The sequence below is a fragment of the Pseudonocardia sp. genome, assembly GCF_050246655.1.
In the GTDB taxonomy this organism is placed as follows: Bacteria; Actinomycetota; Actinomycetes; order Mycobacteriales; family Pseudonocardiaceae; genus Pseudonocardia.
Window position 1 is genome coordinate 57672 of record NZ_JBFWVQ010000004.1, and the last position, 56761, is coordinate 114432.

Consider the following 56761-nt stretch of genomic DNA (forward strand, 5'->3'; position numbering starts at 1 on the left):
GTCCGCCACGGCCTCCAGCGCGTCGCCGGTGAACTCCAGCTCGACGCCGTCCATCTCGAACAGCTTCTTGTACTGCTTCACCAGCGCGTTGCGAGGCTCGGTGAGGATCTTCACCAGCGCGTCCTTGTCCAGCGCGGTGACGGAGGCGACCACCGGCAGGCGGCCGATGAACTCGGGGATGAGGCCGAACTTGATGAGGTCCTCGGGCATGGTGTCGGCGAAGCTCTCCGACGCCTCGACGTCGCGACGCGACCGGATCTCGGCCCCGAAGCCGAGCCCCCGGCGGCCCACCCGGTCGCCGATGATCTTCTCCAGGCCCGCGAACGCGCCCGCCACGATGAACAGCACGTTCGTGGTGTCGATCTGGATGAACTCCTGGTGCGGATGCTTGCGCCCGCCCTGCGGCGGCACCGACGCGGTGGTGCCCTCGAGGATCTTCAGCAGCGCCTGCTGGACGCCCTCACCGGAGACGTCACGGGTGATCGACGGGTTCTCCGACTTGCGGGCGATCTTGTCGACCTCGTCGATGTAGATGATGCCCGTCTCGGCCCGCTTGACGTCGTAGTCGGCGGCCTGGATGAGCTTCAGCAGGATGTTCTCGACGTCCTCGCCCACGTACCCGGCCTCGGTGAGGGCGGTGGCGTCCGCGATTGCGAACGGGACGTTGAGCAGCTTCGCAAGCGTCTGCGCCAGGTAGGTCTTACCGCAGCCCGTAGGACCGAGCATGAGGATGTTCGACTTCGCGAGCTCCACGCCGTCGCCGTCGCCGCGGCCCTTGTCGCCCGCCTGGATGCGCTTGTAGTGGTTGTAGACCGCAACCGAGAGCGTGCGCTTGGTCTCGGACTGGCCCACGACGTACTGGTCGAGGAAGTCGTGGATCTCGGCGGGCTTCGGCAGCTCGTCGAGCTTGACCTCACCGGCCTCCGCCAGCTCCTCCTCGATGATCTCGTTGCACAGATCGATGCACTCGTCGCAGATGTAGACGCCGGGGCCGGCGATCAGTTTCTTGACCTGCTTCTGGCTCTTGCCACAGAACGAGCACTTGAGCAGGTCACCGCCGTCACCGATGCGTGCCATGAGTGCAGACCCCTGATCCCATCTGACGCTGACCCGTCCGGAGGAACCGGGGGGCGCGTACCTCGTGACGGTACCCGTCGAACCTGTCCGCCGGGGAGCATCCGCAGGCCCCAGTTCGGAAGTGTCGGCGGGCGGTCGGTGCCGGGCCCCCGTCGGCCCGGCACCGTGACGTCGATGTTCACATCCTCGTCGTGCACATCGTCGTCGTTCAGATCGTCGTCGCGTCGAGCTAGGGCACCGCCGACAGCTTGCGGCTCTGGATGATCTCGTCGATGATGCCGTACTCCTTGGCCTCCTCGGCCGTGAGGATCCGGTCGCGCTCGATGTCGTCGTGCACCTGCTCCGGAGTGCGCCCCGCGTGCTTGGCGAGCGTCGTCTCCAGCAGCCTGCGCATGCGGGTGATCTCCGCGGCCTGGATCTCCAGGTCCGACACCTGGCCGTAGAAGCCCTCGGTGGCCGGCTGGTGGATCAGGATGCGGGCGTTCTGCACCGCGAGCCGCCTGCCCGGCGTGCCCGCCGCCAGCAGCACCGCGGCCGCGGACGCGGCCTGGCCCAGGCACACCGTCTGGATGTCGGGCCGGATGAACTGCATGGTGTCGTAGATCGCCATGAGCGACGTGAACGACCCGCCCGGCGAGTTGATGTACATGCTGATCTCGCGGTCCGGGTCCGCCGACTCCAGGCACAGCAGCTGCGCCATGACGTCGTTGGCGGACGCGTCGTCGATCTGCACGCCGAGGAAGATGATGCGCTCCTCGAACAGCTTGTTGTACGGGTTGGACTCCTTGACCCCGTAGCTGGTGCGCTCGACGAACGAGGGCAGGACGTACCGCGACTGCGGTGGCTGGTAACCGGTCATCGGCCGTGTCCGTTCTGGGAGGTCGCGTCCGGCAGCTGGCCGGCGCGGGAGATCACGTGGTCCACGAAGCCGTACTCGAGGGCCTCCTGCGCCGAGAACCACCGGTCCCGGTCGAAGTCCGCGGTGATCCGCTCCACGGTCTGCCCGGTGTGCGAGGCGATCAGCTCGGCCATCTCACGCTTGTGCCGGCGGAACAGCTCCGCCTGGATGGCGATGTCGGACTCCGTGCCGCCCACGCCCGCCGACGGCTGGTGCATGAGGATCTGGCAGTGCGGCAGCGCGTAGCGCTTGCCCCGGGCGCCTGCGGAGAGCAGGAACTGCCCCATGGACGCGGCCAGGCCCATCGCGTAGGTGGCCACGTCGCACTCGATGAACTCCATCGTGTCGAAGATGGCCATCCCCGCGGTGACCGAGCCACCCGGCGAGTTGATGTACAGCGAGATGTCCGCGGTCGGGTCCTCGGCCGACAGCAGGAGCATCTGCGCGGCGATCCGATTGGCGATGTCGTCGTCGACCTGCTGGCCGAGCACGATGATCCGCTGCTGGAGAAGCCGCTCGTACACCGAGTCGGACAGCGTCATCGACGCGGGCGCACCGCCCCGCCGCATGACCGCCCCGATCGAAGGGTTCACGTGTGGTTCCTGCCTTTGCTGGTCTGCTCGCGTGGGCTCGCGGCGTTCCTGCGGCCCCGTGACGTGTCGAAAGTGGTGGGTCGGCCCGTCCGAGCCCGTCCCGGTCGACCCTACGCGCGCGGCCGGGCCGCGTACGCGCTCGGCCCGTCGTGTTCGCTCTGGGCATGGCCCCGGACCGGCGGGCGGCCCTCGTCAGGTGGTGGCGGCGGCCTTCGACGTCCCGGCGTCCGCGGCCGGCTCCGCGTCCCCGGCGGTGTCGGCCGCCGTGTCGACGACGTCGCCCGCCTCGTCCGCGGTGTCCGTCTCGTCCGCTGCGTCCGTCTCGTCCGCTGCGTCCGTCTCGTCCGCGATGTCAGCGGTGTCCGTCTCGTCCGCGAGGTCAGCGACGTCCGCAGCCGGCCCCTCGTCCTCCCCGAGCAGGTCGGAGAGATCCACCGCGGTCCCGGCCGCGTCGGTGACCGTGGCCGCCCGCACCGCCGTGATCAGCGCCTTGCTGCGCCGCACGTCGGAGTAGATGGCGCCGAGCTGGCCCGCCTCCTGGATCCGGCGGACGAACTCCTCCGGCGGCATCTGGTACTGCTGCGCCTGGTAGACGATCCGCTCGGTGAGCTCCTGCTCGCTCACCGAGACCTCCTCGGCGTCGGCCAGCGCGTCCAGCACCAGCCGGGCCCGCACCGAGCGCTCGGCGTCCTCGCGGACCTCCGCGTCGAACTCCTCGCGCGTTTTGCCCTGCGCCTCGAGCACCTCGGCGAAGCGTCCCTCGTCGTGGTCGAGCGAGTGGATGGCGCTGTGCGTGGCCTGCTCCACCTCGTTCGCGACGACGCTCTCCGGCAGCGGCACCTCGGTGGCGTCGAGGATCGCCTCGAGCACCTTGTCCCGCGCCTGGGTGGCCTGCTCCATCCGCTTGACGTCGGCGAGCCTGCGGCGCAGGTCCTCGACGAGCTCGTCCAGGGTGTCGAACTCGCTGGCGAGCTGCGCGAACTCGTCGTCAGCCTCCGGCAGCGACCGCTCCTTCACCGCGGTGACCGCCACGGTGACCTCGGCGTCGCGGCCCTCGTGCTCGCCCGCGACGAGCTGCGTGGTGAAGGTCGTCGACTCCCCCGCCGACAGGCCGGTGATCGCCTCGTCGATGCCGTCGATCAGCCCGCCCTGGCCGACCTGGTAGGAGAACCCGGACGTCTGGGCCTCGTCCACGGCCTCGCCGTCGACGGTGGCCGACAGGTCGATCTGGACGAAGTCGCCCGACTGCGCGGACCGCTCGACGCCGGTGAGCGTGCCGAACCGGGCGCGCAGGTTGTCCAGCTGCTCGGTGACCTGCTCGTCCGTGACGTCGCCCGCGTCGACCGTGACGGTGAGCGAGTCCAGGTCCGGCAGCGTGATCTCCGGGCGCACGTCCACCTCGGCGGTGAACGCGAGCCGCTCACCGTCCGCGATCTCGGTGACCTCGATGTCCGGGCGGCCGATCGGGGTGACACTCTCGTCGGCGGTGACGGCCTCCGAGTACTTCGTGGGAATCGCGCCGTTCACGACCTCGTCCAGCACGACGTCGCGGCCCAGGCGGGCCTCCAGGATCCGGGCCGGCGCCTTGCCGGGCCGGAAGCCCGGGATCTTGACCTGCTTTGCGATCTTCTTGTAGGCGCGGTCGAAATCCGGCTTGAGCTCGTCGAAGGGCACCTCGACGTTGATCCGGACGCGCGTCGGGCTCAGGCGCTCGACGGTGCTCTTCACGGTGGGACTCCTCAGGAAGACTGGTTCGTGCTGGTTCGGTGCCGGGTGCGGCTCCGGGCCGCACTGGGCGGGCGAGGAGCTGCATCGGGCGAGCACGGCGCCGCCGCTGCCGCGGGGCGTGCGGCCCGCACGGACGGTGGGCGACCGGACTTCCCCGCGAGTCTAGGCGAGACCGCCGACGATCCGACGCCCGACGTCCGTGCATCGTCGCGGGCCCGGCGCGGCACGCCTCGGAGGCGCCCACCCTGCAACAGGCCTAGGGTTGCCCGGTGGCTACCGACGACACCAGGACACGGTCGAGCCGGACCCTCGACGAGCCCGCCGACGGCGCTGCCGCCGAGGTCGGCGCCGAGGGCCCCGTCGATCCCTGCCCCCCGGACCGGCAGACCGTCGAGCGCCTCCTCGGCGGCGCGCACCACGACCCGCACTCCGTGCTCGGAGCGCACAGCCACCCGGACGGCACCGTCGTGCGCGTCCTGCGCCCGCACGCCGACGAGGTGCACGTCGTGCGCGGCGCCGGCACCCCGCAGGAGGAGCGCCACCCGCTCGTCCGCGTCCACGATTCGGGCCTGTTCTCCGGTGTCGTCCCCGGGCCGCCGTCGGACTACCGGCTGGCCGTGCGCTACGGCGGGCGCGTCGACGTCGTCGACGACCCGTACCGCTGGCTGCCCACCCTCGGCGAGGTGGACCTGCACCTGATCTCGGAGGGCCGCCACGAGCGCCTCTGGGAGGCCCTCGGCGCCCACGTGCGCACCTACGACACCCCGGCTGGCCCGGTCACCGGCACGAGCTTCGCCGTGTGGGCGCCCACCGCGCAGGGCGTGCGCGTCACCGGGGACTTCGACGGCTGGAGCGGCTGGGCGCACCCCATGCGGGTGCTCGGCACCACCGGCGTCTGGGAGCTGTTCGTCCCGGCCATCGGCTCGGGCACCCGCTACAAGTTCCGGATCCTCGGCCGCGACGGCCGGTGGCGCGACAAGGCCGATCCCCTCGCCTTCGCCACCGAGCTCCCGCCCGCCACCGCGTCCGTGGTCTGGGAGTCCCACCACGAGTGGGGCGACGAGACGTGGATGCAGGCGCGGGCCGCCCGGGCCTGGCACGCCGAACCCATGAGCATCTACGAGGTCCACATCGGGTCCTGGCGCCAGGGGCTGGGCTACCGCGAGCTCGCCGATCAGCTCATCGACTACCTCGACGAGACGGCGTTCACCCACGTCGAGCTGCTCCCCGTCGCCGAGCATCCCTTCGGCGGCTCCTGGGGCTACCAGGTCACCTCGTACTTCGCGCCGACGTCGCGGTTCGGCACCCCGGACGACTTCCGCTACTTCGTGGACCGCCTCCACCAGGCCGGCTACGGCATCATCGTGGACTGGGTGCCCGCGCACTTCCCCCGCGACGAGTGGGCGCTCGCCCGCTTCGACGGCACGCCGCTCTACGAGCATGCCGATCCGCGCCGCGGCGAGCAGCCGGACTGGGGCACGCTCGTGTTCGACTTCGGCCGCACGGAGGTGCGCAACTTCCTGGTCGCGAACGCCCTCTACTGGATCGACGAGTACCACGTGGACGGCCTGCGGGTCGACGCGGTCGCCTCCATGCTCTACCTGGACTACTCCCGAGCGGACGGCCAATGGCTGCCGAACGTCCACGGCGGCCGCGAGAACCTCGACGCCGTGGCGTTCCTGCAGGAGATGAACGCCACCGTCTACAAGCGCCACCCCGGCGTCGTCACGATCGCGGAGGAGTCCACCGCGTGGCCCGGTGTCACCCGGCCCACCCATCTCGGCGGGCTCGGCTTCGGGTTCAAGTGGAACATGGGCTGGATGCACGACACGCTGGACTACGCCGGGCGCGACCCCGTGCACCGCTCCTTCCACCACAACCAGATGACGTTCTCGCTCATGTACGCCTTCAGCGAGAACTTCGTGCTGCCGCTGTCGCACGACGAGGTCGTGCACGGCAAGGGCTCCCTGTGGACGCGCATGCCCGGCGACGACTGGAACAAGGCCGCGAACCTGCGTGCCCTGCTCGCCTACATGTGGGCTCATCCGGGCAAGCAGTTGCTCTTCATGGGCGGCGAGCTCGGCCAGGTGCAGGAGTGGTCGGAGTCGCGGTCGCTGGACTGGTGGCTGCTCGAGAACCCGCTGCACGCCGGGATCAGGTCGCTCGTCGGCGACCTCAACCGCGCCTACCGCAGCCACTCCGCGCTGTGGAGCCGCGACGTCGGCCCCGAGGGCTTCTCCTGGATCGACGCGAACGACGCCGCCAACAACGTGCTCAGCTTCCTGCGCCACGGAGCGGACGCGGACGGGCGCGAGACCGTGCTCGCCTGCATCGCGAACTTCTCCGGACGCCCACACGAGCACTATCGCGTCGGGCTGCCGTTCCCCGGCCGGTGGCGCGAGGTCGTCAACACCGATGCCGGCATCTACGGCGGTTCGGGTGTCGGGAACCTCGGTGTGGTGGTCGCGGAGAACGCCTCCTGGCACGGGCGGTCCGCCTCGGCGACGCTGCGCCTGCCCCCGGCGGGGGTGCTCTGGCTGGTCCCCGAGGGCGGCTGAGCACCGCTGTGAACACCGCTGCGGGCGGTGGCGAGCAGCACGAGCCACCACCCGAGCAGGATCGCCGAGTACAGCGACAGCGGGACCGCCTCGTCGGGAGCCCACTCGGCACCCCACGACACCGGCACCAGCGACGCCGCCAGCAGGGCCGCCGCCACCAGGCGGCGCCCCTGCGCGGCCACGACGAGCGCACCGGGCATCAGCAGCAGCAGGTAGTTGTGCCACGCGATCGGCGAGAACAGCAGTGCCGCCGCGAGCACCGCCCACGGCGCCGTGCCGGCCGGGTCGATCTCGCGACGGTGTCGCGCGCACCAGAGCAGCGTCCCGGCCAGCAGCAGCAGGCCCATGGCGCTGCCCACCGCCGTCGGCACCCCGAACCGGGCCGCGAGCCCCGGCAGCGACGCGTTCGCCTCGACCCCCGGCACCGCCTCGGTGAGCGCGATCGCGAACCACTCCCACGTCGCGGCGGGCCCCGCCAGCAGCAGCCCGGCGAGTGTCGCGCCCGCGGCGGTGAGCAGGCCCGCCCGCAGCGGCACCCACCGCCGCTGCGCCAGCGCCAGGAGCAGGATCGGCGCGAGCGAGGGCTTGAGCGCGACCGTCAGCCCGTAGCAGCACGCGGCGAGCACCGGATGCCCCCGCCGCTCGGCGATCCAGCCCGCCACCAGCCCCACCAGCAGCAACCCGTAGATCTGGCCGAGGACGAGCGTGCCGTGCAGCGGTGACGAGGCCAGCACCGCCGCCACCGTGGCCGCCGACACCCACGGACCCAGACGCAGCTCCCGGGCGACCGCCACCATCGCGAACGCGACCATCACGAGCGTCAGCACGGCGAACAGCCGGTACGCGGTGAGCGCGTCCAGCGCGGCGAACGGCACCAGCAGCACCGTCAGCACAGGCGGGTTGAGGTTCGTGAGCTTCGCCGGGGTGTCGTAGAGATCGGCGCCCTGCACGAGTGCGACGGCGGACTGCCAGAACGTGTCGAAGTCGACGTGCAGCTCGTACATGTCCGTCGACGGCAGCAGCGTGACCAGTGCATCGGGGTGCCGGACGTGCAGCAGCAGTGTCGCCGCCAGTGCCGCGACCGCCACCGCCGCGGCCAGTGCCGGAACCACGGCGGGGACCATCGCGGCCGACAACCCGGCGACGCCGGGGCGCACCGGTGCGCCCCGCTCCGTTTCCGGCGTGCGGAGCGACCCCATCAGAACAGCGCGCGGGCCAGCGCGCGCCGGGCCGCCGTGACGCGCTGGTCGTCGGGCGGGAACAACTCGAACAGGCCTACGAGGTGCTCGCGCACCCGGTCGCGGTCGGCCCCCGCGGTGCGCGCCACGGCGGCGACAAGGCGGGCGAACGCCGCGTCCACCCGGTCCAGCGCGAGCTCGGTGTCCGCGGCGGCGAGCTGCGCGTCCACGTCGTCCGGGTCCGCGTCCGCACGGGCGGGGGCGTCCGGATCGGCCGATTCGGCCCGCTCCAGGAACCGCACCTGGGCGATCGCGGCCTGCGCCTGCTCGTTGGCCGGCTCCTGGGCGAGGATGGCCTGGTAGAACGCCTCCGCGCCGTCGTAGTCGCCCTGTTCCAGGGCCTCCTCGGCGGCGGCGAAGCGCGGGTCCTCCGGCTCCTCCTCCACCTCGGCGGGGGCACTGCCGCCCTCCTCGGCCTCGCGGATCGCCGGCATCCGGTCGCGCAGGGCATCCAGCAGCCGACTGATCCACTCGCGGACCTGAGGTTCGGGCATCGCGCCGTTGAAGGCGTCCACCGGCTGGCCGCCGACCACGGCGACCACCATCGGGATCGACTGCACGCCGAACGCCTGCGAGATCCGCGGGTTCGCGTCGACGTCGATCTTGGCGAGGACCCAGGCGCCGTTGCCCGCGGCGGCCAGCCGCTCCAGCACCGGCGAGAGCTGCTTGCACGGACCACACCACGTGGCCCACAGGTCGACGACGACCGGGACCTGCAGCGACCGCTCCAGGACCTCGGCCTGGAACGTCTGCTCGGTGACGTCGACGACGAAGCGGCCGTCGCCCGCCGCGCTCGCCGACCCGGGAGGAGCGCTCTGCGCGGGCGCGCCGGCCGGACCGGGCCTGCCGGCCGCCTCGGCGCGAGCCTTCAGCGCGGACAGGTCGACCGCGCCGGCCATGGCACGCGACAGCGCGGCCGTCTGGGCAGCCTGACGGGGATCGGGACGAGTCACGCGACCATCCTGGCACGTCCGACCACGCCGCCTCACAGGTGGCGAGGTCCCCGCAGAAGTCCTCGCAGCGGTCCTCACGGAAGTCCTCGCAGACTCGCGGTACGCCACGCAGATGCTGCAGACCGTGCAAGGCGTGTTCGAGCCCTGCGAAGGGTGGCTGCTCGGCAGACCGGACCGGCCCAACCCGGCCCGGCGCGACGACCCGACGCACCTGCCGGCCCCGGATGACCCGTCCACCCCCGGCGTGCCCCGGTCTCGTTCGGTCCTGCCCTGCTGCTCCTCTCGTGGCTCGCGCGAGCGGCCCGTCCACCGTACGGCGGATCATCGGCGTCGGACGGCCCCGACCGTCGGACACTGCGTCGCGACAGCATCACCGGACCGGCGGAGCATCGGCGGACCGCGGCAGTCGTTGATCGGTACGCCGGCGCGATCACGTGAGATCGCGCCTCCGAGCACGTTCCCCGCCCGCCGCCACGTCGCGGCTCCCCGAGCGAAGGACCCCGCATGAGCACGGACAACACGACCGACCGTCTCCTCGCCGACGCCCGCGAGAAGACCGCGCGGGACGCGAGCCCCACGCTGGGCAAGGTCGCGCTGATCCTCGGCGTGATCGCCCTCGTGGCCTGCCTCGTGCCGATCGCCGCCTGGGTCCTCGGCGTCGTGGCCGCGGTGCTCGGATTCGTCGCGATGAAGCGTCCGGCGTCGGCCAAGCAGGGGCGGATCGGCCTCATCCTCGGCGTCGCCGCGATCTTCGCCGGCATCTTCGTCTTCAACCTGCTCGCGAGCGGCATCATCCGCTTCTGACGTCGCGCGGACGTCGGAAGGCGCCGCTGTTTCGTGCCCGCCGGGCACGACGCGTCCGTGTGAGGGCGGGGCCGGGAGGTCCCGCCCTCACACCGTCTCGGAGCCGGTCGACTGCGAGGGCGGGCCTCAGCCCTCCCCCAGCGCCCGCTCGACCCGCTCCACCTTCGACCTGAGCTGACCGGTGTGGCCGGGGCGGATGTCGGCCTTCAGCACGAGGCTCACCCGTGGTGCGTGGGCCTGCACGGCCTCGACGGCACGCTTCACCACGTCCATCGCCTCGTCCCAGGTCTCGGCCTCGATCGTGGTGAACATGGCGGTGGTCTCGTTCGGCAGACCCGACTCCCGCACGACCCGCACGGCATCCGCCACGGCGGTGCCGACGCTGTCCGATCCGGTGCCCGAGGGCGCCACGCTGAATGCGACAAGCATGCTCGCCAGCCTGCCGCACCCCACCCGGGTGGCGTACCTCCGAGCCTGCCGGGGACGGAGTGGACGCGCTGCTAACGTCGCCGACCATGTCCGCCCGCAGGCCCCTGCCGTTCGACCCGATCATGCGGGCGGCACAGCTGTGGGACGAGCGTGTGGGCCCCTCGGGCACGATGGCTGCCGTCACCAGCGTGATGCGTGTGCAGCAGATCCTGCTGTCCGCCGTGGACAGCGCGTTGCGCCCGCACGGGCTCACGTTCGCACGGTATGAAGCACTGGTCCTGCTGAGCTTCGCCCGCACCGGGAAGCTGCCGATGCGGGTGATGGGTGAGCGGCTGCAACTGCACCCGACGAGCGTGACCAACATCGTCGACCGGCTGCAGGCCGACGGGCTCGTCCGCCGCACCCCGCATCCCACCGACCGCCGCACGACCCTCGTGGAGATGACCGCGGAGGGCGCCGACCGCCTGGAGGCCGCGACCGCGGCCGTCACCGGTATCCGGTTCGGCCTCGCCGGGCTCGACGACGAGGACCAGCGCCTGCTCACCGATCTGCTGAGCCGCGTGCGTCGGGCGGCGGGCGACTTCACCTGATCCCGGCGCTCCCAGGCGCGGCGGCGGGCCCGCTCCGGCCCGGGCGCCCCTGGCAGGACCGCGGGCGGGCACGCCGCTAGCCCGCAGCTCCGATCGGCGCCCCGCACACCGGCGCCACCCGCACACCGTCCACCGCGGCGCCACCCGCCCACCGCGGCGTCACCGACGCCGCCACGACCGCGGCCCGTGCGGACGTCCCGGCCACGCCCGCATCGTCCCGCGCGCACGCCGCCGCCCCGCCCTGCGCGCTCCGCGGCCTGCCCGCCGCGGCGCGTCGGCCGGCCCGTCCTCCCCGCTCGCGGCCCGACGCGCGGCCCTGCGGCGCCGCCTGCGGTCCACCGACCACGCCGTCGCGACCCCCGTGGCCGATCCCGCCAGCACGCACGCCGAGCACGTCGTCACATCCATGTCTCCCCCTCTGACCTGCTGTTGACTTCCCATTGCGTCAACGGCGTTGACAGTAGCCCCGGGGTCCGACATTCTCGGCGCCATGACCGCACCCGACCGACCCGGCCTGCGAGCGGCTCGCCGCGCACGCGGCTGGTCGCTCGCCGACGCTGCCCGGGAGCTGGAGCGCCTCGGCCGGCGCACCGGGTCGGCCGGAGCCACGGCGGCCAGCCTGAAGAGCCTGCTGTCGCGATGGGAGAACGGGCACGCCACCCCGGACGCCGGCAATCGCGGCCTGCTCGCCCGCCTCTACGAGCGCACCCCTGCCGAACTCGGGCTCACCGCCGAGACGCCGCAGCCCGGTGGCGCCGCGCGCCTGCGCGGGCGGCTGGCGGCGGCGTCGGCCGTGGGCGAGGCGCTGCTCCGCGCCTGGGGGGAACAGCTGGAGATCGCCCGACGGCTCGACGACGAGACGGGCGCGGCCGGCGCGGCCGGCGTCGTGCGCGCCCTCGTGGAGGAGTTGGACCGCACGCTCCTCCACGCGTCTGCCCCCGGCGTGCGGGCGCGGGTGGGCGTGCTGCTGGCGCGATCCGTGACGCTCGCCGGCTGGCAAGAGTTGGATCTCGGCGACGTGGAGTCGGCATGGCGGCGGTTCGCCCGAGCCCGGGAAGCCGCTTCGATCGCCACAGCCGCCGTCGCACCGATCGAGGCGGGTGGCGAGATGGTCGACGCGGCGATCCGTCCCCGCGGCGCGCACGCGGCCCGGGCGGTCGGTCGTTCGGCCTCCGCTGCAGCGGTCGAGGTCCGAACCACCGCCGACGAGGTGTGCGCCGAGGCGGTGGCGGGCCAGGCCGCGGTGCTGGTCGGCCTCGGCGAGCCGGACGCGGCGCTCGCCGTGCTCGACGCGGTCGAGAGAACCGATGCGATCGACCTGATCGGCGCGCTTGACACGGGCGCCGCGGGACCCACCCTCGACGCGGTAGGCGCGGGCGACCGCGACGGCCCGGCCACCGCAGGGTCACCACCCGCGCCGGAGACGGCGCCGGACGTGCCGCCGCCGGCCGGCCGCACCGCTCCGGCGTGTGTCACCGAGGGCGGCAGGGCGTGGCTCGCCGCCGCTCGCGGTGCCGCGCTGGCCGCAGGTGGCCGCAACGCCCCGGCCCGGCAGGTCTACGACGCGGCGCTGCGCGCGCTCGCGGCGCACGGGCTGCCACCGGAGAACCGCGCAGCCGTCGATCCGCCGGAGCATCGGGCCGACGCACCGGACCGGCCGGACGCCCGCTCACGCACTGGCGTGCGCCCCGCCGACCTGCGGCGCTGGCGGGCGCAGGCCCTCGCTGCGCTCGGCGAGCCGGACGTCGTCTCGACCCTGGAGGCCGCCCTGGCCGCCGGTATCGATTCCGCGCGGGAGCGCGCCACCACACACGCGGCGCTCGCCGTCGCCCTGGCGGGGCGGACGGCGGCCCCTGGTACTGCCACGCACCCGGCCGAGACGCACGCCCGCGCTGCCCGGGACCTGGCCGAGCGGATCGGGTCGGTCCGTGTGGTCGCGCTGCTCACGCACGGTGCCGATCGGTCGCCGGAGCCGGCCGCGACAGCCGCGACAGCCGGCGGGCACCGCCATGGCTGACGCAGCGACTGCGGGGAGCGGCCGCCCGGACCGGCCCCGTCCGACCACGGATCCGTGGCGACGCAGGTCAGCTCGGACCGACGGCGTCCATCAGCTCGTCCGCCGCCCGGTACGGGTCGAGCTCGCCGGCCACCACCCGCTTGGCCAGATCCGGCAACGTCGCCGAGCCGCGAAGCGCAGCGATCCGGCCACGCACCTGCTCAAGCGTGATCGCCTCGATCTCGGCCTCCGCGCGGGCGAGCCGCCGCCGATGGCGCTCGCCGCCCGCGTCGAGCCACCGGCGGTGCGCGTCGAGGGCGGCGACGAGATCGTCCACGCCCTCGCCCCGCGAGGCGACCGTGCGGACGACGGGGCGCGTCCAGCCGGAAGCGTTCTGTCCGAGCGACATCATGTATGTCAGGTCGCGCACCGTGCGGGCGGCGCCGGGCCGGTCGGCCTTGTTGACCACGAAGACGTCCGCGACCTCGAGGATCCCGGCCTTGGCCGCCTGGATGCCGTCACCCATGCCCGGGGCGAGCAGGACGACCGTGCTGTCGGCCAGGGACACGACGTCGATCTCGGACTGCCCGACGCCGACGGTCTCGACCAGTACGACGTCGCATCCGGCGGCGTCCAGCACCCGCAGCGCCTGCGGGGTGGCCCAGGCCAGCCCGCCGAGGTGGCCGCGCGTGGCCATGGAGCGGATGAACACGCCGGCGTCGGTGCTGTGCTCGCCCATGCGGACGCGGTCGCCGAGGAGGGCGCCCCCGGAGAAGGGCGAGGAGGGATCCACGGCGAGCACACCGACCCGACGCCCGGCGGCACGCAGGGCGCCGACCAGCGCGGACACGGACGTGGACTTCCCGACACCGGGAGCGCCGGTGACGCCGACGACGTGGGCGTACCCGGTGTGCGGCGCCAGCGCGGCGGCCACCTCGCGCAGCCGTGGCCCGGCGTTCTCCACCATCGACAGCAGCCGCCCGACGGCACGCTGCTCGCCGCGCCGGGCACGATCGACGAGGTCGGCGAGCTCGGGCCCCGGCTCGGTGGCACGCCGGGCGGCGGGGCCCGACCCGCCGCCGGCCACTGCCGACGCCGTCAGGAGGCGGCGGGAACGCGCAGGATCAGGGCGTCGCCCTGGCCACCACCACCGCAGAGCGCTGCAGCCCCGACTCCGCCGCCACGCCGCTGCAGCTCGAGGGCCAGGTGCAGGGCGATGCGGGCCCCGGACATGCCGATCGGGTGGCCGAGCGCGATCGCGCCGCCGTTGACGTTCACGTTGTCCTCGGAGATGCCGAGCTTGCGGGCCGACACGATGCCGACGGCGGCGAAGGCCTCGTTGATCTCGACGAGGTCGAGGTCGGCGGGGGTGATGCCCTCCTTGGCGCACGCCTTCTCGATGGCGTTGGCGGGCTGCTCGTGCAGGCTCGCGTCCGGCCCGGCGACGACGCCATGAGCGCCGATCTCGGCCAGCCAGCTCAGGCCCAGTTCCTCGGCCTTCGCCTTGCTCATCACCACGACGGCAGCGGCGCCGTCGGAGATCTGGGAGGCGGAGCCCGCGGTGATGGTGCCGTCGGAGGAGAAGGCCGGGCGGAGCCTGCCGAGGGACTCCGTCGTGGTGTCGCCGCGCACGCCCTCGTCGGTGCGGAACTCGATCGGGTCGCCCTTGCGCTGGGGGATCGTGACGGTGGCGATCTCGGCGTCGAACACGCCGTTCTTCGCCGCGGCGGCGGCTCGCTGGTGGGAGCGGGCCGAGAAGGAGTCCTGCTCCTCGCGGGTGAGCGAGTAGCGGCCGTTGTACTTCTCCGTGGACGCGCCCATCGCCACCTGGTCGAACGCACAGAACAGCCCGTCGAAGGCCATGTGGTCCTGCATCGTGACGTCGCCGTACTTGAAGCCCTCGCGGGACTTGGCGAGCAGGTGCGGGGCGTTGGTCATCGACTCCTGGCCACCGGCGACGACGATCTCGAACTCGCCGGCGCGGATGAGCTGGTCGGCCAGGGCGATCGCGTCGATGCCGGACAGGCACACCTTGTTGACGGTCAGCGCGGGGACGGTCATGGGGATGCCGCCGGCGGCGGCCGCCTGCCGAGCGGGGATCTGGCCCGCGCCCGCGGTCAGGACCTGCCCCATGATCACATAGTCCACCTTCTCGGGCGCCACACCGGCCCGCTCGAGCGCGGCCTTGATCGCGACGCCGCCCAGCTGGGCGCCGGACAGACCCTTGAGGGAGCCGAGCAGGCGGCCCATCGGGGTGCGGGCACCGGCGACGATGACGGATCCGGACACGTGACCTCCAGCGACTGTGGTGTGGGCTGCCCGACGGCCCGCGCCTGCGTCGGCGGGCCGCGGCGGCTCGACTCGACCGTGCCACGCGCCGGGCCGGCGCGAAAGCCGGATGGTCGTGGACCCTACCCCTCGGCGCAGGTCACGGCGGTCGTCCTGGTGACCGAATGCACAGGGCGCGCATCGGCCCGCCGGAAGTTACATTCCGGCCATGGACAACGTGGAACTCGTGTCGCACGCCCTGGTCACCGGCGTGGACCACGTCGGCATCGCCGTACCGGACCTCGACGCCGCGATCTCCTGGTACGAGGGCACGCTGGGCCTCACGACCACGCACGTGGAGACCAACGAGGAGCAGGGTGTCCGCGAGGCGATGCTCGCCACGGGCCCGGGCGACGGCACGATGATCCAGCTGCTCGCGCCGCTGCGTCCGGACTCCCCCATCGGCAGGTTCCTGGACCGCAGCGGTCCGGGCATCCAGCAGATGGCCTACCGCGTGTCCGACATCGACGCAGCCTGTGCGGCGCTGCGGGAGAAGGGCGTGCGGCTGCTCTACCAGGAGCCGAAACGGGGCACGGCCGGTTCGCGGATCAATTTCCTCCACCCGAAGGACGCCGGTGGCGTGCTGGTGGAGCTGGTGGAACCCGCCGCCGGGCCCACTACCGCACACTGATGGACGCGGTCGGGCAGGTGGACCGTTCAAGGTGAGGTAGACCACGTCATCCCGATGGACAGGCGGTCGTTGAGCCCAGAAGCGGGTACCATACTGCCCAGTAATTTGGGATACCAAGCACAGAGACTTGCACCCGACCCCCGGAGGCCAGCCGTGCAGGAGATCGTTGACGCCATTCTCGCCGAGCAGTACGACGCGATCGGAGGTCTCGCCGTACCCGGGACCTATCGCGGGGTGGTCGTCCGGGCCGACGAGGTCGACATGTTCCAGGGCATCCCGTCACGCGAGAAGGACCCGCGCAAGAGCCTGCACCTCGACGAGGTGTCCACCCCCGAGCTGGGCCCGGGAGAGGCGATCGTCGCCGTCATGGCGAGTGCGATCAACTACAACACCGTCTGGACGTCGATCTTCGAGCCGCTGCCGACGTTCGGGTTCCTCAAGCGCTACGGGCGCCTGTCCCCCATGGCCAAGCGCCACGACCTGCCGTACCACGTCGTCGGGTCGGACCTCGCTGGCGTCGTGCTGCGCACCGGCCCGGGCGTCAACGCGTGGAAGCCGGGCGACCGGGTCGTCGCGCACTGCCTGTCCGTCGAGCTGGAGAGCCCGGACGGCCACGGCGACACGATGATGGACCCGCAGCAGCGCATCTGGGGCTTCGAGACCAACTTCGGCGGGCTGGCCGAGCTCGCGCTGGTGAAGTCCAACCAGCTCATGCCGATGCCGGACCACCTCACGTGGGAGGAGGCCGCGAGCCCCGGCCTGGTGAACTCCACCGCGTACCGCCAGCTCGTCTCCCGCAACGGCGCCGACATGAAGCAGGGGGACACGGTCCTCGTCTGGGGCGCCTCGGGCGGGCTCGGCTCCTACGCCACGCAGTTCGCGCTCAACGGGGGCGCGACGCCGGTGTGCATCGTCTCCTCGCCGGAGAAGGCGGAGATCTGTCGCAGCATGGGTGCGGAGCTGATCATCGACCGCAGCGCCGAGGGCTACCGGTTCTGGTCCGACGAGCAGACGCAGGACCCGTCGGAATGGAAGCGCTTCGGCGCCAGGATCCGCGAGCTCACCGGCGGCGACGACCCGGACATCGTCTTCGAGCACCCCGGCCGGGAGACGTTCGGCGCGAGCGTCTACGTCGCGCGCAAGGGCGGCACGATCGTCACGTGCGCCTCGACGTCGGGCTACGAGCACGTCTTCGACAACCGCTACCTGTGGATGAACCTCAAGCGGATCGTCGGCTCGCACTTCGCGAACTACCGCGAGTCCTGGGAGGCGAACAAGCTCGTCGCGAAGGGCATGATCCACCCGACGGTGTCCAAGGTGTACCCTCTCGCCGAGACTGGGCAGGCCGCATTGGACGTCCACACCAACAGCCACCAGGGCAAGGTCGGCGTGCTGTGCCTCGCGCCGAAGGAGGGGCTCGGTGTCGTCGACCACGAGAAGCGGGCGAAGCACGCCGACGCGATCAACCGTTTCCGGGGCGCGTGATCCGTTCGACCGCCCTGACCGAGCGCGATCGGACGTGCGCTCGCAGGGGCGGCGGTACGGCCCGGTACGGTGAGCGGTCATGGCCGACGATCACGCTGGGCTGGAAATGGGTGATCTCACGTCACCCGCAACGGCGTACGGCAGTGTCGAGGGCGAGTTCCAGGTAGTCCGTCGCGGCTACGACCAGCGCCAGGTCGACAGTCACCTGGACCGCCTCGACGCCGAGATCCGCATCCTCCTCGCGGACCGCAACGCGGCCGTCGAGCAGGCCGCGCAGCTCGGGCGCGAGCTCGACGAGTCGCGTGCCCGGGCCGAGCGGTTGCGGGTGCAGGTGCGGGCGCTGGTCAGCCCGCCGACGTCGCTCCCCGGAATGAGCGAGCGCATGCGCTCGATGCTGCGCCTCGCCGAGGACGAGGTCTCCGAGATGCTGACCCAGGCCGACGCCGAGGCCATCCGGCGTCGTCACGACGCCGAGCTGGAGGCGGGCGAGATCCGGTCCGCCGCGCTGGCCGGTGCCGAACGGTCGGCGGCGGAGGACGCCAAGCGCCGGGCCGAGTGCGATGCCGAGATCGCGGCAGCGGCCGCGGACATGGCTGCGCACCGGAGGGCGTTCGAGGCCGAGCTGGAGCGCGAGCGGAGGGCCTGCTCGGCGCGGATCTCCCACGCCGAGGAGGACGCCCGCACCCGCATCGCCGACGAGCAGGCCGCCTGGGAGGCGCGCCGGGCCCTCATCGAGGAGGACTTCCTCCGGGCGATGGACCAGCGCCGCGCGGAGGCGCTCGCCGAGCTGGAGCGCAACCGCATCGAGATCTACCGGCGCAACACCGACATGATCGCCGCGGCGCAGGAGCAGAGCGCCCGCACGATCTCCGCAGCCGACGACCACGCCGCGCGCACCGTCGCCGAGGCCACGGCTCGGGTGACGGAGCTCGCGGACGCCCGCGAGCGGGTCGCCGCGCAGCTCGCTCAGGCGCGCGCCGCACTGGCGCATGTGCTCGGGGGGTTGTCGGCCACGCCCGAACGCGACGTGCCCTCGCCGGCGCCCGAGGTGACGGAGCAGGTCGCGGCACCCACGGAGGCGGGCGCATCGTCTGCCGGGGCGGAGGTGGCGTACGGGCCCGCCGCGGCAGCCGTGAAGGTGGAACCGGCGGGCGCCCCTGCCCCGCCCACTCCGAACGCGGCAGCAGCGGAGGCCACGGCACCACGGGAGGCCGAGCCTGCGACCAGCCCCGCTGGCGCTCCGGCCCGCCCGTCCCCGACCGCGGCACCGCGTGCGCCGGAACCCGCCGAAACGCTGCCGTCGGGCACAGCCGTCGTCGTCCCCCTGTCCCGGACGGACGGCCAGCCCTCCCCGAACGGCGCGCACTCGAACGGGGCGCACTCGAACGGCACGGCCCCGGACGACAGCCGCACCGACGGCCGGGGTGACGCCGCCGCGATCACGGCCCTCCCTGCCGAGGACGGCTTCGGCCCGACCGGAGAGGGGCCGAAGCCCGTCTCCGCGGCCGACGCAGGCCACCGCGACACGACCCCGGTCAGAGGCACGGCGAGCGCCCGCCGACGGACGCGTCGACCCTCACCACCCCGCAGCTGACGCCAGGCAGCGCGGATCGGCAGCACGGATCGGCGTCAGACGGCGACGTGCACGGCTCGACGGTCGCCTCCCCGAGGTCCCTCAGGTGATCGCGTCACCGGCGGCCGGGGCGACGGCGGGCGCGCGCGGCCCAGCACGGCGCGTGCCAGTGCCGGCGCTCGGCAACCGAGCCGTACTCCCCCGCCGGCCAGGTCACGAGGTGGGCGACCCCGGGCGGGATGAGCTGGTCGCAGCCCGGACAGCGGTAGGACTTCCCCGACGACGAGCCCGCGACGCTGCGCACCACCCACTCCCCGTCCGCCGCGGTCTCCGCGCGCACGTGGGCCGCCGACCGCAGGCGGGTGTGCGCGGGGCGCTGCGGACGGTTCGCACGGGGCACGCCACCATCCTGCCGGGCGGCGGGCCGCCCGGGCACGACGGGCGTCCTCGATCACGCCTCCCGTCGCCGGCCGGATCGGCCGGTGGGACCGCCGCGTGCAGCGCGGACGAGAGGCGCAACTCGCGCGGACGAGATGCGCAACTCGCCGCCGCGAAACCCACAACTCGCGGCAGCCAGAGGCGCAACTCGCCGCCGCGAAACCCGCAACTCGCGGCAGCCAGAGGCGCAACTCGCCGCCGCGAAACCCGCAACTCGCGGCGGCCAGAGGCGCAACTCGCGGGTCAGCGGCGGGCGTAGTCCCGGAACCCGTGGCCCGTCTTGCGCCCGAGCCGCCCCGCCGTGACGAGGTGCTCCAGGAGCGGCGCGGGCGCCATCCCGGCCATGCGGAACTCGCGGTACAGCGAGCGCTCGATCGCGAGCGACACGTCGAGCCCGACGACGTCGAGCAGCTCGAACGGCCCCATCGGCAGGGCGCAGCCGGTCTTCATGGCGGCGTCGATGTCGTCGGCCGTGGCGTAGTGCGCCTCGAGCATCTTCACCGCGTCGTTGAGGTAGGGGAACAGCAGCGCGTTGACGATGAACCCCGCCCGGTCGCGGCACGAGACGGCCACCTTGCCCAGCCGCTCGCACAGCACGAGGCAGGTGGCGGCCACGTCCGGCGCGGTGGTGATCGTCGAGACGACCTCGACGAGCTTCATGACCGGCGCCGGGTTGAAGAAGTGCAGGCCGATCACGTCCTGCGGCCGGGACGTGGCGGCGGCGCACTCGACGACGGGCAGCGACGACGTGGTGGTGGCGAGGATGGCCCCCGGCTTGCAGATCTCGTCCAGTGCGGCGAAGACGGCGCGCTTGAGGTCGAGCTCCTCGGCGATGGCCTCGACGACGAGGTCGACGTCGGCGAAGTCCTCCAGGCGGGTGGTGCCACTGACCCGCGCGACGGTGGCGTCCCGCTCCTCCTCGGTGAGCCGGCCGCGGACGACCTGCTTGTCCAGCGACTTGCGCAGCGCGGCGAGGGAGCCCTCGACCTTGGAGTCGCTGCGCCCTCGCACGACGACGTCCAGGCCTGCCTTCGCCAGGACCTCGACGATGCCGGTGGCCATGGTGCCGGTGCCGACGACCCCGGCGCGGGCGATGTCGCGGACGGTCACGTCCTGCGGCACGCCGCCGGACGGGGTGAGGGCGTCGGGCACGACCTTCGACGAGTGCGGCTCGGCGTAGGTGTAGAAGCCGCGCCCGCTCTTGCGGCCCAGCAGCCCCGCGGTGATCATCTGCTTGAAGACGGGCACGGGCACGTGCATCTGGTTGCGTGACTGCTTGTACATCGTGTCGAGGATCTCGTAGGCCGTGTCGAGGCCGATGAGGTCGAGCAGGGCGAGCGGGCCCATGGGGTAGCCGCAGCCGTAGCGCATGGCGGCGTCGAGGTCCTCGCGGCTGGCGTAGCGCGCCTCGTACATCCGCGCGGCATGGTTGAGGTAGCCGAAGAGCAGCGCGTTCGCGATGAACCCGGCGCGGTCGCCGATCACGACCGGCACCTTGTCGAGAGTGGTGACGAAGCTCTTGAGGTCGTCGATGACGTCCGGCTCGGTGACGACGGTGCGGACCAGCTCGACGAGCTTCTGCACCGGCGCCGGGTTGAAGAAGTGCATGCCGACGACGCGGCCGGGACGCCCCGTGCGCACCGACAGCTCCGTGACCGACAGGGACGAGGTGTTCGACGCGAGCACGACGTCGTCGCGGCAGACCTTGTCGAGCTCCTCGAAGATCTTCGCCTTCAGCTCGAGGCTCTCCGGGACGGCCTCGACGACGAGGTCGGCGTCGGCGAGATCGGCCAGGGAGGTGCTCGTGGCGATGCGGCCGAGGAGGGCGTCCGCGTCCTCCTGGGTGAGCTTGCCGCGGGTGACGGCCCGGCCGGTGGACGACTCCAGGTGGACGCGTCCGCGCGCGACCGCCTCCTCGTCGACCTCGACGGCGACGACCTGGAGGCCGTTGCGGGCGAAGACCTCCGCGATGCCCGCGCCCATCGTGCCCAGCCCGACCACACCGACCGTGCGGAACTCCCGTGTCACGCCTCTACCTCCACGCTGCGCTGCGACCCTGCGGCTGACTTCCGGGTGATCCTGCCATCGCACCGCGGCCTTCGGGCCGGTCGTGGCGGGGGACACACGTCCTTCGGGTCAGCGCCCGTGGCGCAGCCGCACGAGCCCGACCAGCGCTTTCATCAGCGCACCCTGGCGCCGGAAGCTCGTCACCGACGGGAGCGGGAACCGGCGCCGCGCCACCGCCTGGGGCCGGGTGAACTCGCGCAGCCCGTCCTCGCCGTGGATGCGCCCGAACCCGGAGTCCCCGACGCCGCCGAAGGGCAGGGCCGGGATGCCCGCGAAGGAGATGACGCCGTTGACGGCGACCATTCCGCAGCACAGCCGGGCGGCGATCTGCGGGCCGCGCCGCTTCGAGAACACCGCCGCCCCGAGCCCGTAGCCGCTGGCGTTCGCGCGGCGCACGGCCTCGTCCACGTCCGGGACCCGGTTGACCACCAGCAGCGGGCCGAAGGTCTCCTCGACGACCGCGACGCTGTCCTCGGGAACGTCCACGATCACGACGGGGTCGACGAACGGACCGTCCACGCTCCCCACGCCGCCGACGACGGCCCGGCCGCCGCGGGCCAGGGCGTCCTCGACGTGGCGGGCGACGATACCCGCCTGCGAGGGCGAGGCCATGGGTCCGATCTCGGCGCCCGCCCGCACCCTGGAGGCCCGTTCCACCACCTCGGCGGTGAACCGCTCCGCCACCGCCTCGACGACGTAGACCCGCTCGACGCCCACGCACGTCTGGCCCGCGTTGGCGAGCCCACCCCAGACGGCGGCGTCCGCGGCGGCGCGCAGGTCCGCGTCGGCGTCCACGATGAGCGCGTCCTTGCCGCCGCACTCGACGAGCACCGGGGTGAGATTCTCCGCACATGCGGCCATGACCCGTTTCGCGGTGGCCGTCGACCCGGTGAACGCGATCTTGCCGATACCGGGCGCCCGGCACAGCGCAGCGCCCGTCCCGGCGAGCCCGGTGACGACCTGCAGCAGCGGGCGGCCGTCGACGATCTCGGACAGGGTGTCCACGAGGGCGATCCCGACCCCCGGGGTCAGCTCGCTGGGCTTGAACACCACGGCGTTGCCCGCGGCCAGGGCGTAGGCGATGGATCCCATCGGGGTGAACACCGGGTAGTTCCAGGGCCCGATCACCCCGACGACCCCGAGCGGCGGGTAGGCGAGCGTGGCGGCCTGGTTCGCCATGAGCAGGCCCGGGGAGACCCGGCGGGGGCCGAGCACGCGCTCGGCGTTGCGGGCGGCCCAGTCCAGGTGGTCGATGGTGAGGACCAGCTCCAGGCGCGCGTCGTCCAGGGGCTTCCCGGTCTCCGCCACGATCGCCGCCGCGAGGTCCTCCAGGCGGTTGACCAGCGCCTTCCGCCACGCTTCGAGCCTGCGACGGCGCGCGGCGAAACCCAGCTCGTGCCACCATCGCGCGGCCTGGCCGGCCCGCTCGACGGCGGCCCGGACGGCGGCCTCGTCGTGGACGGGGTGCACCCCGACGACGTCGCCGGTGCGGGGATCCAGGGACTCGAACGTCGCCGGCGTCGGGTGGGCCCCGCTGCTGGTCACGGTGGTCGTCACGGGCGCCAGGGTAGGACTCAGGGTCGGGGTCGGGGGAAATACGGATGACCTTGCGCCCCGACGGGCGCAGGGTGGGGACCATGGAACGGACGACCGGCACCGAGAGGATCGGCGCCGCGAGAATCGGCGCCGCGAGAATCGGCGCCGCGAGAATCGGCGCCGCCAGAATCGGCACAGCCGAGGGCGACCGTCCCGCGCCGACACGAGTGTCCTCGCGGACGCCCGAGATCGACCCCACCGCACTCGACCGGGCCGCCCGTGGCGACCCGGACGCCGTGGCCATGGTGTTCGCCGCCATCCACCCGACGGTCCTCGCGTACTGCCGCGCGAGGCTCGGCCGCTCGGCGGGCCCGATGGAGTCGCCGGAGGACGTCGCCCAGACCGTCTGCCTCAACCTGCTGCGTGCGCTGCCCCGCCACGAGGGCGGCAGGCGGCCGTTCATGGCCTACGTCTACGTGAGCGCGGCCAACGCCGTGACCGACGCGCGCCGGCGGCTCGCCCGCCGCAGCACCGAGCAGCTCACCGAGGCCGACGAACCGGCGGATCGCGGGCCGGGCCCGGAGGAGCACGGCCTGCACACCGACGTCACCCGCCGCGCCCGCGAGCTCCTGGACACCCTGCCCGAACGGATGCGCGAGGTGCTGGTGCTCCGTGTGGCGCTGGGCCTCTCCGCCCGCAACGCCGCGGAACTGCTGGGGATGACCGAGCAGACGGTCCGGGTCACGCAGCACCGGGCGTTGCGCAAGCTGCGCACCGTGGCGGCCTGATCACGAGCCGTTCGACCGCGGCGCCCGCCGGCCGGAGCGGCCGCTGGGCTTGGCGGGCCGGGTGTCGAGGGGGAGCTCGCGCACCACGACGGGCGGGCCGCAGAAGACCGTGAGGTCGCACGCGGTCTGGATGGCCTCCTCCACGGTGTGGCCGAGGTGCAGGGCGGAGCGGGCGTACTCGAAGCCACTGCCGACGGCCCACCACTCGTGGTGCTCGACGTTGAGATCGGCGGTCGTCGAGATGAGCTTGCCGTCGTAGGCGAGCAACCAGCTGTTGCGCGGCTTGAAGTCCTTGATCATCTTGTCGATCCACTGGTGGAACTCGACGAAGAACTCCAGCACGTCGCGCCGCTGCGACGAGCGGGGCTTGTGGTTCTCCAGGTAGATCGACATGTAGTTGTTGTGGCTGCTCGCTCCTGCCCCGCCGATGATCAGGTCCGGCAGCACCATGAGCTTGCCGTCGTCCACGAGGTCCTTGGAATGCCAGCCGTGGGTCACCTGGCTGTCGCTGCCGATCACGATCTTGTCCGACTCGACCTTGCCCGCGATCACCGTCACGTTCGCCAGTGTGGACGACGCGCCGCCCCGACCGCAGGGGGTCACAGGGTGCGGCCACCGATCCTGCGGGCGCTCCGCCCGTGCGACACCGGGACGCCTCGTCCCTGGTGGCCGGGACGCCGGGCCGGTGACGCTGCCGGCGAACCCTTCCCCAGGCAGGAGCCAGCCCATGAGCACCCGCGCTGCGCGGCGCACGGCGATCCGCGCCACCTCGCTCTTCGACGGCTCGACCACCCGCCCCGACCCACTCGTGCTGATCGAGGACGGCCGGATCCTCGCCGTCGAGACGGGCCGGGTCGCGCCGCCGCCGGACGCCGAGCTCGTCGACCTGACGGGGACGACGCTGCTGCCCGGCCTCGTCGACACCCACGTCCACCTGGCGTTCGACGCGAGCCTCACCCCCGTCGCGCACCTGGCGGGCCGCGACGACGAGGCCGTCCTCGACGCCATGGCGGCGGCCGCCGCCGACCAGCTCGCCGCGGGCGTGACGACCGTCCGCGACCTCGGCGACCGGGACTACCTCGCGCTCGCCCTGCGGGAGCGGGCCACCGGACCGCTCCCGACGGTCGTCGCGGCCGGGCCGCCGATCACCTGCCCCGGCGGGCACTGCCACTATCTCGGTGGCGTCGCCCGCGGCGAGGCGGGCATCCGGGCGGCGGTGCGCGAGCACGCCGAGCGGGGCGTCGACGTGATCAAGGTGATGGCGAGCGGTGGCGAGCTGACCCCGGGCACGGTCGTGCACGAGCGGCAGTGGTCCCCGGCCGAGCTGCGGGCGGCCGTCGACGAGGCCCACCGCCGGGGCCTGCCCGTCACGGCCCACGCGCACGCGGTCGACGCCATCGCCGACGCGCTGGCCGCGGGCGTGGACGGGATCGAGCACTGCTCGTTCCGGACCGCCGACGGCGTCGACGTCCGCGAGGACCTGGTCGCGGCGATCGTCACCCGCCGCGTCGTCGTGGGCGCGACGGCCGGGATCGTGCCGGTCGAGGGCATCGCACCGCCGCCGGGCCTGGCCCGGGTGCTCCCGCAGATCTTCGCCGCGATGGAGCGGCTGCGCCGGGCGGGCGCGGTGCTGGTCGCGGGGACGGACGCGGGGATCGCGCCCGTCAAGCCGCACGGGGTGCTGCCGCACGGCCTGGTCGAGCTCACAGGGTGCGGCATGACGGCCGTCGAGGCGCTACGGGCGGGCACCGCGGTGGCGGCTGCCGTGTGCGGGCTCGGGGACCGCAAGGGCCGGATCGCCGCAGGCTACGACGCCGACCTGCTCGCCGTGGCGGGTGACCCGGCGGTGGACGTGTCCGCGCTGCTGCGGGTGCGCCAGGTGATCGTCGGCGGCCGCCCGGTCCGTACCGCTGCTGCCGATCCGGTGGTGGCGCGGTGAGGCGGGTCCGGGCCGCCCTCGCGGCCGTGCTGCGCTGGGTCGCCGAGGGACTGGCGGCCGACCACACCTGGTGCTGGGGATACACGTGCATCGTCCCGCCGCCGCAGGCGTGGCGCGGCGCCCCGGACCGCTCCGCCGACGACGCCGCTCAGAACAGCAGCAGGTCGTCGCGCTCCACGCCACGCAGCGCGTCGTAGTCCACGACGACGCAGCGGATCCCGCGGTCCTGCGCCAGCGTCCGGGCCTGCGGCTTGATCTGCTGGGCCGCGAACACCCCGGCGACCGGGGCGAGCAGCGGGTCGCGATTGCACAGCTCCAGGTAGCGCGTGAGCTGCTCCACCCCGTCGATCTCGCCGCGGCGCTTCACCTCGACGATGACGTGGCCGCCGTGGGCGTCGCGGCACAGCAGGTCCACCGGGCCGATCGCGGTCATGTACTCGCGGCGCACGAGGCTGAACCCCTCCCCCAGCGCCGTCGGATGCGCCGCGAGCAGCTCCTGCAGGTGCGCCTCGACCCCGTCCTTGACCAGGCCGGGATCGGTCCCGAGCTCGTGGGAGCTGTCGTGGATGACCTCGTCGATGGTGATGACGAGCGACTCGTCGGCCTTGTTGCGCACGGTCCAGACGCCGGGGGCCTCCTCCAGCCAGCACGGCGGGCTCATCCAGTTCAGCGGCTTGTACGCGCGGTCGTCCGCGTGGATGCTGACCGACCCGTCCGCCTTGACCAGGAGCAGCCGGGGGGCCATGGGCAGGTGGGCGGTGAGCCTGCCGACGTAGTCGACCTGGCAGCGGGCGATGACCAGACGCACCCGGCCGAGCATAGGGGCGGACCCCACTGCCGAGATCGCCGTATCCGGGACATGGGGTGCACCTGCGCACCTCACGTCACGGATACGGCGATCACCCTCATTCGTGGCGCGGCGCCACCACCACCGGCACCGGCGAGCTGCGCACGATCTTCGACGAGCGCGAGCCGAGGAAGACCCGGGCGATCGGGCCGACCGAGCTGGAGCCGACGGTGAGGATGTCGCCGTCGTCCCAGCCGACGTCTTCCATGGCGTCGTCCCAGTCGGTGCCGCGCCCGACGACACCCTCGGCCGGGGGCGCCTTCGGCAGCGCGGCGACCCGGTCGAGCACGTCGTGCTGCGCGCGTCCGACGTCGGAGATCCACGCCTCGACGAGGCTCGACTCGGCGCGCGACCCGATGCCCGCGGTGAGCGGCGTCCGCGGCCGCACCGCGAAGGATGCGACCCGCAGCGGGACGTGCAGCCGGACGGCCATCCCGGCGGCGGCGAGGACGAACCCGTCCGACCCCTCGGCGGCCCCGAAGGCGGCCGTGACGCGGGTGACGCGGGTGGCGGGGCGGCACCGGAAGCCGCGCGGGGCGAGCGCGACGGGGATGTGTGAGCTGTGCAGCAGCCGCTCGGTGACGCCGCCGAACGAGACGCGGCCGATCCCGCCGGCGCGGGCCGAGCCGAGGACGAGCAGGTCCGCGCCGGTGCGCTCGGCGACGTGCAGCAGGCCGGTCGGCGTGGAGCGGGCCCGCTCGACGTGGAACGTGGTGGCGACGTCGTCGGGGGCGATCGCGCGGGCCCGGGCGATCGCCTCGGCCGCCGCCTCGTCGAGGTGCTGCTGGTACTCCGCGTCGATGTGGCCGACGCCCGCGGGCCAGGGTGCGGGCACGACCGTGCAGACGAGCAGGTCCTCGTCGAGGGACCGGGCGAGCTGCGCGGCGAGCTGGACGGCGGCGTTGGCACCCCGGCGACGGGGCAGCCCGAGCAGGACGGTCACGACTGCACCTCGTTCAGCCGCGAGTGACGGATGCCGTAGGTGAAGTACCAGACCATCGCGACGGCCACCCAGATGAGGAAGGCGATGATCGTGACGGGCCGCAGGTCGATGATGATCCAGATGCAGCCGAGGACCGAGAGGATCGGCACCACGGGGTAGCCGGGGACGCGGAAGCCCCGCGGCAGGTCCGGTGCGATGCGCCGCAGCACGATCACCCCGACCGACACGACGAGGAACGCGACGAGCGTGCCGATGCTCGTCATCTCGGCGAGGAACTCGATGGGCAGCAGCCCCGCCAGCAGGCTGACGATCACGGCGACGACGATGGTGGAGAACACCGGGGTCAGCGTGCGCGGGTTCACCCGGTGGAAGGCGGGCGGGATCATGCCGTCGCGGCCCATGGCGAACAGGATGCGGGTCTGGCCGTAGATGACCACCAGCGTGACGCTGAAGATGGAGATCACCGCGCCCGCGGCGAGCACGGTGGCGGGCCAGGTGGAGCCGGTGATGTCCTCCAGGATCGCGGCGAGCCCGGCCTCCTGGCCCTCGAACGCCGAGGCGGGCTGCGCGGCGACCGCGACCAGCGCGACCGCGACGTAGAGCGAGGTGACCGTGACCAGCGCGATGAGGATCGCGAGCGGGAGCGTCCGGCGCGGGTTGTGCACCTCCTCGCCTGCGGTGGAGACGGCGTCCAGGCCGATGTAGGAGAAGAAGATGATGCCCGCGGCACCGGTGATGCTGGCCAGGCCGAACGGGGCGAAGTCGCGGAGGTTGTCGGAGTTCCATCCGGTGATACCGATGACGATGAACAGCACGAGCACGCCGATCTTGATCATCACCATCGTGGCGTTGACCGTCGCGGACTCGCTGGCGCCGCGGATGAGCAGCAGCGACACGAGTGCGACAAGCACCACCGCGGGCAGGTTGACGATCCCGCCGGACTCCGGCGACTGCGAGAGCACGTCGGGGATGCGCAGGCCCAACAGGTTGTCGAGCAGCTCGTTGAGGTACTCCGACCAGCCGACGGCCACGGCGGCGGCCGACACCCCGTACTCGAGCAGCAGGCAGGCCGCCACGCCGACGGCGACGACCTCGCCGAGGGTCGCGTAGGCGTAGGAGTACGACGAGCCCGAGACCGGCACCGCGCCCGCCAGCTCGGCGTAACAGAGCGCGGTGAGGCCGGCGACCGCTCCCGCGATGACGAACGACCACACGACCGCGGGCCCGGCCACCGGCACGGCCTGGCTCAGCACGAAGAAGATGCCGGTGCCGATGGTGGCTCCGATGCCGATCATGGAGAGCTGGAAGAGCCCGATCGAGCGCGACAGCTCACCGCCCTCGGTATCGGCGCCGGTCTCGGCGGTCATCGACGTCACCGGCTTGCGCCGGAACACCTGGCTCACGAGCGGTCTGGTCACAGCGCCCTCCTCGGGTCGCGTCGACATGGTGCGGGGCTGAATCGGATCAGGTTGCCTGCCGCGGCCGTCCCGCGCGAGCCGCCGAACGTCTCACACGCGCAGCTCCAACGTGCAGCACTTCGCGCCGCCACCCGCCTTCATGAGCTCGGACACGTCCACGCCGACGGGCACGAACCCGCGCTCCCGCAGCCGGGCCGCGAATCCCGTGGCCTGCGCGGCGAGCACGACGTGGCGGCCGTCGGACACCGCGTTGAGGCCGAGCACCGCGGCGTCCCGCGCCTTAGCGAGGATCGCGTCCGGGAACAGCTCGCGCAGCGTCTCGCGGCTCGCCGCCGAGAAGGCCTCGGGCAGGTACGCGACGGTCGTGTCGTCGAGCACGGCCAGTGCGGTGTCGAGGTGGTAGTAGTGCGGGTCGACGAGCTCCAGCGTCACCACGGGGCGTCCGAACAGCGCGCGGACCTCGTCGTGGGCCGCGACCGCGGTGCGGAAGCCGGTGCCGGCCAGCACGAGGTCGCCGACCACCAGCAGGTCGCCCTCACCCTCGTTGACGTGCTCGGCCTCGACGCCGCGCAGCCCGGCTGCGCGCAGCCAGCCCAGGTAGGCCGGGCCCTCGGCGGCGCGCTGGGGGTGGGCGAAGCGCGCCGAGTACGCCGTCCCGTCCACGACGAGGCCGCCGTTCGCAGCGAACACCATGTCCGGCAGTCCGGGCTCGGCGGGGATCACCTCGACGGCGTGGCCGAGGTCGAGGTAGGTGCGGCGCAGCGCGTCCCACTGGCGCATCGCGCGGGCCGCGTCCACGGGTCGTGCGGGGTCCATCCAGGGGTTGATGGCGTATTCGACGGCGAAGTGCTCCGGGGGGCACATCAGGTAGCGGCGGGGCCGGGAGGTGCGGCCGTGGTGGTCGGGGGCAGTGTGGGGGGCAAGGGTCACGGTCACGCCGACAACGGTAGAAGTGGGCCGTGACGGCGCCAATCAGCATGTATTGCGTGTCTGCATGCGAAACGTTGCGTGTTCATGGCAAAGATGACGGAAACGTTGCGCCGGCCTCGCCGCCGCTACCGTGGAGCCTCGTGGAAACGCTCTCGAGCCGGCAGGTGTACGCGAACAGCTGGATGACCGTGCGCGAGGACGCGGTGCGCTGGCCCGACGGCTCGGAGGGCGTCTACGGCGTGATCGACAAGCCCACCTACGCGCTGGTGATCCCGTTCGACGGCGAGCGGCTGCACCTCGTGGAGCAGTACCGCTACGCCGTCGGCAAGCGGCGCTGGGAGTTCCCCGCGGGCACGGCGCCCGAGCGCGCGGCGGTCGAGCCCGCCGAGCTCGCCGCCCGCGAGCTGCGGGAGGAGACCGGCCTGGTGGCGGGCCGGATGGAGTTCCTCGGCCACCTCGACGTCGCCCCGGGGATGTCGAGCCAGCTCGGCACGGTGTGGCTCGCCACGGAGCTCACGGCGGGATCGCCGCTGCGCGAGCACTCCGAGCAGGACATGCGCGCGGCATGGTTCACCGTCGTGGAGTTCGAGACGATGGTGCGCCGCGGGGAGATCACCGACGCCCAGAGCCTCGCGGCCTACCTCCACCTCCAGCTGCGCCGGATTATGTGACAGTATCGCTGGCGCGTAGAGCCGTGCTGATACGCAGAGCGAGGAGGCTCCGTGGACCTGCGCGAGACCGACGAACAGCAGCTGCTCCGCTCGTCCGTGGCGGCGATGGCCGCCATGTACGGCCGCGACTACATCCGCGAGAAGGTCCGCACGGGCGGGCACACCACCGAGCTGTGGGCCGAGGCGGGCAAGGCGGGCTACCTGGGTGTCGCCGTCCCGGCCGAGTACGGCGGGGGCGGTGCCGGGATGGTGGAGCTCGCGATCGTCGCCGAGGAGTTCGCCGCGGCGGGCTGCCCGCTGCTGCTGCTCGTGGTCTCCCCCGCGATCGCTGCCACCGTGATCGCGACGTCCGGCACCGCGGAGCAGAAGGAGCGCTGGCTACCCCGCTTCGCCGACGGCTCGGTGCGCATGTCGTTCGCCATCACCGAGCCGGACGCGGGTTCCAACTCCCACCGGATCACCACCACGGCCCGGCGCGACCCCGGCGGCGGCTGGCGGCTGGCCGGCCGCAAGTACTACATCTCCGGGGTCGACGAGACCGACGCGACGCTCGTCGTCGCACGGATGCAGGACTCGACCGGGACGCTGCGGCCCGCGATGTTCGTCGTCCCGACCGACTCCCCCGGCCTGACCTACCAGCCGATCGACATGGCGATCTCGTTGCCGGAGAAGCAGTTCACGGTGTTCTTCGACGACGTCGCACTGCCCGACGACGCGCTCGTCGGCGGCGAGGAGGCCGGGCTCGCGGCGCTGTTCGCCGGACTGAACCCCGAGCGGATCACGGTCGCCGCCCACTCCAACGGCCTCGCCCGCTTCGCGCTGGACCGCGGCGTCGCCTACGCGCGCGAGCGCACGGTGTGGGACGCACCCATCGGCAGCCACCAGGCCGTCGCGCACCCGCTGGCGAAGGCGCACATCGGGGTGGAGCTGGCGCGGCAGGCCACCACCCGCGCGGCGTGGCTCTACGACGTGGGCGACCACCGGGCCGCGGGCGAGGCCGCCAACATCGCCAAGTACGCCGCCGCCGAGGCCGCGATCGAGGCCGTCGACGCCGCCGTGCAGGCCCACGGGGGCAACGGCCTGGCCGAGGAGTACGGACTGGGCGGCCTCATCGGCGCGGTGCGGGTCGGCCGGATCGCGCCCGTCAGCCGGGAGATGATCCTGAACTTCGTCGCCCAGCACACCCTGGGCCTCCCGAAGAGCTACTGAGGCGGGTTACGGTCGAGGAATGGCCGACCGCACCGATCAGTACGAGTACCTCCTGGTCAAGCACGAGGGCGACACCGTCCGCATCACGATGAACCGCCCCGAGCGGCGCAACGCGCTCTCCGAGCCGCACCTGCGCGAGCTGCTGCGGGCGTTCACCGAGGCGGGCGAGAGCGCGGCCACCGGCATCGTGCTGGGCGCGGAGGGCAAGGCCTTCTCGGCCGGGCACGACTTCGCGGACGTCGCCGCTCGCGACCTCGCCGGCGTCCGCTCGCTCCTGCAGTTGTGCACGAAGGTCATGCAGACGGTGCAGGAGGTCCCGCAGGTCGTGATCGCCCGCGTGCAGGCGATCGCGACGGCCGCCGGCTGCCAGCTCGTGGCGTCCTGCGACCTCGCCGTCGCCGCGGAGTCGGCCTCGTTCGCTCTGCCCGGGGGCAAGGGCGGCTGGTTCTGCCACACCCCGGCGGTACCGGTGGCCCGCAACGTCGGGCGCAAGCGCCTCATGGAGCTCGCCCTCACCGGCGACCCGGTGGATGCGCGCACCGCCGCGGAGTGGGGGCTGGTCAACTACGCCGTCCCGGATGCCGAGCTGGACGCGCGGGTGGACGACCTGCTGGCCCGGGCCACCCGCGGGAGCCGCTTCGGCAAGGGCGTGGGCAAGCAGACCCTCTACGCCCAGCTGGACCGCCCGGAGGCGGACGCCTACGCGATCGCCGTCGAGGTGATGACGGCGATGTCGCAGAGCGCCGGGGCCCGCGAGGGCATGGCGTCGTTCCTGGAGAAGCGCCACCCGGTCTGGCCGGACTGAGCCGGACTGAGCGCCGTCAGCGGCGGGCGGGGACCGCCGCGTCGCGCCCGTCGCCGGACACGCCTGCCGGGCGCAGCAGCAGCCACGCGAGCGCGACGCAGCCCACGCCGAGCAGGACACCGTGGGCGATCCGCAGGCCCGGGGCGGCGTAGAACTGCGGCAGGAAGAGCACCGCGCCCGCGGCGAACGGGAGCGCGGCGGCACGGGCCCGGGGCAGGCCCACGACCACGAGCACGCCGGCTGCCGCGAGCAACAGCAGGCCGGCACCGAAGACGGCGACCTGGACGGGCCCCATCCGCAGCGCCTCGGCGAGCACCGCGAGCTGCGCAGGATCGGTGATCCGCGCGCCCAGCACGTGCAGCGCGAAGGTCTCGGCCCCGTAGTAGGTGGCGCAGAGGACCGCACCGACCCACCAGACGCCGACCGCCGCCCTGAGCGCGCCCGTGCGCTCCCGGCGGGCGAGCGCCGCGAGACCGATCCCGGCGAGCACGAAGCCGAACACGGCCGACAGGTGTGCGGCGAGCCAGGACGGCGCGGCGAACGCGGCGGCCGCCGTCTCCGGGACGAGGTCCCCGTACGGCCGCAGCGCGGGATAGGCGGCGAACAGGACGCCGGCGACCACGAGGGCCACGGCGCCGCCGCGGTCGTGGGTCGGCGCGTCGGGAGCGGGCATGGGATCGGTCCTTCCGGGAGAGCGGTGCTCACGTCGACTCCAGCCTGCGCGCGCTCACCGCTCTCTGTCAAGAGCACTGCTCTCTAAATAGTGCACCGGCCGCTGAGCGCCTGTCCGCACGGTGCGCAAGGATCGGCGCATGACGCGACGGATCGCCGGCCTGCCCGTCTGGGGACCGGCTGACGTGCTCGACGGGATGCGGGCCCTCGTGGGATGGACCGACGAGGCCGTCACCGTGGTGGGCGGCCTCCCCGAGCGGGTCTCGGCACTGCTCGACGAGATCGAGGGCCTGGTCGGACGGGTCGGGGCGCTGGCGGACCGGATCGACGGCGTCGTGGACCGCGTCGAGGGCGTCGTCACCCGGGCCGACGCCGTCGCCGAGCAAGCGGACGTGATCGTCGTCCGGGCTGGGAGCGCCGCCGACGGCGCGGCCGTGGTGATCGAGCAGGCCACCGCCGTCGCCGCGCGGGCGGGCGAGGTCGTGGCGCACGCGAGCGACACCAGCGGTTCCGCCCGCGACCTGCTCACCACCTACCTGCCGATCGCCGAACAGGCCGCCCCGCTGGCCCGGCAGTTCGTCTCGGAGTTCTCGCAGGACGAGCTGCACGCCCTCATCCGCCTGGTGGACCACATGCCGGCGTTCACCGAGCACCTGGAGGACGACATCATGCCGATCCTCGCCACCCTGGACCGGGTGGGCCCGGACGTCCACGAGCTGCTCGACGTGCTCAAGGACGTCCGGCAGGCGATCAACGGCATCCCGGGTTTCGCCTACTTCCGCCGCCGCGGCTCCGACGGCGACTGATGGGCCGCGCTCAGCCCCGCGCGCGGGCCGCCGCGGCCACCCCGCGGTAGGCGCGCGGATCGACCGGCGAGAGCCACTGCCGGAAGCGCACACCCCGCGAGAGGTTGAGGCCGACGTCGTCGAGCACCTCGTCCACATTGTGCAGCGAGAACGGGATGATCTTCGTGCCGTGGCAGTGGTGGCCGTCGGTCGCCGAGTCCATGAACGCGAGCTGGGCGTCCACGTGCGCGCGCATCGTCGCGCGGTCGGGCAGCTGCAGCCGCCCGGCCAGCCGTTCCGCCGTCCAGACCGCGGACATCTCGGCGTTCAGCGGGCTGAAGAACGAGGAGTTGTAGCCCGCGAAGGTCAGGTCGTCGACCAGGTCGTCGTCGCCGACGGGCATGATCTGGCGGTACAGCAGGTAGTTGCCGCGCTCGTCGGTCAGCCGTGCCGCCACCTCCTCGTCGAGGAACGGCACGCCCTGGCGGTACCCGGTGGCGCAGATCAGGAGATCGGCGCGGACCACGCCACCGTCGTCCAGCTCGACGTGCGGCGTCCCGTCCTTCTCCAGCAGCCGGGTGACGCTCCGGTCCCGGCGCACGACGAGCGCCCCGGCCCGCACCCGGTCGTAGAAGCCGTCCGTGGACAGGCCGATCGCGCCGCGCACGATGTCCTGGAACCGCCCCCGCGGGACGAGGTCGAGCTCGGCGAGCCCGAACTGGCGCGTCGAGACCGGCCCGAGGGAGTCGAGCATCCCGCTGCGCACCCGGTTCAGCGGGCCGTGGAGCACCTTCTCGAACCCGCGCAGCGTCCGGTAGCGGAACAGCGCCTCGCCGAGGCGGGTGAGCAGCAGGTGCTTGAAGTTGAGCACGCCGCCGACCTTGCGCGGCACCTTCCACACGAGCTGGCGTGCCACGATCGTCGTCGCGGCGGCGGTCTCGCTCACCGCGGCGGCGATGTCGCAGGCCGTCTTGCCGTAGCCCAGGACGACGACGTGGCGGTCCCGGGCGTCCTCGACGCCGTGGAAGTCGCTGCCGGCCAGCACCTGACCGCCGACCGCCGCGAACTCGTCCGCGCCCGGCAGCTCGGGGACCGCGGGCTCGCAGAACACCCCGTTCGCGACGACGAGATGGTCGACCCGTTGCTCCGACTCGGCCCCGGTGGCCAGGTCGCGCACCGTGAGCGTCCAGCCGTCCGCGTGGCGCGCCCGCACGACCTCGGTGCGCAGCCGCAGCACGGGCTCCAGCCGGGCGTCGTGCACGTAGGCGGCGAGGTAGGCCTGCACCTGCTCGCCGCTGGGCCATTCCGGATAGTCGCGAGGCATGGGGAAGTCCGAGAACGCGTACGTGTCGCGCGGGCTCTGCGTCGACAGGCCCGGGTAGCGGCGCGTCGCGCTCCACACGCCGCCGACGTCCGGTGCGCGCTCCCAGACGACGACGTCGTGGCCCGCCGCCCGCAGCACCTTCGCCGTGCACAGGCCGGCGACCCCGGCCCCGACGATCCCGATCCGCACGGCGACCCCCTCAGCGCTGCGCGGCGGGCAGCCGCAGCTCGAGCCCGAAGTCGGCCATGATCGCCTGGATCGCCGCGATGTCCGGCTTGCCCGGAGGCAGCTCGGCCAGGGCCTGGTAGTAGGCCTCCAGGCCCGCCGGGGACACCACGGAGATGACGCGGGCCTCCTCCTCGAACGGGTTGCGGAAGGTGTGCACGACGTCGCGCGGCAGCAGCAGGTAGTCGCCGTGGCCCAGGACGAACGTGTCGCCGCCGAGCATCACCTCGAGCCGCCCGGCCAGGCAGATGAACGACTCGTCCTCGCGCGTGTGCACGTGCGGCGGCGGTCCGTTCACCCCGCCGGGGACCGCGTACTCGAACAGCGAGTAGGCGTCGCGGGTGTTCTCGCCGGTCGCCTTCACCGTGATGCCGATCCCGATCGCCGGGATCCCCCGGCCGTCCCGGGACGGGAGCATGTAACCGCCGCCCAACGACATGTGCCTCTCCTCCGCCTCGGTGTGCCTGGGATCACAGGGTCCGGGGAGGTCGGCCGCGGACCAACGGCGCGTCCCGGCCAGTGGGACGGCGGCCGGGCGGCGGAGAAGCGGCGGCTACCGGCGCCTGCCCGCCGACGCGCGCGAGGCCGCTGCGGCCGCCATCTGGACGGCCGGGCCGGCGCGTTCGGGGCGCACGAGCGCCGTCGGCCCCGTCACCGACAGGGCCGCCACGACCTCGCCGAGCGGCCCGAAGATCGGGCCGGCGACACACGAGACGCCGACGTTGCCCTCCTCCCGCTCCTGCGCCCAGCCCCGGTCGGGGATCGCGGCGAGCTCGCGGCGCAGCGCGGCGGGCGAGGTCAGGGTGCGGGGGGTGCGCGGCGGGAGACCGGCCGCGATGACCTCGTCGACCACCTCGGGCGGGCTGTAGGCGAGCATCGCGCGGCCCAGTGCCGAGCAGTAGGTCGGGATCGTCCCGCCCACCTGGGAGAGCATCGGCATCGGCCGGTGCCCGGTGATCTTCTCGACGATGAGCACCTCGGGGCCGTGGAGCACCCCCAGCTGCACCGTGGTGCGCACGGCGGCGTAGAGGTCCTGCAGGAACGGCAGCACGGACTCGCGCAGCTCGTGGCGGATCGGCGCCAGGCCGGAGATCTCGAAGAGCCGGTGGCCGATGCGGTAGCGGTCGTCGGGCTTGTCCAGCCAGCCCAGGCGCAGCATCCGGTCCGCGATCCGGTGGGTGGTCGAGCGCGGCAGGCCGCAGCGGCGCACGAGCGCGGCCAGCGTCAGCTCGCGGTGGCTGGGGTCGAAGGCACCGAGGATCGCCGCGGCCCGGTCCAGGCCACCCGTCGCGTCCCGGTCGGATCGACTGTCGTCCCGCTCACTGGGACTCACGGTTCGGCGGCACCTCCTCGTGCGGTCACCCTGCAGGCGTGTCAGCGAGCATCCACGGCCGCGGGAACGCCAGCAAGACGGCGCTCGAGGGGGACACGGCGTCGCGGGGGCGGCCACGTGCACCGGACGGTGCTCACCGTCGACGGCGGACGAACGGAGACCCTCCGGTGACCTTCGACCTCGCGCGCTTCCTCGCCTCCCTCTCCGACACCGTGCCGCCCGGGCCGGCGCGACCGCTCGTGGTGCACGCCGAGGAGCTCGTCGCGCTGCCCGCGGACCAGGTGCACAACCCGACCTCGCTCGCCGTCGTGGGCGGGCTGCCCACCACGACGTTCGAGCTGTTCCGGCAGACGATCCCGCCCGGATCGAGCTCGGACATGCAGCGCCACCACCACGAGACCGTCCACTACGTGATCTCCGGCGAGGGCCGCTCGGAGATCGAGGACGAGACCGTCACGTGGCGGACCGGCGGCTTCGTCTACACGCCGCCGTGGACGTGGCACCGCCACCACAACACGTCCGCCACCGCGCCGGTGGAGTTCCTGACCATCGAGAACTCGCGCCTGCTCGGGGCGCTCGGACTCAACCGCCGGCAGAGCGCGGGCCTCGTCACCGTCGCGGAGGCCCGCGCCATGTTCCAGGGAGACCCGTCATGAGCAGCACCGGGACCGCTGCTCCCCCGGTGCCCGCGCACGTGAGCATCTGGGGCGAGCTCGACACCGTCGACCACGAGCTGCGCCACGTCGACGTCGACGGCGTGCGCACCCGCGTCCTGCGGGCCGGCTCCGGGCCCGATCTCGTGCTCCTGCACGGCACCGGCGGGCACCTGGAGGCCTACGCCCGCGACATCGGGCCGCTCGCGCGCCACTTCCGCGTCACGGCCTACGACATGGTCGGGCACGGCTGGAGCGACCTGCCCGACACCCCGTACACCACCGATGTGCTCGCCGACCACCTCGTCGGGCTCCTGGACGTCCTCGGCGTCGACCGGACGCACCTGTCCGGCGAGTCCCTCGGCGGCTGGGTGGCGGCCTGGAGCGCGGCGCACCATCCCGACCGGGTGGACCGGCTCGTGCTCAACACTCCCGGCAACATCGCGAACAAGCCCGAGGTCATGGCCCGGCTGCGGGCGAGCACCACCCGTGCCGTCGACGACCCGAGCGAGGCGAACGTCCGCCCGCGGGTGGAGTGGCTCTTCCACGACCCGTCGATGGTCACCGACGAGCTGGTGAACCTGCGCAGGCGCGTCTACGGCCGCGACGGCTTCCGCCGCGCCGTCCGCAACATCCTCGTGCTGCAGGACCCGGTGACGCGGGCCCGGTTCAGCTGGGACCCGGCGTGGGTGTCCCGGATCGCGGCGCCGACGCTGCTGCTGTGGACCGACCACGACCCCACCGGCGGGCTCGACGAGGCGGAGCTGCTGCTCTCGTGGCTGCCCGACGCCGGCCTGCACGTCGTGCGCGGGGCAGGCCACTGGCCCCAGTGGGAGAAGCCCACCGAGTTCGTGGCCGTCCACGAGGGCTTCCTCCTCGGGGCGTCCGGATGAGCACGATCGCGGGCTTCGTCGGCATGTCGCACTCGCCGTTCGCGACGCTGCTGCCGCCCAGCGGGCCGGACGGGCCGGGCGCGGCGTTCCTCGACAGCATCGGCCGGGTGCGCGCTGCGGTGGCGCGGCTCGCACCCGACGCCGTCGTCGTCATCGGCCCGGACCACTTCCACGCCAACTTCTACGACGTCATGCCGCCGTTCGTGCTCGGCGTCGAGGAGGCGATCGGGTTCGGTGACTTCGACACCACCGCGGGCCCGCTGCCGGTGGCGGCCGAACTGGCCTGGTCGGTGCACGACGGGCTCACCGGTGCCGGGTTCGACCTGTCGCTGTCCTATGCGCTCACCGTCGACCACGGGATCGTCCAGGCCTACGAGATGGTGACCGGCGGGTCCGTGCCGCTCGTGCCGCTGGTGGTGAACACCGCGGCCCCGCCGCTGCCGTCGCTGGACCGCTGCGTCGCACTCGGCACGTCCCTCGGCGCGGCGCTGGACGCCGCGGCCTTCCCCGGGCGGGTGCTCGTCGTCGCGAGCGGGGGGCTCTCGCACTGGCTGCCGACCAACGACCCGCGCGACCCGTCCGTGGTCGGGGAACGGCGCGCGGCGCTCATCCACGGCCGCCGGGACGCGCGGGCGTTCGCAAAGGCCCGTGAGCCGCGCGTGCGCGCCATGGGCGGCAACCCGGACGCCCGGGTCAACGCCGAGTGGGACCGCTGGTTCCTGCGCCGCCTCGCCGACGGCGACCTGGCCGCGATCACCGCGCTGGGCCACGACGGCCTGGAGATGTGCGCGGGCAGCGGTGGGCACGAGATCCGGACGTGGCTGGTCGGGCAGGCCGCCGTCCGGGCGCCGCTGCGGTGGTGCAGCTACGAGCCCGTGCCCGAGTGGATCACCGGGATGGGCAGCGGGGCGTCGTTCGCCGTCGCGTGACCCCGTCAGGGGTGGGCCTGCTCCACGAGCGTCACGATGGCGTCCATCATCTGCGTGAGCTGGTAGTCCTTCGGCGTGAACACCGCGGCCACCCCGCGCTCGCGCAGCGCCGCGGCGTCCTCGGGCGGGATGATCCCGCCCACGACGACGGGGACGTCGCCCGCGCCGGCCTCCCGCAGCCCGTCCACGACCGCCGGGACGACCTCCAGGTGCGAGCCCGACAGCACCGACAGGCCCACGACGTGCACGCCCTCCTGCACCGCGGCGGCGACGATCTGCGACGGCGTGAGCCGGATGCCCTGGTAGACCACCTCGAAGCCGACGTCGCGGGCCCGCACGGCCACCTGCTCGGCGCCGTTGGAGTGCCCGTCGAGACCGGGCTTGCCGACGAGGATGCGCAGCTTCTCCCCGATCCGCTCGCCCGCCGCCCGCACGTGCTCGCGCACGGCCGCGATCTCGGCGGCGGCCTCGCCGCCGGCGACGGCCGCCGACACCCCCGTCGGGGCCCGGAACTCGCCGAACACCTCGCGCAGCACCCCGGCCCATTCCCCCGTGGTGACCCCCGCCTTGGCGCAGGCGATCGAGGCCTCCATGAGGTTGGCGTCGGTCTTGGCGGCGTCACGCAGCTCGCCGAGCGCGGACTCGACGGCCGCGGCGTCGCGCTGCGCGCGCCACTCGCGGATCGCCTCGATCGCGGCGGCCTCGACCGCCGGGTCGACCGTCTCGATCGCGGCCGCACCCTCGGCCTGCAGCGGGCTGGGCTCGGTGGTGTCGAACCGGTTCACCCCGACGACGACGTCCTCGCCGGACTCGATCCGCCGCCGCCGCTCGGCCAGGGCGCTGACCAGCTGCCCCTTCATGTAGCCGGTCTCGACCGCCTCGACCGCGCCGCCCATCTCCTGCACCTTCGCGATCTCCGCGCGGGCACCCTCCATCAGCTCGCTGACCTTCGCCTCGACGACCCGCGAGCCGTCGAACAGGTCCTCGTACTCCAGCAGGTCGGTCTCGTAGGCGAGCACCTGCTGCATGCGCAGCGCCCACTGCTGGTCCCACGGCCGCGGCAGGCCGAGCGCCTCGTTCCAGGCGGGCAGCTGGATCGCGCGGGCCCTGGCGTCGCGCGACAGGGTCACCGCGAGCATCTCCAGCACGATCCGCTGGACGTTGTTCTCCGGCTGGGCCTCGGTGAGCCCCAGCGAGTTGACCTGCACGCCGTAGCGCAGCCGCCGCTGCTTGGGGTTCTGCACGCCGTAGCGGTCGCGGGTGATCTCGTCCCAGAGGCGGGCCAGCGCCCGCATCTTGCACATCTCCTCGACGAAGCGCAGGCCCGCGTTGACGAAGAACGAGATGCGCCCGACGACGTCGCCGAAGCGCTCCTCGGGCACCTGGCCGGACTCCTTCACGGTGTCCAGCACCGCGATCGCCGTCGAGAGCGCGTACGCCAGCTCCTGCGCGGGCGTGGCCCCGGCCTCCTGCAGGTGGTAGCTGCAGACGTTGATCGGGTTCCACTTCGGGATGTTCGGCACCGACCAGGCGATCATGTCCGAGATCAGCCGCATGCTGGGCCCGGGCGGGAACACGTACGTCCCGCGCGAGAGGTACTCCTTGACGATGTCGTTCTGCGTCGTCCCGGCCAGGGTGGCCCGCGGGGCGCCGTGCTCGTCGGCCACCGCGACGTAGAGCGCGAGCAGCCACATCGCGGGCGCGTTGATGGTCATCGAGGTGTTCGCCTCGGCCATGGGGATGCCGTCGAAGAGCGCGCGCATGTCGCCGATGTGGCTCACCGGCACCCCGACCTTGCCGACCTCACCGCGCGCCAGCTCGTCATCGGGGTCGTAGCCGGTCTGCGTCGGCAGGTCGAACGCCACGGACAGGCCCGTCTGGCCCTTGGCGATGTTGCGCCGGTACAGCTCGTTGGACCTCCTCGCCGACGAGTGCCCGGCGTAGGTCCGGATCACCCAGGGCCGGTCGCGTTCAGAGTCGGTCGGGTACGGCACCGGACATCTCCTTCGACGGCGGACGGTCGTCGAATATTACTCGCGGGTTCGGCCCGCACACGGGGCGTTGACCGGCGTCACACACCCGACGGTCAGGCCCACCGCCCCCGCCCACCCGCGAGTTGCGCATCCCACCGGCGCGAGCTGCGCATCCGGCGGCCGCGAGTTGCGCATCTCGTCAGGCCGTGGTGCGCGATCCGTCCGTTCGGCTCAGCGCTGCGGCTCCGCCGCCACCCGTCCGATGTCGGCCCCCAGCTCACGCAGGTTCTCCACGAACCGCGGATAGCCCCGGTCGATGTGGTCGACGTCCCACACCTCCGTGATCCCGTCCGCACAGAGCGCCGCGAGCACCAGCCCCGCACCCGCGCGGATGTCGCTCGCCCACACCGGCGCGCTGGACAGCCGCTCCACCCCGCGGACGACGGCGTGGTGGCCGTCGGTGCGGGCGTCCGCGCCGAGGCGCACCATCTCGTCGACGAACCGGAACCGCGCCTCGAACACGTTCTCGGTGATCATCGAGGTGCCGTCGGCGACGGCGGAGAGCGCGATCGCCATCGGCTGGAGGTCCGTCGCGAACCCCGGGTACGGCAGCGTGACGAAGTCGACCGACCGCGGGCGCTCCGCCATCCGCACCGTGAACTCCTCCGCCCCGGTGACCGTCTCGGCGCCCGCGCTGCGCAGCTTGTCCAGCACGAGGTCGAGATGGTGCGGGTCCACGCCGCGGACGGTGACCTCGCCGCGCGTCATCGCTGCGGCGAACGCCCAGGTGGCGCCCACGATCCGGTCGCCGATCACCCGGTGCTCGGTGGGCTGCAGCCCGGCGACGCCGTGGACGGTGAGCGTGGAGCTGCCGATGCCGTCGATCTTGGCACCCATCTGCTGCAGCATGGTGCAGAGGTCGACGATCTCGGGCTCGCGCGCCGCGTTGTCGATGACGGTGGTGCCGTCCGCGAGCACCGCGGCCATGAGGATGTTCTCGGTGGCCCCGACACTCGGGAAGTCCAACCAGATCTGGGCGCCGCGCAGCTCCTGCGCCCGCGCGACGACCCGGCCGTGCTCGATCTCGGTGGTGGCCCCGAGCTTGCGGAGCCCAGCCTGGTGCATGTCGAGCGGTCGCGACCCGATCGCGTCCCCGCCCGGCAGAGGCACCACCGCCCGCCGGCAGCGCGCGACCAGCGGCCCGAGCACGCACACCGACGCGCGCAGGCGCGACACCGAGCGGTAGTCGGCCTGTGCGCCCGGCTGCGCCGGGACGTCGATGCCGACCGTGTCGCCGTCGATCGCGACCTCGCAGCCGAGGCTGCGCAGCACGTCCGCCATGAGCGGGACGTCCAGGATCTCGGGGCAGTTCGTCAGCACCGTGGTGCCCTCGGCCAGCAGCGCCGCGGCCATCAACTTCAGCACGCTGTTCTTGGCCCCGACGACGTCCACCGTGCCGACCAGCTGGGCCCCGCCGGCCACCGCGAAGTGCTCCGCCACGCCCGACGACGCTAGCGGGCGGCCGGACCCGGGGCGCGACCGCCCGGGCCGCTTCCCGCGCCTGCCCTACCGACCAGCCCCGTCGGGACCGCGCCGACAGCGCCGACAGCGCCGACAGCCAGTCCGAGAAGAACGGCGACGCCGTGGCCGTCCCGCAGTGTGACGAGCGCCACCGCGACGGCGACCGTGGCCGCGGCGACCACGACACTGCGGACGTCGCGCAGCTGCCGCAGCGCGGTGGCCACGACGGCGGCCGCCAGGGCGAGCGTCGCAGCGCTGTTGCCCGCGCCAGGGCCCCAGGCCAGCGCCACGGCGTTGAAGGCGACGCCGCACGTCACGAACACCGCCCAGATCCACCCGGGCCCGCGGACCCGCCCGGCGACGAACCCGACGAACCCGAGCAGTGCGAGGTTGCTCGCGAGCCCCGGCCACCCGCCGTCCTGGACGACGATCGCGGTCGCGAGCCGCCACCACTGCCCGTCCCGGACCAGCGCGGGATCGCGGAACGCCGCCTCGTACACCGCCGGCACGAGCAGCCCCAGGACCGACGGCACCGCCACGACCAGGCACAGCGCGAGCGCCACCGCAGGCCGCCGCGTCCGCACCGGCAGGCGCTGCGCCGCCACGCCGGCGAGCCCGGCCACGACCCACAGCAGGACGGCAGCGACCGCGCTGCTCCCTGAGGTGTCCACGACCCCACGATCCGCCCGGCTCGCCCCGCCCGTCGAGCGGATACCGTCACGGCATGGCCGTGCATCTGACGAGGATCTACACCAGGACCGGCGACGACGGCACGACCGCACTCGGCGACTTCTCCCGCGTCGCGAAGACCGACGGCCGCCTCGCGGCCTACGCCGACACGGACGAGGCGAACGCCGCCATCGGCGTGGCCGTCACGGTCGGCGGGCTGGGCGGGGAGGTGCTGCGGCCGCTGCGGCAGGTGCAGAACGACCTGTTCGACGTCGGTGCGGACCTGTGCACGCCGATCACGCCCGACCCGAAGTACCCGCCCCTTCGGGTGACCGAGGCGTACGTCACACGCTTGGAGGGGTGGTGCGACGAGTTCAACGAGGGCCTGCCGAAGCTGGACTCGTTCATCCTGCCCGGCGGCACCCCGGGGGCGGCGTACCTGCACGTGGCGCGGACGGTGGCCCGCCGCGCGGAGCGGTCGGTGTGGGCGCTGCTGGAGGTCGACGCGGAGCGGACGAACCCGCTCACCGCGCGCTACCTCAACCGGCTCTCGGACCTGCTGTTCATCCTGGGCCGGGTCGCGAACCCCGGCGGGGACGTCCTGTGGCGGCCGGGCGGCCCGGAGGCCACCGGGTAGCCGATGCACGATCCCGCCCAGGATTGAACAGCGGGCGGCCCGATCCGGCCTACGTCGTCGTGCAGGCCTCCAGGCGCTTGCCGGCGTAGGCGACGGCGTCGCCGTCGGACATCGCACGGCCCCGGGCGGCTGCCGCGGCGAACCGATTGGGGCGGAGCCGCTCGGCGAGCTCCGCCAGGCCGTGATCGTCCAGGGGTGACCGCTTCGCCGCGCGAAGAAGGCAGTGGTGCAGGACCACGGCCGCTTCGTCGTCGCCGATCCGGACGAGCAGCCGCGCGATGTAGCGCAGGTTCAGCCACTGCTGCGTCCGGTCGCCGGTGCGTTCCCACTGCGTCAGGGCGTGCTGCAGCGCGGCCGCTGCGGCGTCGACCTCCCCGTGGACCGCGCGGGTCGCCGCCGCCTCCATCAGGGCGATGCCCTCGACCCACCGGTTGCTTGCCCGCACCGACGCCGCGACGCTCTGCTCGAACAACGCGAGGGCGCGGTCGGGGTCGGACTTCTTCAGCGCCAGGCCGAGGGCGTAGAGGGCCATCGCCACCGCGGTCGGGTTGCCTGCCGCCGTGGCGAGCGCGAGGGACTCCTCGGCAGCGGGGATGCCGGCCTCCGGGGTTCGCCGCACGCACTGGCAGACCGCCACGTAGTACTGCGCCCACGCCAGGCGGAGGGGCTCCTCCCGCGGGCGGGCCTGCGCGGCCTCGTGCCGGTAATGGTCGAGGGCCTCCTCGACCCGGCCGTCGTACAGCGCGACGTCGGCGAGCACGTCCCCGGGATAACAGGTCCGCGGTCCGGTGGCGGGCACCCGGCCACCGCTGCCTGCAGTGGCCGTGGCGGCGATCGTGGTGGCGCGCCGCGCGAGGCACTCCGCCCGCCGGTAGTCGGCGACCATCCAGGCGCCCCGTGCGGCGCCTGCGCAGACGCCGGCGAACAGCGGATGCACGTCGGCCTCCGCGAGTGCCATGGCGCGCTCCGCCCAGGTGGAGGACTCGTACCCGATCCGCCAGTAGGTGAAGTCCGGCAGATAGGCGACGAGCCGGAAGGCGAGGTCGACGTCACCCACGGTCGTGGCCCACTCGACGGCGGATCGGAGGTTGTCGAAGTCCGTGGCGAGCCGATCTGCCCAGGAGCCCTCCTCGGGGCCGCTGAGGCCGGGTCCGGCCCGCTCGGCCAGGCCGGCGTAGTACACGGCGTGCCTGCGCCGGAGCTCCTCCGCGGTCCCGCGGGCCTCGAGCCGCTCCCCGGCGTAGGCGCGGATCGTCTCCAGCAGCCGGAAGCGGGTCGCACCACCGACGGTCTCGACGACGACCATCGACCGGTCGACCAGGTCGGCCAGGAGGTCAGCGACCGCCTGCCCGTCGCGGTCCGGGCGGCAGACCTCGCGAGCCGCGGTGACGTCGAAACCCCCCGAGAACACCGAGAGCCCCGCGAGCAGCTCCTGCTCCGTCCCGTCGAGCAGGTCGTGGGACCAGTCGATCGCCGAGCGCAGGCTCTGATGGCGATCCGGTGCCGAGCGGTGTCGTGCGGTCAGCAGGCGGAAGCGCTCGTCGAGGTGGACGGCGAGCTCGGCCGCGGTCATCGTGCGCATCCGGGCCGCGGCGAGCTCGATCGCCAGCGGCAGGCGGTCCAGCCGGGTGCAGATCTCGTCCACGACGGGCACGGTGCCGCGGACCAACCGGAACGCCGGGCGGACGGCGACGGCGCGCTCGGCGAACAGCGCGCGGGCGTCGGCCGCCTCCAACGGCGTAACGGGCCAGACCTGCTCGCCCGCGATGCCCAACGCCTCGCGGCTCGTGGCGAGCACCGCCACCCCCTCGCTGGTGGACACGATGCGCTCGACCAGGGGACCCACGTCGTCGAGCAGGTGTTCACAGTTGTCGACGACGAGCAGCAGCCGCTTGCCCCGGCAGTACGCCACGACGGTCTCGGCGATGCCCAGCCCGTGCCGCTGCTGGATCCCGAGCGCGGCGGCGACCGCATGCGGTACGGGCTCGCCGCGGCGCAGCGGTGCCAGCTCCGCGAGCCACACGCCATGCCGGAAGCGGCTCGCGACCCGGGCCGCGACCCGTTCGGCCAGCCGTGACTTCCCGACGCCACCCGCACCGACCAGCGTGACGAGGCGCGCCCGGCGCAGAGCGTCCTCGAGCTGCCGGGTCGCCTGCTCGCGGCCGACGAAGGTGGTCAGGCGGTGTGGGAGGTTGCCCCGCCGATCGGCGGCCTGCGCGCGGCGCGCCAGGCCCGGGTCGTGGGCGAGCATCCGGCTGTGCAGGTCCGCCGCGACCTCCGACGGTTCGACGCCGAGCTCGTCGGCCAGCAGGGCACGCAGGCGCCGGTAGGCGGCGAGCGCCTCGGCCTGGCGCCCACCGCGGTAGAGGGCGGTCATCAGGGTGGTCCAGAGGCGTTCGCGCAGGGGATGGCGCTCGACCAGCTCCTCCAGCACCGGGACGAGCGCATCGTCGCGGCCGAGCTCGAGCCCGATCCCCATCTGCCGCTCGACCGCGTCCACGTACAGCTCCGCGAGCCGGCGCGCCTCGTGGGCGACGAACACGCTGTCCCCGACGCCGGTCAGGGGCGGGCCGCGCCACAGCTCCGTCGCCGCCGACAGCGCCTCCCAGGCGTCCTCGCCACCGGTCGCGGCCGCCTGGGTGACCAAAGTCCGGAACCGGTGGAGGTCGACCGACGAGGCCTGCAGGCCCAGCCGGTAGGCGGGCCCGGCCGTGACCACGGCATCAGCGCCGAGCGCCGCGCGGAGCCCGCAGATGTAGCCGTGCACGGTCTTGCGGGCGGTCGCGGGCGGACCGCCGCCCCAGAGGCTCTCGATGAGCCCGTCGACCGTGACCGCGTGCGGCGCGGCCATCGCCAGCCGGGCCAGCACCAGCTTGGGCTTGGGGCCGCCGACGTCGACCGCGCGACCGTCCACCGTGGCCCGGACCGGGCCGAGCAGGTCGATGCACGCCTCGCCGCCCACGGGCGTCCCCTCTTCGCGCGACCAGGCGTGAGCATGCCACGCCGGCGGGACCTCGACCAGGTTCCCACCGTCTCGGAACCGCGGTGTGGCACACCGGGGACGTGGTCGCACGGGATGTGGACATCGGAGCGTTCGACTCCTTCGAGGCCGCCGGGTGGGAGGATCGGGCCGCCGACTACGACCGTCACTGGTCGGCCTTCACCGAGGGGCTCGCCGACCCGATCCTCGACGCCGCCGGCGTCGGACCCGGGATACGGGTGCTGGACGTCGCCTGCGGGCCGGGCAGGCTCGCCGGGCGGGCCGCCGCGCGCGGGGCCGAGGCGACCGGTGTCGACATCGCCGAGGCGATGGTCGGGCGTGCCCGACGGCACCACCGCGGGGCACGCTTTCGGCGCGGCGACGCCCAGGCGCTGCCGTTCCCCGACGGTGCGTTCGACGCGGTCGTGTCGAGCCTGGGACTGCCGCACTTCGGCAGGCCCGAACGCGCGGTCGCCGAGTTCGGACGGGTGCTCGCCGACGGCGGGCGGCTGGCGCTGACGTGCTGGGACCTGCCTCAGCGGACACCTCTGGTCGGTGTGCTCGTCGCGGCGGTGCGCGCGGCCGGGGCGACCCCGCCACCGAGCCTGCCGCCCGGCCCGGACTTCTTCCGCTTCGGCGACCACGGCGAGTTCGCCGCCCTGCTGACCGGCGCCGGCTTCACCGACGTCGAGATCCGCACGCTCACCTTGACCTACCGGACCGACAGCCCGGACGAGCTGTGGGACGCCCTGATGCGCGGGACGGTCCGCACGGCGGCGATGATCCGCGGCCAGCCCGACGAGGTCACCGCCCGCGTTCGCGCCGCGTTCGACCACGGGCTCGACGCCCACCGGGCCGGGGCCTGCTACCAGGTCCCCGCCTCGTTCGTGCTCGGCACGGGGCGGGCGCCGGTCCTCGCGACCGAGGTCAAGCCACCTGCCGGGGTGGCGGAGGAGGCCTGAGACATGTCCACGTTCGTGCTCGTGCACCCCGCCTGGCTGGGCGGCTGGTGCTGGCGCAAGATCGTCCCGCTGCTGGCGGCCCACGGTCACGAGGTGCACACCCCGACGCTGACGGGGCTCGGCGAGCGCGCGCACCTCGCCCGTCCCGACGTCGACCTGCACACCCACGTCACCGACGTCGTCGAGATGCTGGAGTTCGGCGACCTCCGCGAGGTCGTTCTGGCCGGCAACAGCTCGGCTGGCATGGTGATCACCGGGGTGGCCGAGCGGGTCCCCGACCGGGTCGCCGAGCTCGTCTATGTCGACGCCTTCGTCCCCCAGGACGGCCAGTGCCTGTTCGACCTCGTGCCGCCGGACCGGCGCGCGCTCATGGAGGGGCTCGTCCAGACCGAGGGTGACGGCTGGCTGCTGCCCCGCTTCGCCCCACCGCCGTGGGCGGAGTTCGTCCCGCGCTCCTGGGAGGTGACCGACCCGGACGACCTGGCGTGGATGCTGCCCCGGCTGCGCCCGACCCCGGCCAAGCACTTCACGACCCCGCTGCCGCTCGGGAACCCGGCCGCCGCCCGGCTGCCGCGCTCCTACATCCGCTCGATCCGCTGGCCACACCCCGGATTCGACCGCTTCGCCGAGACTGCCGAGCGGGAGCCGGGGTGGCGGCTGCGCCGGCTCGACGCCAGCCACCTGGCCTACGTCACCAGCCCCACCGACCTCGCGAGCGTGCTGCTCGAGCTCGTGGCGCCGGCGAATGCGGAACCCGCGCTGGTGAAACCCGCAACTCGCGCCGGTGAAACCCGCAACTCGCGTCGGTGAAACGCGGAACTCGCGCCGGCGGGATGCGCAACTCGCGCTACGAGGCGTGCCGGTACGTGCTGCCGGGCGGGCTCGCCTCCAGCCAGGCGAGGAAGCCCGTGAGCACGCCGGGCGACATCGCGAGTTCGACGTCCTCCCCGGCGCTGCGGCAGCGCAGGACCACCCGGGCAGCGGGGATGACGTAGGACTCGGCGATCGAGGGCGGGCGCCTGGCCAGGATCTGCAGGTCCGTGCGGTCGATGACCACGCCCGGACCCGGCCGGAAGCTGGTGAGCCGCCGCCATGCCAGCTCGTCGCCGCGGTAGCGGCCCACCCCGAAGTGCCAGCCCCTGCCCTCAGTGGCGTCCCCCACAGCACGGCGGCGGCGCAGACACATGTCCACGCCGCCGCCACGCATGAGCCGGACCCGCCGTACGGCGAGATAGCCGAGCGCGACCGTGCCCAGGAGCAGGAGCAGCCCCACCACCTCGGCGACGGTCCCCACCGTCGGGCCTAGTCCGAGGCTCCGGCGGCCTTGAGCCGGACCTCCGCCCGTGCTGCCGCCGCCTCGCCCTCGGGATCGGAGCGGTCCGCGCGGCTCAGCGCCGCGCGAGCGCGTTCGACGTCGATCTCCTCGGAGACCTCCGCGAACTCGGCGAGGACCGTGACGGTGTCGGGGGTGATGGAGAGGAACCCGCCGTGCACCGCCGCCGTCACGGTCTTGCCGTCGGTGGCGTCGATCCGCAGCAGCCCGGAGTCCTCCAGCTGCGCCAGCGTGCGCTCGTGGCCCGGCAGCACGCCGATCTCACCGACGGTCGTGCGCGCGAACACGAACGTGGCCTCGCCGGACCAGATCCGCCGCTCGACGGCGACGACCTCGACGGTCATCTCTGCCACGGGTCAGGACTCCAGCTTCTTGCGGTTCTTGTCGAGGTCCTCCAGGCCGCCGCACAGGAAGAAGGCCTGCTCGGGGACGTCGTCGAAGTCACCCTTGGCGATCTTGTCGAACGCCTCGATCGTCTCCTTCAGCGGGACGGTGGAGCCCGGCTGGCCGGTGAACTGCTCCGCGACCAGCAGGTTCTGCGACAGGAAGCGCTCGATTCGCCGTGCCCGGCCGACGAGCTGCTTGTCCTCCTCGGACAGCTCGTCGATACCGAGGATCGCGATGATGTCCTGGAGGTCGGAGTAGCGCTGCAGGATGCGCTTGACCTCGTTCGCGACCCGGAAGTGCTCGTCGCCGATGTACTGCGGGTCCAGGATCCGGGAGGTGGACGTCAGCGGGTCCACCGCGGGGTAGATGCCCTTCTGCGAGATCGGGCGGGAGAGCTCCGTCGTCGCGTCCAGGTGGGCGAACGTCGTGGCGGGCGCGGGGTCGGTGTAGTCGTCCGCGGGCACGTAGATCGCCTGCATCGAGGTGATCGAGCGGCCGCGGGTGGAGGTGATCCGCTCCTGCAGCTCGCCCATCTCGTCGGCCAGCGTCGGCTGGTAGCCCACCGCGGACGGCATGCGGCCCAGCAGCGTGGAGACCTCGGAGCCGGCCTGGGTGAACCGGAAGATGTTGTCGATGAAGAGCAGCACGTCCTGGTTTTGCTCGTCGCGGAAGTACTCCGCCATCGTCAGCGCCGAGAGGCCCACCCGCATACGCGTGCCGGGCGGCTCGTCCATCTGCCCGAACACCAGCGCGGTGTCGTTGATGACGCCCGACTCGGTCATCTCCGTGAACAGGTCGTTGCCCTCACGGGTGCGCTCGCCCACTCCGGCGAACACCGAGGTGCCACCGAAGTTCTTGGCGACACGGGTGATCATCTCCTGGATGAGCACCGTCTTGCCCACGCCGGCGCCACCGAACAGGCCGATCTTGCCGCCCTGGACGTACGGGGTGAGCAGGTCGATGACCTTGATGCCGGTCTCCAGCATCTCGGTCTTGCCCTCGAGCTGGTCGAAGCTCGGCGCCTTGCGGTGGATGCCCCACAGCTCACCGGTGATCTCCAGGTCCGGCTTGTCCAGGCACTCGCCGAGGGCGTTGAACACGTGGCCCTTGACCTGGTCGCCCACCGGGACGGAGATCGGGCGGCCGAGGTCGGTGACCTCGGCGCTGCGGACCAGGCCGTCCGTGGGCTGCATCGAGATGGTGCGGACGACGTTGTCCCCCAGGTGCTGGGCCACCTCGAGCGTCAGCGTCTTCTCCAGGCCCGCGAACGTCACGTCCACGTGGCAGGCGTTGTAGAGCTCCGGAACCGCGTTGCGCGGGAACTCGACGTCGACGACCGGCCCGGTGACCCGGACGACCCGCCCGGTCGAGGCATCGGTCTGGGGAGCAGTGTCTTCTACGGCGGCGGTCATCAGTTCTCACTCCCTGCGCTGACGAGAGCGTCGGCGCCACCGACGATCTCACTGATCTCCTGGGTGATCTGCGCCTGACGGGCCTGGTTGGCTTCCAGGGTCAGGGTACGGATCAGTTCGTTCGCGTTGTCCGTGGCGGCCTTCATCGCCCGCTGCCGGTTGGCCGACTCGGACGCGGCCGACTCCAGCAGCGCGGCGTACAGCCGGGCGCTGACGTACTTAGGCAGCAGCGCGCCGAACAGCGTGTCGGCGTCCGGCTCGAACTCGTAGAGGGCCCGGATGCCGGTGTCCGGGCCGGAGCCCGCCGAGGACGACCGGGAGCCGTCCTCCTCCGCGTACTCGACCTCCATGGGTGCCATCCGCCGCGCCTGCGGGGTCTGGGTGACCATGTTCTTGAACTGCGTGTAGACGAGGTGCAGCTCGTCCACGCCGCGGACGCCGTCGGCGTCCTCGGTGTTCCTGCCGTCCTCGTCCGTGCCGACCATGAACGCGTCCACCAGCGTGCGCGCCGCCTCGGCGGCGTCCGCGTAGCTCGGCTGCTCGGAGAAGCCCGTCCAGGAGGCTTCGACGGGACGGCGCCGGAACCGGTAGTAGCTCACGCCCTTGCGGCCGATGACGTAGAGCAGCGGCTCCTTGCCCTGCTCCTTCAGCAGCGACTGGAGCTGCTCGGCCTCCTTGAGCACGTTGGCGTTGTAGCCACCGCACTGGCCGCGGTCGCTGGTGACGACCAGCACGGCGGCCCGCCGGGCCGACTCGCGCTCGACGAGCAGCGGGTGGTCCAGCGCGGAGTTGTTCGCCAGCTCCGTGAGGACCCGGGTCATCTCCTCGGCGTAGGGCTTGGCCTGCTCGACGCGGGCGCGGGCCTTCATGATCCGCGAGGTCGCGATCAGCTCCATCGCCCGGGTGATCTTCTTGATCGACTGCGTGGACCGGATCCGCCGACGCAGTACGCGAATCTGTGCCGCCATGACCTACCCGCTCAGCCCTTCTTCGGCGCGGGCTTGTTGACCTTGACGGTCTCCTGGTCGACCGACTCCTCGTCCAGGGGCTTCTCCGTGTTCGGCACCACGGACGAACCGTCGGAGGCGGTGAAGCCCTTCTTGAAGTCCGTGACGATGCCCTCGAGCCGCTCGACGTTCTCGTCGGTGAGCTTGCCGGTGTCGCGGATCTCGGCCAGCACGCCCTCGTGGTTGCGCCGGACGTGCTCGAGCACCTCGGACTCGAAGCGGCGCACGTCGCCGACCGGCACGGAGTCCAGCTTGCCGGTGGTGCCCAGCCAGATGGAGACGACCTCCTCCTCCACCGGCACGGGTGCGTACTGGGCCTGCTTGAGCAGCTCGACCAGCCGCTCACCGCGGCCCAGCGCAGCCGCCGACGCGGCGTCGAGGTCCGAACCGAACGCCGCGAACGCCTCCAGCTCGCGGTACTGCGACAGATCCAGCCGCAGCGAGCCCGAGACCGTCTTCATGGCCTTCACCTGCGCGGCACCACCCACCCGGGACACCGAGATGCCGACGTTGATCGCCGGCCGCACACCCTGGTTGAACAGGTCGGACTCCAGGAAGACCTGGCCGTCGGTGATGGAGATGACGTTGGTGGGAATGTAGGCCGACACGTCGTTGGCCTTGGTCTCGATGATCGGCAGGCCGGTCATCGAGCCCGCACCCAGCTCGTCCGAGAGCTTCGCGCAGCGCTCCAGCAGCCGGGAGTGCAGGTAGAAGACGTCGCCGGGGTAGGCCTCGCGGCCCGGCGGGCGGCGCAGCAGCAGCGAGATCGCGCGGTAGGCCTCGGCCTGCTTGGACAGGTCGTCGAAGACGATCAGGACGTGCTTGCCCTGGTACATCCAGTGCTGGCCCAGCGCCGAGCCGGTGTAGGGAGCGAGCCACTTGAAGCCCGCCGGGTCCGACGCCGGGGCGGCGACGATGGTCGTGTAGGCCAGCGCGCCCGCGTCCTCCAGCGCCTGGCGGACACCCGCGATCGTCGAGCCCTTCTGGCCGATCGCGACGTAGATGCAGCGGACCTGCAGCTTCGGGTCGCCCGACTCCCAGTTCTGCTTCTGGTTGATGATCGTGTCGATGCAGACCGCCGTCTTGCCCGTCTTGCGGTCGCCGATGACCAGCTGGCGCTGGCCGCGCCCGATCGGGGTCATCGCGTCGATGGCCTTGATGCCCGTCTGCAGCGGCTCGTGCACCGACTGCCGCTGGACGACGGAGGCCGCCTGCAGCTCGAGGACCCGCTGCTCCTCGGCCTCGATGTCGCCCAGGCCGTCGATCGGAGTACCCAGCGGGTCGATGACCCGGCCGAGGAAGCCGTCGCCGACCGGGACCGAGAGGATGTTGCCGGTGCGCTTGACCGGCTGCCCCTCCTCGATGCCGCCGTACGGGCCGAGGACGACGGCACCGATCAGGCGCTGGTCCAGGTTCAGCGCGACCCCCAGGACGCCGCCCGCGAACTCGAGCAGCTCGTTGGTCATCGCCGAGGGCAGCCCCTCGACGTGGGCGATGCCGTCACCGGTGTCGGAGACGGTGCCCACCTCCTCGCGGGAGGTCTCGGTCTCCAGCGACGAGACGTAGCTGGAGATCGCACTCCGGATCTCCTGCGGGGAGATCGTCAGCTCTGCCATGGCGGTCGTTTTCCTCTTGTCGTCGTCTAGGGGGTCGGCGGGCGCGTCAGCTCGGAAGCCGGCGGCGGGCAGCCGCGAGCCGGCCGGCGACGCTGCCGTCGATGAGCTCGCCACCCACGCGGACCACGAGGCCGCCGAGCAGGTCGGGGTCGAGCTCGATCTGCAGGGAGATCGCCCGGTCGTAGATCCGGCTCAGGGTGTCGGCGAGCCGTTGCTCCTGCTCGGCCGTGAGCCGGACGGGGGTGCGGACGTGCGCGACGTAGCGATGGCGGCGCTCGGCGGCGAGCTCGGCGAGGTCCGCCGCGACCTGGTCGAGGTTGCGGCCGCGGGAGGCGCGCACGCTGTGCTCGAGCAGCCCGAGGGTGACCGGCGAGGCCTTCGACGCCAGCAGCTCCCGCAGCAGGCCGACACGCTTCCCGGCGGGGACCGTCACGTCGCCGAGCAGCGTGTTGAGCCGCGGCTCGCGGTCCAGCACGCGGCCGAACCGGAACAGCTCGTCCTCGACGTCGTCGAGCGAGCCGTCCTTCTCCGCCACCGCGAGCAGTGCGCGGCGGGCCAGCTCCTCGAGGACGTCCACGAGGTCGACCGAGCGCGACCACCGCGCGGCGGCGAGCCCCGACACCGTGTCGAGCGCGTTGCGCCCGATCTTGCCCGCGAGCAGGCGTTCGATCAGCCCCGAACGGGCCGCCGACGGCACCGCCTGGTCCCCCAGGTGCCGACGCAGGGCGGGCTCACCCTGCAGCAGCCCCAGGACGCCGAACAGATCGTCCCCCAGACCGCGCAGGTCCTCGGCCGACGAGCGGTCGACGAGCTCGTCGAGCCGCTCGCCCGCCGCGGCCAGCGACTCGCGGCTGGCCGGTTGCAGGAGCAGCGCCATCAGATGTTCCCCCCGGTCCCGGCGGCGGTGGTCGCGGTGCGTGCGGTGGCGCCGGAGAGGCCGCCGAGCTCGTCGAGGAACCCGTCCACGGTGGCGCTGCGTGCGCTCTCCTCGGCGAGCTCGCTCCGGACTCGCCGCTCGGCCTCCTCGAGGGAGAGGGCGCCGATCTCGGCCCGCAGCCTGCGGATGGTGAGGTCGCGCTGGGCGGCGAGCTGCTCCTCGCCGCGCTGGCGGATGCGCTCGACGTCGCGCTGCGCCTGCTCCTTGAGCTCCTCGCGGAGCTTGTGGGCGTCGGCGCGGGCGTCGTCGCGGATCCGGGCGGCCTCGTCGCGGGCCTCGGAGACGGCCTCGTCGAAGCGGCGCTGCGCCTCGGCGAGCTTGCGCTCGGCCTCCACGGACGCGTCCACGTGCTCCTGAATCGCATCCTGCCTGGCTCCGGCCATGTTCTGGATCAGGGGCCAGACGAACCGGTACAGCACGAAGACCACGACGACGAACGCGATGAGCTCGCCGATCCATGCGGTGAGGTGCATCAGCTCGCCCCTCCGACGGAGCCGGTGGTGCCGGTCGAGGCCGCCTGCCGGCCGACGATGCGTGCCGCGAGGTCGTCGGCGAGGCCGCCGATCTCCCCGCGGAGCTCCGCGACGGCCTGCTCGCGCTGGGCCGCGAGCTGCCGCTCGCCGTCGGCGTGGATGCGGGCGACCTCCTGGTCGGCCTGCTCGCGCATCTCGTCGCGGATGCGCTGGGCGTCGGCCCTGGCCTCGTCCCGGATGCGCGCCGCCTCGCCGCGGGCCTCGGCCAGTGCCTCCTGGTAGCGCTGCTCGGCCTGGCGGAGCCTGCGGGCCGACTCCTCGCGGTCCTCCGCCTGTTTGCGGATCATGTCGTCCCGCTCCTTCATCGCCTTCGCCAGCGGCGGGACGATCCACCGCCGGAACACGAGGAAGACGATGGCGAAGATCAGGAGCTCGACGAAGAAGGTGCCGTTGGGCAGGAGGAAGTTGCTGTCGCCGCCCCCTGATTCCGCAGGCGCGGCGCTCAGCAGTACGGACGTCATCGGAGGCTTCCTCAGCCCGCGACCGGCGTGGCGCCGGTGACGAACACGAACAGCGCCATGAACGCGAGGTTGATGAAGTACATACCCTCACAGAGACCGATGATGAGGAACATCGTGGTGTTCAGGCGGCCTGCCGCCTCCGGCTGGCGGGCCACGCCGTTGATGACCGCGGCGCCGGCAAGACCGTCACCGATCGCGGCGCCCGCGGCGCCACCGGCCAGGGCGAGGCCACCGCCGACCATCGCGAGGCCGAGCAGGATCGCGTTCGGGCCCTCGGCAGCGGCCTGAGCCAGCAGCAGTGCACTCATGGTCTCTCCTCAGTTCTTTCGTCCTCGCGGGGGGCTTGGGCCTCCGCGAGCAGGTCCGTACGGGTTGGGGGTTCGATCAGGGGCGGTGCTGGGTGGCGCTAGTGGTGCGCGCCTTCGTCGCTGCCGACGGCCTCGCTGAAGTAGATGATCGTCAGCAGCGTGAAGATCAGGGCCTGGAGCAGGCCGATGAACAGCTCGAACAACTTCCAGGCCGCGGTCGGCGCCCACAGGATGTAGACGGGCATGAGCGCGATCAGGGAGATCATGAGGCCGCCGGCGAACACGTTGCCCCACAGCCGCAGGGCCAGCGAGACGGGCCGCGAGAAGTAGAGCGTCACGAACTCGATCGGCGCCAGGGCGGCGTACGGCTTGGCCATGTGGCCGAAGTAGGCCTTCGCGCCCTGGCTGCGGATGCCGGCCACGTTCACCCAGATGATCACGACGAGCATCATCGGGTAGACGAGGTTGACGTCCGCGGTGGGCGGGAAGACGCCGAGGGCGTGGCCGGGCAGCTGGGCCAGCCAGTTGCAGATCAGGATGAACGCGAAGAGCGTGACGCACAGCTCCACGACACCGCGGGGGGTGCGCAGGCCCATCCCCTCGCGGACCTGGCCCTGCACCCAGCCGGTGAGGCCCTCGAAGGCCAGCTGGAGCTTGGTGGGCCTGCCCTTCGTGGCGCCGCGGGCCATGTAGAGCCCGAGGCCGCAGACGATCGCCGCGGCGAACACCGTGGCGATGA

Annotated in this window: 54 protein-coding genes and 1 pseudogene (2 of these 55 only partly in view); 19 read left to right on the plus strand and 36 right to left on the minus strand. The window is 73.0% G+C overall.

Annotated features, from left to right (window positions below):
• The 4 genes from clpX to tig form a co-directional block, all read right to left on the minus strand.
• Nucleotides 1–1077, minus strand: partial view of an ATP-dependent Clp protease ATP-binding subunit ClpX gene (gene clpX / locus AB7J25_RS02505; protein ID WP_428504537.1) — the 5' portion only. Its footprint begins 201 nt before the window's first position; only the first 1077 of its 1278 coding nucleotides appear in the window; its start codon is at nucleotides 1075–1077; its stop codon lies beyond the left edge, outside the window.
• Nucleotides 1078–1306: 229 nt separating this feature from the next.
• A complete protein-coding gene (locus tag AB7J25_RS02510; protein ID WP_428504539.1) occupies nucleotides 1307–1936 on the minus strand; it encodes an ATP-dependent Clp protease proteolytic subunit in 630 nt (209 codons plus the stop codon).
• Nucleotides 1933–2544: a ClpP family protease gene (locus AB7J25_RS02515; RefSeq protein WP_428504674.1), complete on the minus strand. Its 612-nt coding sequence runs from the start codon at nucleotides 2542–2544 to the stop codon at nucleotides 1933–1935. Before AB7J25_RS02515 ends, AB7J25_RS02510 begins: the two co-directional genes overlap by 4 nt.
• A gap of 216 nt (nucleotides 2545–2760) precedes the next feature.
• Entirely contained in the window at nucleotides 2761–4296 is a 1536-nt protein-coding gene (gene tig, locus AB7J25_RS02520) for a trigger factor (protein ID WP_428504541.1), read from the minus strand.
• A gap of 431 nt (nucleotides 4297–4727) precedes the next feature.
• Here tig and glgB point away from each other — a divergent pair, with 431 nt between their 5' ends.
• Entirely contained in the window at nucleotides 4728–6854 is a 2127-nt protein-coding gene (gene glgB, locus AB7J25_RS02525; RefSeq protein ID WP_428504676.1) for a 1,4-alpha-glucan branching protein GlgB, read from the plus strand.
• A 290-nt stretch (nucleotides 6855–7144) separates the two neighbouring features.
• Here glgB and AB7J25_RS02530 read toward each other — a convergent pair.
• Nucleotides 7145–8053: pseudogene (locus tag AB7J25_RS02530) on the minus strand (glycosyltransferase family 87 protein); the annotation flags it as partial.
• Nucleotides 8053–8991, minus strand: coding sequence for a tetratricopeptide repeat protein (locus tag AB7J25_RS02535; protein ID WP_428504678.1), 939 nt, complete (start codon nucleotides 8989–8991; stop codon nucleotides 8053–8055). The gene AB7J25_RS02535 and the pseudogene AB7J25_RS02530, both read right to left, overlap by 1 nt.
• 558 nt (nucleotides 8992–9549) lie before the next feature.
• Between AB7J25_RS02535 and AB7J25_RS02540 the strand changes: the two genes are divergently transcribed.
• Complete coding sequence (locus AB7J25_RS02540; protein WP_428504543.1) at nucleotides 9550–9849, plus strand: hypothetical protein; 300 nt, start codon at nucleotides 9550–9552, stop codon at nucleotides 9847–9849.
• Between the two features lie 126 nt (nucleotides 9850–9975).
• Here AB7J25_RS02540 and AB7J25_RS02545 read toward each other — a convergent pair whose 3' ends face one another.
• The gene (locus tag AB7J25_RS02545) at nucleotides 9976–10278 is read right to left on the minus strand and encodes an MTH1187 family thiamine-binding protein (protein WP_428504545.1); all 303 of its coding nucleotides are present in this window, start codon (nucleotides 10276–10278) and stop codon (nucleotides 9976–9978) included.
• Between the two features lie 86 nt (nucleotides 10279–10364).
• On the opposite strand from AB7J25_RS02545, the gene AB7J25_RS02550 reads away from it, so the two are divergent.
• Nucleotides 10365–10868 carry a MarR family winged helix-turn-helix transcriptional regulator gene (locus AB7J25_RS02550; protein WP_428504547.1) on the plus strand — a complete coding sequence of 168 codons (504 nt, stop codon included), beginning with the start codon at nucleotides 10365–10367 and terminating at the stop codon, nucleotides 10866–10868.
• Nucleotides 10869–10944: 76 nt separating this feature from the next.
• Here AB7J25_RS02550 and AB7J25_RS02555 read toward each other — a convergent pair whose 3' ends face one another.
• A complete protein-coding gene (locus AB7J25_RS02555) occupies nucleotides 10945–11073 on the minus strand; it encodes a hypothetical protein (RefSeq protein WP_428504549.1) in 129 nt (42 codons plus the stop codon).
• A 285-nt stretch (nucleotides 11074–11358) separates the two neighbouring features.
• Here AB7J25_RS02555 and AB7J25_RS02560 point away from each other — a divergent pair, with 285 nt between their 5' ends.
• Nucleotides 11359–12885: a hypothetical protein gene (locus AB7J25_RS02560; RefSeq protein ID WP_428504551.1), complete on the plus strand. Its 1527-nt coding sequence runs from the start codon at nucleotides 11359–11361 to the stop codon at nucleotides 12883–12885.
• 67 nt (nucleotides 12886–12952) lie between these two features.
• Here AB7J25_RS02560 and meaB read toward each other — a convergent pair whose 3' ends face one another.
• Entirely contained in the window at nucleotides 12953–13951 is a 999-nt protein-coding gene (meaB, locus tag AB7J25_RS02565) for a methylmalonyl Co-A mutase-associated GTPase MeaB (RefSeq protein ID WP_428504553.1), read from the minus strand.
• An 11-nt stretch (nucleotides 13952–13962) separates the two neighbouring features.
• Nucleotides 13963–15153: an acetyl-CoA C-acetyltransferase gene (locus tag AB7J25_RS02570; protein ID WP_428504555.1), complete on the minus strand. Its 1191-nt coding sequence runs from the start codon at nucleotides 15151–15153 to the stop codon at nucleotides 13963–13965.
• Nucleotides 15154–15361: 208 nt separating this feature from the next.
• Between AB7J25_RS02570 and mce the strand changes: the two genes are divergently transcribed.
• The 3 genes from mce (at nucleotide 15362) to AB7J25_RS02585 (ending at nucleotide 18902) form a co-directional block, all read left to right on the plus strand.
• Entirely contained in the window at nucleotides 15362–15823 is a 462-nt protein-coding gene (gene mce / locus AB7J25_RS02575; protein ID WP_428504557.1) for a methylmalonyl-CoA epimerase, read from the plus strand.
• 153 nt (nucleotides 15824–15976) lie between these two features.
• Entirely contained in the window at nucleotides 15977–17308 is a 1332-nt protein-coding gene (gene ccrA, locus AB7J25_RS02580) for a crotonyl-CoA carboxylase/reductase (protein WP_428504559.1), read from the plus strand.
• A gap of 79 nt (nucleotides 17309–17387) precedes the next feature.
• Entirely contained in the window at nucleotides 17388–18902 is a 1515-nt protein-coding gene (locus AB7J25_RS02585) for a hypothetical protein (protein WP_428504561.1), read from the plus strand.
• Nucleotides 18903–18996: 94 nt separating this feature from the next.
• Here the strand turns inward: AB7J25_RS02585 and AB7J25_RS02590 are convergent, their stop codons facing one another.
• The 3 genes from AB7J25_RS02590 to AB7J25_RS02600 all read right to left on the minus strand — a co-directional run bounded on the left by AB7J25_RS02590 (nucleotide 18997) and on the right by AB7J25_RS02600 (nucleotide 22943).
• Nucleotides 18997–19281 carry a hypothetical protein gene (locus tag AB7J25_RS02590; RefSeq protein ID WP_428504563.1) on the minus strand — a complete coding sequence of 95 codons (285 nt, stop codon included), beginning with the start codon at nucleotides 19279–19281 and terminating at the stop codon, nucleotides 18997–18999.
• Between the two features lie 281 nt (nucleotides 19282–19562).
• Nucleotides 19563–21347, minus strand: a complete 1785-nt coding sequence (locus AB7J25_RS02595) for a 3-hydroxyacyl-CoA dehydrogenase family protein (RefSeq protein ID WP_428504565.1) — start codon at nucleotides 21345–21347, stop codon at nucleotides 19563–19565.
• Nucleotides 21348–21455: 108 nt separating this feature from the next.
• Complete coding sequence (locus AB7J25_RS02600) at nucleotides 21456–22943, minus strand: aldehyde dehydrogenase family protein (protein WP_428504567.1); 1488 nt, start codon at nucleotides 22941–22943, stop codon at nucleotides 21456–21458.
• Between the two features lie 206 nt (nucleotides 22944–23149).
• Between AB7J25_RS02600 and AB7J25_RS02605 the strand changes: the two genes are divergently transcribed.
• On the plus strand, nucleotides 23150–23710 hold the full coding sequence (locus tag AB7J25_RS02605; protein WP_428504569.1) for a sigma-70 family RNA polymerase sigma factor: 561 nt from the start codon (nucleotides 23150–23152) through the stop codon (nucleotides 23708–23710).
• Here the strand turns inward: AB7J25_RS02605 and AB7J25_RS02610 are convergent, their stop codons facing one another.
• The gene (locus tag AB7J25_RS02610) at nucleotides 23711–24268 is read right to left on the minus strand and encodes a hypothetical protein (RefSeq protein ID WP_428504571.1); all 558 of its coding nucleotides are present in this window, start codon (nucleotides 24266–24268) and stop codon (nucleotides 23711–23713) included. It abuts the gene before it with no gap.
• A 169-nt stretch (nucleotides 24269–24437) separates the two neighbouring features.
• Between AB7J25_RS02610 and AB7J25_RS02615 the strand changes: the two genes are divergently transcribed.
• A complete protein-coding gene (locus AB7J25_RS02615; RefSeq protein ID WP_428504573.1) occupies nucleotides 24438–25649 on the plus strand; it encodes an amidohydrolase family protein in 1212 nt (403 codons plus the stop codon).
• A gap of 148 nt (nucleotides 25650–25797) precedes the next feature.
• Here AB7J25_RS02615 and nucS read toward each other — a convergent pair whose 3' ends face one another.
• The 4 genes from nucS to ddaH all read right to left on the minus strand — a co-directional run bounded on the left by nucS (nucleotide 25798) and on the right by ddaH (nucleotide 29793).
• Entirely contained in the window at nucleotides 25798–26457 is a 660-nt protein-coding gene (gene nucS / locus AB7J25_RS02620; RefSeq protein ID WP_428504575.1) for an endonuclease NucS, read from the minus strand.
• 97 nt (nucleotides 26458–26554) lie between these two features.
• On the minus strand, nucleotides 26555–27439 hold the full coding sequence (locus AB7J25_RS02625) for a universal stress protein (protein ID WP_428504577.1): 885 nt from the start codon (nucleotides 27437–27439) through the stop codon (nucleotides 26555–26557).
• Nucleotides 27436–28806 (minus strand): amino acid permease, encoded by a 1371-nt coding sequence (locus tag AB7J25_RS02630; RefSeq protein ID WP_428504680.1) that lies wholly within the window; start codon nucleotides 28804–28806, stop codon nucleotides 27436–27438. The genes AB7J25_RS02625 and AB7J25_RS02630 overlap by 4 nt, the downstream gene beginning before the upstream one ends.
• 141 nt (nucleotides 28807–28947) lie before the next feature.
• The gene (gene ddaH, locus AB7J25_RS02635) at nucleotides 28948–29793 is read right to left on the minus strand and encodes a dimethylargininase (RefSeq protein ID WP_428504579.1); all 846 of its coding nucleotides are present in this window, start codon (nucleotides 29791–29793) and stop codon (nucleotides 28948–28950) included.
• Nucleotides 29794–29927: 134 nt separating this feature from the next.
• On the opposite strand from ddaH, the gene AB7J25_RS02640 reads away from it, so the two are divergent.
• Genes AB7J25_RS02640 through AB7J25_RS02650 form a run of 3 tightly spaced genes read left to right on the plus strand, consistent with a single transcriptional unit; the run spans nucleotide 29928 to nucleotide 32472 of the window.
• The gene (locus AB7J25_RS02640; protein ID WP_428504581.1) at nucleotides 29928–30458 is read left to right on the plus strand and encodes an NUDIX domain-containing protein; all 531 of its coding nucleotides are present in this window, start codon (nucleotides 29928–29930) and stop codon (nucleotides 30456–30458) included.
• Nucleotides 30459–30509: 51 nt separating this feature from the next.
• The gene (locus tag AB7J25_RS02645; protein WP_428504583.1) at nucleotides 30510–31667 is read left to right on the plus strand and encodes an acyl-CoA dehydrogenase family protein; all 1158 of its coding nucleotides are present in this window, start codon (nucleotides 30510–30512) and stop codon (nucleotides 31665–31667) included.
• Nucleotides 31668–31686: 19 nt separating this feature from the next.
• Complete coding sequence (locus AB7J25_RS02650) at nucleotides 31687–32472, plus strand: enoyl-CoA hydratase-related protein (RefSeq protein ID WP_428504585.1); 786 nt, start codon at nucleotides 31687–31689, stop codon at nucleotides 32470–32472.
• Nucleotides 32473–32488: 16 nt separating this feature from the next.
• Here the strand turns inward: AB7J25_RS02650 and AB7J25_RS02655 are convergent, their stop codons facing one another.
• Nucleotides 32489–33145 (minus strand): hypothetical protein, encoded by a 657-nt coding sequence (locus tag AB7J25_RS02655; RefSeq protein WP_428504587.1) that lies wholly within the window; start codon nucleotides 33143–33145, stop codon nucleotides 32489–32491.
• Between the two features lie 139 nt (nucleotides 33146–33284).
• Between AB7J25_RS02655 and AB7J25_RS02660 the strand changes: the two genes are divergently transcribed.
• On the plus strand, nucleotides 33285–33950 hold the full coding sequence (locus tag AB7J25_RS02660; protein ID WP_428504589.1) for a hypothetical protein: 666 nt from the start codon (nucleotides 33285–33287) through the stop codon (nucleotides 33948–33950).
• A 10-nt stretch (nucleotides 33951–33960) separates the two neighbouring features.
• On the opposite strand, the gene AB7J25_RS02665 is transcribed toward AB7J25_RS02660, so the two are convergent.
• The 3 genes from AB7J25_RS02665 to AB7J25_RS02675 form a co-directional block, all read right to left on the minus strand.
• Entirely contained in the window at nucleotides 33961–35442 is a 1482-nt protein-coding gene (locus tag AB7J25_RS02665; RefSeq protein WP_428504591.1) for a flavin-containing monooxygenase, read from the minus strand.
• 10 nt (nucleotides 35443–35452) lie between these two features.
• Nucleotides 35453–35917 carry a cupin domain-containing protein gene (locus tag AB7J25_RS02670; RefSeq protein ID WP_428504593.1) on the minus strand — a complete coding sequence of 155 codons (465 nt, stop codon included), beginning with the start codon at nucleotides 35915–35917 and terminating at the stop codon, nucleotides 35453–35455.
• A gap of 114 nt (nucleotides 35918–36031) precedes the next feature.
• On the minus strand, nucleotides 36032–36811 hold the full coding sequence (locus AB7J25_RS02675; RefSeq protein WP_428504595.1) for an IclR family transcriptional regulator: 780 nt from the start codon (nucleotides 36809–36811) through the stop codon (nucleotides 36032–36034).
• Between the two features lie 167 nt (nucleotides 36812–36978).
• On the opposite strand from AB7J25_RS02675, the gene AB7J25_RS02680 reads away from it, so the two are divergent.
• The 3 genes from AB7J25_RS02680 to AB7J25_RS02690 are packed head-to-tail and all read left to right on the plus strand — an operon-like array spanning nucleotide 36979 to nucleotide 39286.
• Entirely contained in the window at nucleotides 36979–37467 is a 489-nt protein-coding gene (locus AB7J25_RS02680) for a cupin domain-containing protein (protein ID WP_428504597.1), read from the plus strand.
• On the plus strand, nucleotides 37464–38357 hold the full coding sequence (locus AB7J25_RS02685; protein WP_428504599.1) for an alpha/beta fold hydrolase: 894 nt from the start codon (nucleotides 37464–37466) through the stop codon (nucleotides 38355–38357). The genes AB7J25_RS02680 and AB7J25_RS02685 overlap by 4 nt, the downstream gene beginning before the upstream one ends.
• Nucleotides 38354–39286 carry a 2,3-dihydroxyphenylpropionate 1,2-dioxygenase gene (locus AB7J25_RS02690; RefSeq protein WP_428504601.1) on the plus strand — a complete coding sequence of 311 codons (933 nt, stop codon included), beginning with the start codon at nucleotides 38354–38356 and terminating at the stop codon, nucleotides 39284–39286. Before AB7J25_RS02685 ends, AB7J25_RS02690 begins: the two co-directional genes overlap by 4 nt.
• A 5-nt stretch (nucleotides 39287–39291) precedes the next feature.
• On the opposite strand, the gene AB7J25_RS02695 is transcribed toward AB7J25_RS02690, so the two are convergent.
• From AB7J25_RS02695 to AB7J25_RS02705, 3 genes are all read right to left on the minus strand, one after another.
• Nucleotides 39292–41280 (minus strand): protein meaA, encoded by a 1989-nt coding sequence (locus AB7J25_RS02695; RefSeq protein ID WP_428504603.1) that lies wholly within the window; start codon nucleotides 41278–41280, stop codon nucleotides 39292–39294.
• Between the two features lie 210 nt (nucleotides 41281–41490).
• On the minus strand, nucleotides 41491–42759 hold the full coding sequence (murA, locus tag AB7J25_RS02700; protein WP_428504605.1) for a UDP-N-acetylglucosamine 1-carboxyvinyltransferase: 1269 nt from the start codon (nucleotides 42757–42759) through the stop codon (nucleotides 41491–41493).
• Nucleotides 42760–42770: 11 nt separating this feature from the next.
• Nucleotides 42771–43451 (minus strand): rhomboid family intramembrane serine protease, encoded by a 681-nt coding sequence (locus AB7J25_RS02705; protein ID WP_428504606.1) that lies wholly within the window; start codon nucleotides 43449–43451, stop codon nucleotides 42771–42773.
• Between the two features lie 53 nt (nucleotides 43452–43504).
• On the opposite strand from AB7J25_RS02705, the gene AB7J25_RS02710 reads away from it, so the two are divergent.
• Entirely contained in the window at nucleotides 43505–44086 is a 582-nt protein-coding gene (locus AB7J25_RS02710) for a cob(I)yrinic acid a,c-diamide adenosyltransferase (protein ID WP_428504608.1), read from the plus strand.
• A gap of 49 nt (nucleotides 44087–44135) precedes the next feature.
• On the opposite strand, the gene AB7J25_RS02715 is transcribed toward AB7J25_RS02710, so the two are convergent.
• Nucleotides 44136–47048 carry an ATP-binding protein gene (locus tag AB7J25_RS02715; protein WP_428504610.1) on the minus strand — a complete coding sequence of 971 codons (2913 nt, stop codon included), beginning with the start codon at nucleotides 47046–47048 and terminating at the stop codon, nucleotides 44136–44138.
• 101 nt (nucleotides 47049–47149) lie between these two features.
• Between AB7J25_RS02715 and AB7J25_RS02720 the strand changes: the two genes are divergently transcribed.
• Together AB7J25_RS02720 and AB7J25_RS02725 are read left to right on the plus strand one after the other, a co-directional pair.
• Entirely contained in the window at nucleotides 47150–48028 is an 879-nt protein-coding gene (locus tag AB7J25_RS02720) for a class I SAM-dependent methyltransferase (RefSeq protein WP_428504612.1), read from the plus strand.
• A 3-nt stretch (nucleotides 48029–48031) separates the two neighbouring features.
• Nucleotides 48032–48838, plus strand: coding sequence for an alpha/beta fold hydrolase (locus AB7J25_RS02725; RefSeq protein WP_428504614.1), 807 nt, complete (start codon nucleotides 48032–48034; stop codon nucleotides 48836–48838).
• A gap of 37 nt (nucleotides 48839–48875) precedes the next feature.
• Here AB7J25_RS02725 and AB7J25_RS02730 read toward each other — a convergent pair whose 3' ends face one another.
• The 10 genes from AB7J25_RS02730 to atpB form a co-directional block, all read right to left on the minus strand.
• Nucleotides 48876–49322, minus strand: a complete 447-nt coding sequence (locus AB7J25_RS02730) for a DUF2550 domain-containing protein (protein WP_428504616.1) — start codon at nucleotides 49320–49322, stop codon at nucleotides 48876–48878.
• Nucleotides 49323–49330: 8 nt separating this feature from the next.
• Complete coding sequence (locus AB7J25_RS02735; RefSeq protein WP_428504618.1) at nucleotides 49331–49714, minus strand: F0F1 ATP synthase subunit epsilon; 384 nt, start codon at nucleotides 49712–49714, stop codon at nucleotides 49331–49333.
• A gap of 3 nt (nucleotides 49715–49717) precedes the next feature.
• Complete coding sequence (gene atpD / locus AB7J25_RS02740) at nucleotides 49718–51160, minus strand: F0F1 ATP synthase subunit beta (protein ID WP_428504620.1); 1443 nt, start codon at nucleotides 51158–51160, stop codon at nucleotides 49718–49720.
• Nucleotides 51160–52128, minus strand: coding sequence for a F0F1 ATP synthase subunit gamma (locus tag AB7J25_RS02745; protein ID WP_428504622.1), 969 nt, complete (start codon nucleotides 52126–52128; stop codon nucleotides 51160–51162). Before AB7J25_RS02745 ends, atpD begins: the two co-directional genes overlap by 1 nt.
• Nucleotides 52129–52139: 11 nt before the next feature.
• A complete protein-coding gene (gene atpA, locus AB7J25_RS02750) occupies nucleotides 52140–53783 on the minus strand; it encodes a F0F1 ATP synthase subunit alpha (protein WP_428504624.1) in 1644 nt (547 codons plus the stop codon).
• Nucleotides 53784–53829: 46 nt separating this feature from the next.
• Nucleotides 53830–54660, minus strand: coding sequence for a F0F1 ATP synthase subunit delta (locus AB7J25_RS02755; protein ID WP_428504626.1), 831 nt, complete (start codon nucleotides 54658–54660; stop codon nucleotides 53830–53832).
• Nucleotides 54660–55193, minus strand: a complete 534-nt coding sequence (gene atpF / locus AB7J25_RS02760; protein ID WP_428504628.1) for a F0F1 ATP synthase subunit B — start codon at nucleotides 55191–55193, stop codon at nucleotides 54660–54662. The genes AB7J25_RS02755 and atpF overlap by 1 nt, the downstream gene beginning before the upstream one ends.
• Entirely contained in the window at nucleotides 55193–55714 is a 522-nt protein-coding gene (locus AB7J25_RS02765) for a F0F1 ATP synthase subunit B (protein ID WP_428504629.1), read from the minus strand. Before AB7J25_RS02765 ends, atpF begins: the two co-directional genes overlap by 1 nt.
• Nucleotides 55715–55725: 11 nt before the next feature.
• Nucleotides 55726–56022: an ATP synthase F0 subunit C gene (gene atpE / locus AB7J25_RS02770; RefSeq protein ID WP_428504631.1), complete on the minus strand. Its 297-nt coding sequence runs from the start codon at nucleotides 56020–56022 to the stop codon at nucleotides 55726–55728.
• A 98-nt stretch (nucleotides 56023–56120) separates the two neighbouring features.
• On the minus strand, nucleotides 56121–56761 hold the 3' portion of the coding sequence (gene atpB / locus AB7J25_RS02775) for a F0F1 ATP synthase subunit A (protein WP_428504633.1). It continues 91 nt past the right edge of the window; 641 of the gene's 732 nt are visible here — the last part of the coding sequence; its start codon lies beyond the right edge, outside the window; the stop codon is at nucleotides 56121–56123.

Coding starts and splice junctions, on each gene's coding strand:
- AB7J25_RS02650 (WP_428504585.1), top strand. CDS start 31,687: ATGGCCGACCGCACCGATCAGTACGAGTACCTCCTGGTCAAGCACGAG.
- AB7J25_RS02540 (WP_428504543.1), top strand. CDS start 9,550: ATGAGCACGGACAACACGACCGACCGTCTCCTCGCCGACGCCCGCGAG.
- AB7J25_RS02560 (WP_428504551.1), top strand. CDS start 11,359: ATGACCGCACCCGACCGACCCGGCCTGCGAGCGGCTCGCCGCGCACGC.
- AB7J25_RS02585 (WP_428504561.1), top strand. CDS start 17,388: ATGGCCGACGATCACGCTGGGCTGGAAATGGGTGATCTCACGTCACCC.
- AB7J25_RS02725 (WP_428504614.1), top strand. CDS start 48,032: ATGTCCACGTTCGTGCTCGTGCACCCCGCCTGGCTGGGCGGCTGGTGC.
- AB7J25_RS02515 (WP_428504674.1), bottom strand. CDS start 2,544: ATGCGGCGGGGCGGTGCGCCCGCGTCGATGACGCTGTCCGACTCGGTG.
- AB7J25_RS02765 (WP_428504629.1), bottom strand. CDS start 55,714: ATGACGTCCGTACTGCTGAGCGCCGCGCCTGCGGAATCAGGGGGCGGC.
- mce (WP_428504557.1), top strand. CDS start 15,362: ATGGACAACGTGGAACTCGTGTCGCACGCCCTGGTCACCGGCGTGGAC.
- AB7J25_RS02660 (WP_428504589.1), top strand. CDS start 33,285: ATGACGCGACGGATCGCCGGCCTGCCCGTCTGGGGACCGGCTGACGTG.
- AB7J25_RS02655 (WP_428504587.1), bottom strand. CDS start 33,145: ATGCCCGCTCCCGACGCGCCGACCCACGACCGCGGCGGCGCCGTGGCC.
- atpF (WP_428504628.1), bottom strand. CDS start 55,193: ATGCACCTCACCGCATGGATCGGCGAGCTCATCGCGTTCGTCGTCGTG.
- AB7J25_RS02630 (WP_428504680.1), bottom strand. CDS start 28,806: ATGACCGCCGAGACCGGCGCCGATACCGAGGGCGGTGAGCTGTCGCGC.
- AB7J25_RS02535 (WP_428504678.1), bottom strand. CDS start 8,991: ATGGCCGGCGCGGTCGACCTGTCCGCGCTGAAGGCTCGCGCCGAGGCG.
- AB7J25_RS02745 (WP_428504622.1), bottom strand. CDS start 52,128: ATGGCGGCACAGATTCGCGTACTGCGTCGGCGGATCCGGTCCACGCAG.
- atpD (WP_428504620.1), bottom strand. CDS start 51,160: ATGACCGCCGCCGTAGAAGACACTGCTCCCCAGACCGATGCCTCGACC.
- AB7J25_RS02755 (WP_428504626.1), bottom strand. CDS start 54,660: ATGGCGCTGCTCCTGCAACCGGCCAGCCGCGAGTCGCTGGCCGCGGCG.
- AB7J25_RS02690 (WP_428504601.1), top strand. CDS start 38,354: ATGAGCACGATCGCGGGCTTCGTCGGCATGTCGCACTCGCCGTTCGCG.
- atpE (WP_428504631.1), bottom strand. CDS start 56,022: ATGAGTGCACTGCTGCTGGCTCAGGCCGCTGCCGAGGGCCCGAACGCG.
- AB7J25_RS02710 (WP_428504608.1), top strand. CDS start 43,505: ATGGCCGTGCATCTGACGAGGATCTACACCAGGACCGGCGACGACGGC.
- AB7J25_RS02545 (WP_428504545.1), bottom strand. CDS start 10,278: ATGCTTGTCGCATTCAGCGTGGCGCCCTCGGGCACCGGATCGGACAGC.
- AB7J25_RS02670 (WP_428504593.1), bottom strand. CDS start 35,917: ATGTCGTTGGGCGGCGGTTACATGCTCCCGTCCCGGGACGGCCGGGGG.
- AB7J25_RS02510 (WP_428504539.1), bottom strand. CDS start 1,936: ATGACCGGTTACCAGCCACCGCAGTCGCGGTACGTCCTGCCCTCGTTC.
- AB7J25_RS02550 (WP_428504547.1), top strand. CDS start 10,365: ATGTCCGCCCGCAGGCCCCTGCCGTTCGACCCGATCATGCGGGCGGCA.
- AB7J25_RS02615 (WP_428504573.1), top strand. CDS start 24,438: ATGAGCACCCGCGCTGCGCGGCGCACGGCGATCCGCGCCACCTCGCTC.
- atpA (WP_428504624.1), bottom strand. CDS start 53,783: ATGGCAGAGCTGACGATCTCCCCGCAGGAGATCCGGAGTGCGATCTCC.
- AB7J25_RS02685 (WP_428504599.1), top strand. CDS start 37,464: ATGAGCAGCACCGGGACCGCTGCTCCCCCGGTGCCCGCGCACGTGAGC.